Annotated in this window: 52 protein-coding genes and 2 pseudogenes (1 of these 54 running past the window's edge); 28 read left to right on the top strand and 26 right to left on the bottom strand. The window is 58.4% G+C overall.

The genetic code is table 11. The annotated features are described in order from the left end of the window. The 8 genes and pseudogenes from ACJ8QI_RS21645 to ACJ8QI_RS21610 form a co-directional block, all read left to right on the top strand. Positions 1 to 849, top strand: partial view of an ABC transporter permease subunit gene (locus ACJ8QI_RS21645; RefSeq protein WP_442533062.1) — the 3' portion only. Its footprint begins 1323 nt before the window's first position; the window shows 849 of its 2172 coding nt (coding positions 1324-2172); its start codon lies beyond the left edge, outside the window; its stop codon occupies positions 847 to 849. Next, a complete protein-coding gene (pstA, locus tag ACJ8QI_RS21640; RefSeq protein WP_060424845.1) occupies positions 846 to 2495 on the top strand; it encodes a phosphate ABC transporter permease PstA in 1650 nt (549 codons plus the stop codon). Before ACJ8QI_RS21645 ends, pstA begins: the two co-directional genes overlap by 4 nt. 28 nt (positions 2496 to 2523) lie before the next feature. Next, a complete protein-coding gene (pstB, locus tag ACJ8QI_RS21635) occupies positions 2524 to 3336 on the top strand; it encodes a phosphate ABC transporter ATP-binding protein PstB (RefSeq protein ID WP_004941613.1) in 813 nt (270 codons plus the stop codon). A gap of 190 nt (positions 3337 to 3526) precedes the next feature. Further along, the gene (locus ACJ8QI_RS21630) at positions 3527 to 5194 is read left to right on the top strand and encodes a ShlB/FhaC/HecB family hemolysin secretion/activation protein (protein WP_442533061.1); all 1668 of its coding nucleotides are present in this window, start codon (positions 3527 to 3529) and stop codon (positions 5192 to 5194) included. Positions 5195 to 5254: 60 nt separating this feature from the next. Then, positions 5255 to 11314 (top strand): DUF637 domain-containing protein, encoded by a 6060-nt coding sequence (locus ACJ8QI_RS21625; RefSeq protein ID WP_442533060.1) that lies wholly within the window; start codon positions 5255 to 5257, stop codon positions 11312 to 11314. Then, positions 11314 to 11703, top strand: a complete 390-nt coding sequence (locus ACJ8QI_RS21620; protein ID WP_148981441.1) for a hypothetical protein — start codon at positions 11314 to 11316, stop codon at positions 11701 to 11703. Before ACJ8QI_RS21625 ends, ACJ8QI_RS21620 begins: the two co-directional genes overlap by 1 nt. 166 nt (positions 11704 to 11869) lie before the next feature. After that, positions 11870 to 13336: pseudogene (locus ACJ8QI_RS21615) on the top strand (DUF637 domain-containing protein); the annotation flags it as partial. A gap of 5 nt (positions 13337 to 13341) precedes the next feature. Then, a complete protein-coding gene (locus ACJ8QI_RS21610) occupies positions 13342 to 13704 on the top strand; it encodes a DUF596 domain-containing protein (RefSeq protein WP_047730111.1) in 363 nt (120 codons plus the stop codon). 40 nt (positions 13705 to 13744) lie between these two features. Here the strand turns inward: ACJ8QI_RS21610 and ACJ8QI_RS21605 are convergent, their stop codons facing one another. The 4 genes from ACJ8QI_RS21605 to purM all read right to left on the bottom strand — a co-directional run bounded on the left by ACJ8QI_RS21605 (position 13745) and on the right by purM (position 16504). Further along, positions 13745 to 13960, bottom strand: coding sequence for a hypothetical protein (locus ACJ8QI_RS21605; RefSeq protein WP_197786669.1), 216 nt, complete (start codon positions 13958 to 13960; stop codon positions 13745 to 13747). A 203-nt stretch (positions 13961 to 14163) separates the two neighbouring features. Next, positions 14164 to 14715 carry a spermidine N1-acetyltransferase gene (speG, locus tag ACJ8QI_RS21600; protein WP_004941631.1) on the bottom strand — a complete coding sequence of 184 codons (552 nt, stop codon included), beginning with the start codon at positions 14713 to 14715 and terminating at the stop codon, positions 14164 to 14166. 113 nt (positions 14716 to 14828) lie between these two features. Continuing rightward, positions 14829 to 15467, bottom strand: coding sequence for a phosphoribosylglycinamide formyltransferase (gene purN / locus ACJ8QI_RS21595; protein WP_084827288.1), 639 nt, complete (start codon positions 15465 to 15467; stop codon positions 14829 to 14831). Further along, complete coding sequence (purM, locus tag ACJ8QI_RS21590) at positions 15467 to 16504, bottom strand: phosphoribosylformylglycinamidine cyclo-ligase (RefSeq protein WP_100396713.1); 1038 nt, start codon at positions 16502 to 16504, stop codon at positions 15467 to 15469. Before purM ends, purN begins: the two co-directional genes overlap by 1 nt. A 255-nt stretch (positions 16505 to 16759) precedes the next feature. On the opposite strand from purM, the gene upp reads away from it, so the two are divergent. From upp to ACJ8QI_RS21575, 3 genes are all read left to right on the top strand, one after another. Next, positions 16760 to 17386: a uracil phosphoribosyltransferase gene (gene upp, locus ACJ8QI_RS21585; RefSeq protein ID WP_004941642.1), complete on the top strand. Its 627-nt coding sequence runs from the start codon at positions 16760 to 16762 to the stop codon at positions 17384 to 17386. A gap of 76 nt (positions 17387 to 17462) precedes the next feature. After that, a complete protein-coding gene (gene uraA / locus ACJ8QI_RS21580) occupies positions 17463 to 18752 on the top strand; it encodes a uracil permease (protein WP_021504398.1) in 1290 nt (429 codons plus the stop codon). 109 nt (positions 18753 to 18861) lie between these two features. After that, a complete protein-coding gene (locus tag ACJ8QI_RS21575) occupies positions 18862 to 19512 on the top strand; it encodes a DUF421 domain-containing protein (protein WP_019452427.1) in 651 nt (216 codons plus the stop codon). Between the two features lie 34 nt (positions 19513 to 19546). On the opposite strand, the gene ACJ8QI_RS21570 is transcribed toward ACJ8QI_RS21575, so the two are convergent. Next, positions 19547 to 19795 carry a GlsB/YeaQ/YmgE family stress response membrane protein gene (locus ACJ8QI_RS21570; RefSeq protein ID WP_016926728.1) on the bottom strand — a complete coding sequence of 83 codons (249 nt, stop codon included), beginning with the start codon at positions 19793 to 19795 and terminating at the stop codon, positions 19547 to 19549. 33 nt (positions 19796 to 19828) lie between these two features. Further along, the gene (locus tag ACJ8QI_RS21565; RefSeq protein WP_141967334.1) at positions 19829 to 20344 is read right to left on the bottom strand and encodes an E3 ubiquitin--protein ligase; all 516 of its coding nucleotides are present in this window, start codon (positions 20342 to 20344) and stop codon (positions 19829 to 19831) included. A 272-nt stretch (positions 20345 to 20616) separates the two neighbouring features. On the opposite strand from ACJ8QI_RS21565, the gene hda reads away from it, so the two are divergent. Next, complete coding sequence (hda, locus tag ACJ8QI_RS21560) at positions 20617 to 21318, top strand: DnaA inactivator Hda (protein WP_025159568.1); 702 nt, start codon at positions 20617 to 20619, stop codon at positions 21316 to 21318. 48 nt (positions 21319 to 21366) lie between these two features. Here hda and arsC read toward each other — a convergent pair whose 3' ends face one another. Next, positions 21367 to 21720 (bottom strand): arsenate reductase (glutaredoxin), encoded by a 354-nt coding sequence (gene arsC / locus ACJ8QI_RS21555; protein ID WP_033648817.1) that lies wholly within the window; start codon positions 21718 to 21720, stop codon positions 21367 to 21369. A 20-nt stretch (positions 21721 to 21740) separates the two neighbouring features. Further along, entirely contained in the window at positions 21741 to 23210 is a 1470-nt protein-coding gene (locus ACJ8QI_RS21550) for a beta-barrel assembly-enhancing protease (RefSeq protein WP_038873698.1), read from the bottom strand. Between the two features lie 340 nt (positions 23211 to 23550). Between ACJ8QI_RS21550 and ACJ8QI_RS21545 the strand changes: the two genes are divergently transcribed. Further along, positions 23551 to 24090 (top strand): RrF2 family transcriptional regulator, encoded by a 540-nt coding sequence (locus ACJ8QI_RS21545; protein WP_038873797.1) that lies wholly within the window; start codon positions 23551 to 23553, stop codon positions 24088 to 24090. Positions 24091 to 24250: 160 nt separating this feature from the next. Continuing rightward, positions 24251 to 25459: an NAD(P)/FAD-dependent oxidoreductase gene (locus ACJ8QI_RS21540; protein WP_142110345.1), complete on the top strand. Its 1209-nt coding sequence runs from the start codon at positions 24251 to 24253 to the stop codon at positions 25457 to 25459. A gap of 34 nt (positions 25460 to 25493) precedes the next feature. On the opposite strand, the gene ACJ8QI_RS21535 is transcribed toward ACJ8QI_RS21540, so the two are convergent. After that, complete coding sequence (locus ACJ8QI_RS21535; protein WP_033635506.1) at positions 25494 to 25955, bottom strand: Lrp/AsnC family transcriptional regulator; 462 nt, start codon at positions 25953 to 25955, stop codon at positions 25494 to 25496. Between the two features lie 199 nt (positions 25956 to 26154). On the opposite strand from ACJ8QI_RS21535, the gene ACJ8QI_RS21530 reads away from it, so the two are divergent. Further along, positions 26155 to 26772 (top strand): LysE family translocator, encoded by a 618-nt coding sequence (locus ACJ8QI_RS21530; protein WP_004941674.1) that lies wholly within the window; start codon positions 26155 to 26157, stop codon positions 26770 to 26772. 36 nt (positions 26773 to 26808) lie between these two features. Here the strand turns inward: ACJ8QI_RS21530 and ACJ8QI_RS21525 are convergent, their stop codons facing one another. Both ACJ8QI_RS21525 and ACJ8QI_RS21520 read right to left on the bottom strand, forming a co-directional pair. Beyond that, complete coding sequence (locus ACJ8QI_RS21525; RefSeq protein WP_038873689.1) at positions 26809 to 27237, bottom strand: TOBE domain-containing protein; 429 nt, start codon at positions 27235 to 27237, stop codon at positions 26809 to 26811. 114 nt (positions 27238 to 27351) lie between these two features. Beyond that, entirely contained in the window at positions 27352 to 27804 is a 453-nt protein-coding gene (locus ACJ8QI_RS21520; protein WP_060424825.1) for a GNAT family N-acetyltransferase, read from the bottom strand. 391 nt (positions 27805 to 28195) lie between these two features. Between ACJ8QI_RS21520 and ACJ8QI_RS21515 the strand changes: the two genes are divergently transcribed. Together ACJ8QI_RS21515 and ACJ8QI_RS21510 are read left to right on the top strand one after the other, a co-directional pair. Next, the gene (locus tag ACJ8QI_RS21515) at positions 28196 to 29278 is read left to right on the top strand and encodes a YncE family protein (RefSeq protein ID WP_033644010.1); all 1083 of its coding nucleotides are present in this window, start codon (positions 28196 to 28198) and stop codon (positions 29276 to 29278) included. A gap of 57 nt (positions 29279 to 29335) precedes the next feature. After that, entirely contained in the window at positions 29336 to 31531 is a 2196-nt protein-coding gene (locus ACJ8QI_RS21510; protein WP_033644008.1) for a TonB-dependent receptor, read from the top strand. Between the two features lie 69 nt (positions 31532 to 31600). On the opposite strand, the gene ACJ8QI_RS21505 is transcribed toward ACJ8QI_RS21510, so the two are convergent. Further along, positions 31601 to 31816: a hypothetical protein gene (locus ACJ8QI_RS21505; protein WP_033644007.1), complete on the bottom strand. Its 216-nt coding sequence runs from the start codon at positions 31814 to 31816 to the stop codon at positions 31601 to 31603. 853 nt (positions 31817 to 32669) lie between these two features. On the opposite strand from ACJ8QI_RS21505, the gene ACJ8QI_RS21500 reads away from it, so the two are divergent. Next, positions 32670 to 33746 (top strand): AI-2E family transporter, encoded by a 1077-nt coding sequence (locus ACJ8QI_RS21500; RefSeq protein WP_004941690.1) that lies wholly within the window; start codon positions 32670 to 32672, stop codon positions 33744 to 33746. A gap of 44 nt (positions 33747 to 33790) precedes the next feature. On the opposite strand, the gene bcp is transcribed toward ACJ8QI_RS21500, so the two are convergent. Further along, positions 33791 to 34255, bottom strand: coding sequence for a thioredoxin-dependent thiol peroxidase (bcp, locus tag ACJ8QI_RS21495; RefSeq protein WP_038873672.1), 465 nt, complete (start codon positions 34253 to 34255; stop codon positions 33791 to 33793). A gap of 2 nt (positions 34256 to 34257) precedes the next feature. Continuing rightward, a complete protein-coding gene (locus tag ACJ8QI_RS21490) occupies positions 34258 to 34863 on the bottom strand; it encodes a glycine cleavage system transcriptional repressor (protein ID WP_369783268.1) in 606 nt (201 codons plus the stop codon). A gap of 110 nt (positions 34864 to 34973) precedes the next feature. Between ACJ8QI_RS21490 and dapA the strand changes: the two genes are divergently transcribed. The 6 genes from dapA to ypfH all read left to right on the top strand — a co-directional run bounded on the left by dapA (position 34974) and on the right by ypfH (position 41766). Beyond that, positions 34974 to 35855 (top strand): 4-hydroxy-tetrahydrodipicolinate synthase, encoded by an 882-nt coding sequence (dapA, locus tag ACJ8QI_RS21485; RefSeq protein ID WP_004941701.1) that lies wholly within the window; start codon positions 34974 to 34976, stop codon positions 35853 to 35855. Positions 35856 to 35871: 16 nt separating this feature from the next. Next, complete coding sequence (bamC, locus tag ACJ8QI_RS21480; protein ID WP_019453890.1) at positions 35872 to 36924, top strand: outer membrane protein assembly factor BamC; 1053 nt, start codon at positions 35872 to 35874, stop codon at positions 36922 to 36924. A gap of 170 nt (positions 36925 to 37094) precedes the next feature. Continuing rightward, the gene (gene purC, locus ACJ8QI_RS21475) at positions 37095 to 37808 is read left to right on the top strand and encodes a phosphoribosylaminoimidazolesuccinocarboxamide synthase (RefSeq protein WP_004941708.1); all 714 of its coding nucleotides are present in this window, start codon (positions 37095 to 37097) and stop codon (positions 37806 to 37808) included. A 209-nt stretch (positions 37809 to 38017) separates the two neighbouring features. Continuing rightward, entirely contained in the window at positions 38018 to 38887 is an 870-nt protein-coding gene (gene ypfJ / locus ACJ8QI_RS21470) for a KPN_02809 family neutral zinc metallopeptidase (protein ID WP_047730119.1), read from the top strand. A 56-nt stretch (positions 38888 to 38943) separates the two neighbouring features. Then, complete coding sequence (locus tag ACJ8QI_RS21465; protein WP_442533059.1) at positions 38944 to 40956, top strand: tRNA(Met) cytidine acetyltransferase TmcA; 2013 nt, start codon at positions 38944 to 38946, stop codon at positions 40954 to 40956. A gap of 120 nt (positions 40957 to 41076) precedes the next feature. Then, complete coding sequence (gene ypfH, locus ACJ8QI_RS21460; RefSeq protein WP_442533057.1) at positions 41077 to 41766, top strand: esterase; 690 nt, start codon at positions 41077 to 41079, stop codon at positions 41764 to 41766. A 30-nt stretch (positions 41767 to 41796) separates the two neighbouring features. On the opposite strand, the gene ACJ8QI_RS21455 is transcribed toward ypfH, so the two are convergent. The 5 genes from ACJ8QI_RS21455 to ACJ8QI_RS21435 all read right to left on the bottom strand — a co-directional run bounded on the left by ACJ8QI_RS21455 (position 41797) and on the right by ACJ8QI_RS21435 (position 44973). Next, positions 41797 to 41982, bottom strand: coding sequence for a YpfN family protein (locus ACJ8QI_RS21455; RefSeq protein WP_004941720.1), 186 nt, complete (start codon positions 41980 to 41982; stop codon positions 41797 to 41799). Between the two features lie 2 nt (positions 41983 to 41984). Beyond that, a complete protein-coding gene (locus ACJ8QI_RS21450) occupies positions 41985 to 42659 on the bottom strand; it encodes a M15 family metallopeptidase (RefSeq protein ID WP_060424817.1) in 675 nt (224 codons plus the stop codon). Continuing rightward, the gene (dapE, locus tag ACJ8QI_RS21445) at positions 42656 to 43783 is read right to left on the bottom strand and encodes a succinyl-diaminopimelate desuccinylase (RefSeq protein WP_047730121.1); all 1128 of its coding nucleotides are present in this window, start codon (positions 43781 to 43783) and stop codon (positions 42656 to 42658) included. The genes ACJ8QI_RS21450 and dapE overlap by 4 nt, the downstream gene beginning before the upstream one ends. Continuing rightward, the gene (locus ACJ8QI_RS21440; RefSeq protein ID WP_060424813.1) at positions 43780 to 44166 is read right to left on the bottom strand and encodes an ArsC family reductase; all 387 of its coding nucleotides are present in this window, start codon (positions 44164 to 44166) and stop codon (positions 43780 to 43782) included. The genes dapE and ACJ8QI_RS21440 overlap by 4 nt, the downstream gene beginning before the upstream one ends. Positions 44167 to 44421: 255 nt before the next feature. Beyond that, positions 44422 to 44973, bottom strand: coding sequence for a helix-turn-helix transcriptional regulator (locus ACJ8QI_RS21435; RefSeq protein WP_060424811.1), 552 nt, complete (start codon positions 44971 to 44973; stop codon positions 44422 to 44424). A gap of 529 nt (positions 44974 to 45502) precedes the next feature. On the opposite strand from ACJ8QI_RS21435, the gene ACJ8QI_RS21430 reads away from it, so the two are divergent. After that, entirely contained in the window at positions 45503 to 45928 is a 426-nt protein-coding gene (locus ACJ8QI_RS21430) for a GNAT family N-acetyltransferase (RefSeq protein WP_060424809.1), read from the top strand. A gap of 7 nt (positions 45929 to 45935) precedes the next feature. Here the strand turns inward: ACJ8QI_RS21430 and ACJ8QI_RS21425 are convergent, their stop codons facing one another. Both ACJ8QI_RS21425 and ACJ8QI_RS21420 read right to left on the bottom strand, forming a co-directional pair. Continuing rightward, positions 45936 to 46367: a GNAT family N-acetyltransferase gene (locus ACJ8QI_RS21425; protein WP_060441177.1), complete on the bottom strand. Its 432-nt coding sequence runs from the start codon at positions 46365 to 46367 to the stop codon at positions 45936 to 45938. 9 nt (positions 46368 to 46376) lie between these two features. After that, positions 46377 to 46856: a tetratricopeptide repeat protein gene (locus ACJ8QI_RS21420; protein WP_084827296.1), complete on the bottom strand. Its 480-nt coding sequence runs from the start codon at positions 46854 to 46856 to the stop codon at positions 46377 to 46379. Positions 46857 to 47072: 216 nt separating this feature from the next. Between ACJ8QI_RS21420 and ypfM the strand changes: the two genes are divergently transcribed. Next, positions 47073 to 47132, top strand: a complete 60-nt coding sequence (ypfM, locus tag ACJ8QI_RS21415) for a protein YpfM (protein ID WP_100396732.1) — start codon at positions 47073 to 47075, stop codon at positions 47130 to 47132. Between the two features lie 127 nt (positions 47133 to 47259). Here the strand turns inward: ypfM and acrD are convergent, their stop codons facing one another. Further along, positions 47260 to 50397, bottom strand: coding sequence for a multidrug efflux RND transporter permease AcrD (gene acrD / locus ACJ8QI_RS21410; RefSeq protein ID WP_442533055.1), 3138 nt, complete (start codon positions 50395 to 50397; stop codon positions 47260 to 47262). 293 nt (positions 50398 to 50690) lie between these two features. Here acrD and ACJ8QI_RS21405 point away from each other — a divergent pair, with 293 nt between their 5' ends. Continuing rightward, positions 50691 to 50969, top strand: coding sequence for a winged helix-turn-helix domain-containing protein (locus ACJ8QI_RS21405; RefSeq protein ID WP_004941750.1), 279 nt, complete (start codon positions 50691 to 50693; stop codon positions 50967 to 50969). A 32-nt stretch (positions 50970 to 51001) separates the two neighbouring features. On the opposite strand, the gene ACJ8QI_RS21400 is transcribed toward ACJ8QI_RS21405, so the two are convergent. The 3 genes from ACJ8QI_RS21400 to ACJ8QI_RS21390 all read right to left on the bottom strand — a co-directional run bounded on the left by ACJ8QI_RS21400 (position 51002) and on the right by ACJ8QI_RS21390 (position 55372). Then, entirely contained in the window at positions 51002 to 51634 is a 633-nt protein-coding gene (locus tag ACJ8QI_RS21400; protein ID WP_049197963.1) for a response regulator, read from the bottom strand. Positions 51635 to 51795: 161 nt separating this feature from the next. Further along, complete coding sequence (gene narQ / locus ACJ8QI_RS21395) at positions 51796 to 53472, bottom strand: nitrate/nitrite two-component system sensor histidine kinase NarQ (protein WP_100396721.1); 1677 nt, start codon at positions 53470 to 53472, stop codon at positions 51796 to 51798. 253 nt (positions 53473 to 53725) lie between these two features. Further along, a complete protein-coding gene (locus tag ACJ8QI_RS21390; protein WP_442533054.1) occupies positions 53726 to 55372 on the bottom strand; it encodes a M60 family metallopeptidase in 1647 nt (548 codons plus the stop codon). A 234-nt stretch (positions 55373 to 55606) separates the two neighbouring features. Here ACJ8QI_RS21390 and nudK point away from each other — a divergent pair, with 234 nt between their 5' ends. Continuing rightward, on the top strand, positions 55607 to 56182 hold the full coding sequence (gene nudK, locus ACJ8QI_RS21385) for a GDP-mannose pyrophosphatase NudK (RefSeq protein WP_025303814.1): 576 nt from the start codon (positions 55607 to 55609) through the stop codon (positions 56180 to 56182). A gap of 50 nt (positions 56183 to 56232) precedes the next feature. On the opposite strand, the pseudogene ACJ8QI_RS21380 reads toward nudK, so the two are convergent. Then, a pseudogene (locus ACJ8QI_RS21380) lies at positions 56233 to 56300 on the bottom strand (transketolase-like TK C-terminal-containing protein); the annotation flags it as partial.

Genomic DNA, 56300 nt, shown 5'->3' with positions numbered 1-56300 from the left:
CTGGCGCTGGCCGGCGCCATCTATACCGCTTACTTTATGACGCCGGGGCTGCGGCGGGTGATCAAACCGGCTATCGAAGTGATGGGCGCGCTGCCGACGGTGGTGATCGGGCTGGTGGCCGGCATTTGGCTGGCGCCGATCATCGAGCAGTATCTGTTGGCGGTGCTGGCGTTGCCGCTGCTGCTGGCGGCGGCGGTGCTGCTGTGCGGCGCGTTGACCCATCGCTTTATGCCGCGTTGCCGGCCGGGCATCGATCTGCTGTTGCTGTTGCCGCTGCTGGCGTTGACGGTGTGGCTGGCGCTCAGCCTGGGGCCGCGGCTGGAGGTGGCGCTGTTCGGTGAGCCGCTGCATTTCTGGCTGGGGGATAATTACGACCAGCGCAATGCGCTGGTGGTGGGCGTGGCGATGGGCTTCGCGCTGGTGCCGATCATTTTCTCGCTGGCGGAGGACGCGCTGTTCAGCGTGCCGGCCACCCTGAGCCAGGGCTCTTTGGCGCTGGGCGCCACCCAATGGCAGACGGTGATCAAGGTGGTGCTGCCTTCCGCCAGCGCCGGTATTTTCTCCGCGCTGATGATCGGCTTTGGCCGCGCGGTGGGGGAAACCATGATCGTGCTGATGGCCACCGGCAATACGCCGATTATCGACGGCAGCCTGTTCCAGGGGCTGCGGGCGTTGGCGGCCAATATCGCCATCGAGATGCCGGAGGCGGTCTCCGGCAGCAGCCATTACCGCGTGCTGTTCCTGACCGCGCTGGTGCTGTTTGTCTTCACCTTCGTGTTCAACACGCTGGCGGAGGCGGTGCGCCTGCGGCTGCGCAAGCGCTACACGCCGAATCAGGAGGCGCCATGAAGAACTGGGTGAAGAGCGGCTCGCCGTGGATTTGGCTGACCGCCGGTTCGGTGGCCGTCAGCCTGTTGGCGCTGATCGGCATTCTGTTGCTGCTGGCTGGGCAAGGGATGCGTTATTTCTGGCCGAGCCCGGTTTATCAGTTTGAGCTGAATCAGAACGGCGCCGGGCCAGTGACGGTGATCGGCGAGCTGTATCAGCAGCAAAGCATTTCGCGCCGCCAGCTGACGGAAGCGGGCGTGGCGCCGCCGGGCGAGGCGCAAAGCGTCGAACGCTATCTGATCAAGGTCGGCAACCGCGAGCGCGAGGGGCAGGACTTCCGCACGCTGCTGGCCAGCGACATCCGCAGCCAAAGCACGCCGCGCGGCCTGCTGGTGCTGGAGCGCGACAGCCACGGTACCGCCTACGGCTATCTGGCGGGGCTGCTGGAGGATGGGCAACCGCTGACCGGCCGCAATCTGGGGCAGGCGTTGCAGCAGCGGCTGCCGCAAATCGCCGCGCTCTCGCGCCAGGCGCACGATATTCAATTCCGCGATATGGCGCGCATCAATCAGCAGTTTGACGCGCTGCGGCTGAGGGAAAAGCGCCTGCAGCGCGACGATAAGCTGGACGCCCGTGCGCAGGACGCCATCAAGGCCGAGCGGCTGGAGTTACAGCGGCAATACCAGCTGCTGTCCGAACGCCTGACGGGGCTGAACCGCGATCGCCAGCGCGATGCGCTGCTGCTGCGCGACATGCACGGCCAGACGTTGACCATTCCGCTCAGCCAGGTGCGCGATGCCTGGTACCCGAACGCCATGAACACCACCGAGAAGCTGGCGCACTGGGGCGAGCAGGTGAAGAAGTTCCTCACCGACAGCCCGCGTGAGGCGAACACCGAAGGCGGGGTGTTCCCGGCCATTTTTGGCACGGTGTTGATGGTGATCCTGATGTCGATCGTGGTGATGCCGTTTGGCGTGATCGCGGCGGTATATCTACACGAGTATGCCGGCAACAATCTGCTGACGCGGGTGATCCGCATTGCGGTGGTCAACCTGGCCGGCGTGCCCTCGATCGTCTATGGCGTCTTCGGCCTCGGCTTTTTCGTTTATATGATAGGCGGCACGCTCGACCAGCTGTTCTATCCTGAATCCTTGCCCAACCCGACCTTCGGCACGCCCGGCGTGCTGTGGGCGGCGCTGACGCTGGCGCTGCTGACGCTGCCGGTGGTGATCGTCGCCACCGAGGAAGGGCTGTCGCGCATTCCCACTTCGCTGCGGCAGGGCTCGATGGCGCTGGGCGCCAGCCGGGCCGAGACGCTGTGGCGCATCGTGCTGCCGATGGCGGCGCCGGCGATGATGACCGGCCTGATTCTGGCGGTGGCGCGCGCCGCCGGGGAGACCGCGCCGCTGATGCTGGTGGGGGTAGTGAAATCGGTGCCGGTGCTGCCGGTGGACGAGATTTTCCCGTATCTGCACCTGGAACGGAAGTTTATGCATTTGAGCTTCCAGATCTACGATATGGCATTCCAGAGCCCGAGCGTAGAGGCGGCGCGGCCGCTGGTGTTCGCCACCGCCTTCCTGCTGGTGACGATCGTGGTGAGTTTGAATCTGGCGGCGATGGGTATCCGCCATTCGTTGAGGGAGCGGTACCGAGCATGGTCGCAGTAACAATGACGCTATTTTTGGGGAGTGCGTAATGGGTTTGATGACGCCAGGCAGTTTGCCCCGGCTGGATGTCCAGCATCTCGACGATGAACAGACCGCGCTGGCGGTCAACGGCCTGAACCTGTTTTATGGCGACAAACAGGTGCTGCACGATATTTCGCTGCGTATCCCGAAGCACCGGGTGACGGCCCTGATCGGCCCCTCGGGCTGCGGTAAATCGACGCTGCTGCGCTGTTTCAACCGCATGAACGATCTGGTGGACAACTGCCGCATCGAGGGCGAGCTACAGCTGAACGGCGCGGCGATCTCCGGGGCACAGATCGACGTGGCGGCGCTGCGGCGGCGGGTGGGCATGGTGTTCCAGCGGCCGAACCCGTTCCCGAAATCGATCTATGAAAACGTGGTGTACGGCCTCCGGCTGCAGGGCGTGCGCGACCGGCGCTTGCTGGATGAGGCGGTGGAGCGTTCGCTGCGCGCCGCCGCGCTGTGGCATGAGGTGAAGGATCGGCTGCGCGAAAATGCGTTCCGCTTGTCCAGCGGCCAGCAGCAGCGCCTGGTGATCGCGCGCGCCATCGCCATCGAGCCGGAGGTATTGCTGCTCGACGAGCCGACCTCGGCGCTGGATCCGATCTCCACGCTGACCATCGAAGAGCTGATTTCCGCGCTGAAACAGCGTTACAGCGTGGTGCTGGTGACGCACAACATGCAGCAGGCGGCGCGCGTCTCTGACTACACCGCGTTTATTCATCAGGGCCGGCTGGTGGAGTATAACGACACCGACGCGATTTTCACCTCGCCGCGCCAGCGCCGCACCGAGGATTATATTACCGGGCGGTATGGGTGAGTTCTGGGGGCGTTGCATACGGCGCCCCTTTTCCCGTCTTTGTGTTTCCTCCGATTATTCTCGCTAACACGCCAAGCACGTCTTTTCACTGGCTTCATTAATAAAAATAATTCTCATTTGCATGGACGGAGCCAGCGAATTGTTTATAATTCGCCAGTCTGTGTAAATCAGTGTAAATGGATGTGTTTGAATGTGTGCATGGAGGCTTGGTGCCTGGTCGCTATTATTAGCGTTTTGCAGCTCGGCGTGGTGTGCGGAAATCACCAGCCCTGCTGACCGCGACAGCATTACCCAACAGCAGAAAACGTTGCTGGAACAGGCGCAGCAGCAACGCGAGGCGCTGCAAAATAACGTTGAACTGCCGGCGTTACCGCTGCCTGAGCCGGCCGCCGCAGGGGCGGTTTGCCAACCGGTGCGGCAGATCGTTTTTCAGGGCGCCGAACATCTTTCCTGGTCGGTAAAAGAAAGCCTGGCGCGCCCGTATCAGGGGCGCTGCCTGACGTTAGAGCACATCAACCGTCTGGTGCGCGAAACCACCAATGCTTATCTGCAACGCGGCTATGTCACCTCGCAGGCCTGGCTGCAGGAGCAGGATATCTCCCGCGGCGTGTTGGCCGTCAGCGTCAGCGAAGGGCGAATCGAGTCCATCACGCAAAACGGTGAGCAGACGCTGGCGTTGAAGATGGCGTTTCCCGGCCTGGTTGGTGACGTATTAAATCTGCGCGATATCGAGCAGGGCATGGAGCAGCTCAACCGCCTGCCGTCGCAACAGGTGACTATCGATATTCAACCCGGCGAGCAACCCGGCTTTTCCAAAGTGGTTTTGCTGCGTGGCGCCACGCGTGCACCGGTCTCTTTCTCTTTCGGCGCCGATAACAGCGGCCAGAAAAGCACCGGCACCGGGCAGATGAACGCCGCCTTCTCGCTGGATAATCCGCTGCGTCTCGCCGATCAATGGTCGCTTTCCGCAGCGCGCAATAACGATTTCAGCCCGTATCATCGCAGCCGTAGCCTGAACGGCAGCGTCACCTTACCCTATGGCTATTGGCTGTTCAGCTACCAGTATGCCTGGAACGATTTTTTCCAGCAGGTGCCGTCCAACGGTGCCGCTTACCGCTATCAGGGCAACAACCAGACCCAGCGTCTGGGCGCTAACCGCACGTTGCTGAGGGATGGCAAACGCAAGTTGGCCGTCGATATCGGGCTGGCGCGGCGCACCACGGAAAATAAGCTGGCGGGGGAACGGTTGGGCGTCAGCAGCCCGACGCTCAGCATCGCCAGCCTGGGCCTCAATTACAGTGCGGTCGCGGGCGGCGGCTATATGACGCTGAACCCGACGGTAAGCCGCGGGCTGCGCATGCTGGGCGCTACCGCCGACGATCCGGAGCGCGACGGAGCGCCGCGCAGCGAGTTCCGCAAGCTTGGTCTCAGCGCCAGCTATTTCTATCCGCTCGCCCCCTCTCTCTACTACCTGACCTCGGCCTACGTACAAACCAGCGCAGACAACCTGTATGCCGGCGAGCGCATTTCCATCGGTGGGCAATACTCGGTGCGTGGCTTTAAAGCGCAGTACCTGACCGGCAATCGCGGAGCCTACTGGCGCAATGAACTCAACTGGCAATGGCAGACCTTGCCGGGGCTGGGGGAGCTCTCTTTGACCGGCGCGTTAGACGCCGGCTGGCTGCGGGGGCGCGCCGGGCAGATCGACGGCGGCAACGTCGCCGGCGCGGCGCTGGGTGCCACGTTAAGCGGCCGTTGGTTCAATCAGGCGATCACCGTCGGTAAACCGCTGACGCACCCAGACAGCCTGCAACCGGATCGTTGGGTGGCCTACTGGCAAGCCACCGTCACCTTATAACGCCAGCACACAGCAGGAGCGCCTCGGCGTTCAAAACAACATCCTTTCGAAGGAATGAATATGGATAAGCTCAACCCTCCGTTGGCGCGGGGCGCCAGCTATTTGCTGATCTACCTGACGGCTTTCCAGCCGTTGCACCCGGCGTTTGCCGCCGGCATTACCGCTGCCAACGGCAATACGCAGGTGGTTATCAAGCCGGGCGACGTGCCGGTGGTGAATATCGCCACGCCGAACGGTGCGGGCATCTCGCACAACACCTATAAAGATTTCAACGTTGGGCCACAGGGCGCCGTATTGAATAACGCCACGCACGGCGGCAAAACGCAGCTGGGCGTGGAGATCTACAGCGCGCAGGGCAACACCTACCTGAAGGGAAAGCCGGCGGAGTTGATCATCAACGAGGTGATCGGCGGCAGTCGTTCCGAGCTTCAGGGCAAGCTCGAGGTATTCGGCAACAAGGCCAACGTGATGATCGCCAACCCGAATGGCATCACCTGCGACGGCTGCGGCTTTATCAACGCGCCGGGCGTGACGTTAACCACCGGCAAACCGCAGTTCGACAAGCAGGGCGCGCTGGAAGCGCTGGAGGTGAAAAAAGGCGGCGTCACCATCGGCGGCAAAGGGCTGGACGGCAGCGGCGCCGACTATGTCGATATCATCAGCCGCGCCACCGAGCTGAACGGCAAAATCAATGCGCAAAATCTGTCGCTGACCCAGGGCGCCAACCGCATTAGCTTCAAGGACGGCAGCATCAAACCGATCGCCGGTGAAGGCGCTAAGCCCCAACTGGCGGTGGATACCAAAGCGCTGGGCGGCATGTACGCCAACAAAATCCGCCTGGTGGCCAATGAGGATGGAGTAGGGGTGAACCTGAAAGACCTCACCAGCAAGCAGCGGGATATTACGCTGAGCGTTAACGGTAACCTGGTGCTTAACGGCACCACGCACAGCAAAGGTGACCTCAATGTCAGCGCCAAGGGATTGCACATTACGCGGGGTGCTGTCGTGCAGGCGGACGGCAACGCCACGCTGGCAGCAACGACGCTGGTGAATGACGGGCAAACCAGCACCAGCGGCGATATGCGTATCTTTGGCGACCATATCCGCAACGCCGGGGAAAACGCCAAGCTGCACGCCAATAAAAATATGTGGATCCAAAAGGATGCGCAGGGCAACAAGGCTAAATCCGTCGAGAACCGTTCGGCGAAAATCCTGACCAACAGCGGCGACTTGGTGATACGTGCCGAACAGGTTCGCAATAAAAGAGATGTCGAGAGTATTAGTAAAACCAAGCTAATACCGACATCAACTGATAAAAATATGCAAGTGGCGAATGTCATGGCAGAAACCGGTGATTATCCGGTAATTATTACCGCTGAGTTGACGTCGCCATTACCTGAAAAATGGTTTGGAAAAGCGGATTTTAGCAATATTGAGCGGGGGGTATTGGTTAACGACCAGCAAACTCGGTTTGATGTGGTGGGAAATTCAGCACCTGCAGAGATCTCTTCTGGTAAGCACCTTTATATCTATGGGGATGAATTAGATAATAATAACAGTGTGTTGAGTGCTAATTTAGACCTTATTTTGACTGGTCAGCGCTTTGTCAATACGCAAACTTCTACAGGCACATTATTGAATTATATTCGCTATATTCCTGATGAAAAAGCCAATAAAGAACATGGGGGGGTGACCTTTAATCCATTAACGGCAAAAGAGTTACGTATAACCAATTACTTTACCCGAGGTGATAGTGTTCAAGCTTGGCATTCTGTAGGCTACGTTTTACAGCGTATTAGTTTAAGTGCTGGAAAAAGTTTGGTGGCGGATTTCAAAGATAAAATAGAGATAAAAAACCAAACACCAGAAGAAAATAAACCCTATGAAGTGAGAACATTACAACGTCCTGAGACCTTAAAGGCGCAGAACATTATTCTGCATGCTGCGAATATCATCAATACTGACATAATTCGTGCTGACAGTAATATCACCGCGATTGCCGAAGATCGGATTGTTCTTGGGCAAGGCATTTTGGCCGCCGGAAAAGAACTGTCTCTGACAGCAGTCAACGCTATCGACGCATGGCAAAGTGAGCTGAAAGGGCAGGACGTCACGTTAAATTCCAAAAACGGTGAGATAAAAATACATTCCAGCGAGAAGCCTCACTACTTCCGCCCTGATGGTTCTCGCTGGTTGGGCAGTCTTGATGCTTCACGCGATTTGTCTGTCACGGCTGGCAGTACCATTACGTTGCTGAATACGCTGCTGGCGCCGCAAAGCCGCAATATCGCCATGACGGCTAACGGCAGCATTGCAATCGTCAAAAACAGCGCGTTGTTAGAGGGGCCGCTATTAGGAGAGACGGTTTCTCCGGCTAAACGGCAAGAATACTTCAACCAGCTGTTGGCCAGTGGTCAGATGAGAGCTACAGGCTCGGTGCTGCTTAATAGCGGTGGTCATCTGGCGCTACGCGGCGCCAAGATTAATGCGGACAAGGACGTTACGCTGTTAGCCGCCCATAACGCCGATCTTAATTACCGTGAACTTGACGGCCGATTCAATGCGCTTTTCCCTGTGTCGCGCACGCCTGAACTGGGCAGCCGGATACACGCCGGCGGCAATTTGCTGATTAACTCGGCCCGCGACATCGGCACCCAGGGCGGCGCGCTTTCCGCTAACGGCAACATCGCGTTGCTGGCCGGGCAGAATCTATGGTTATCGAATCTGGCCTATTCCGCCATTGATGCCGCCAATGACAACAATAAAGATGACCGCCATGTGGTCACGACCCTCAGCGCCGGGAAAAACCTGACCGCGTCGGCGAACAACCAACTGCTGACTTACGGCGCCAGGCTGACCTCCGGCGCCAACATGACGCTGACCTCCGGCGGCGATATGCGCTTCGAGGCGGTGCAAAACCACACTTACCGTGAGGGCGGCAACGAATTTACCGAAACTCGCACCCAGCAAGGCACCGAGCTGAATGCCGGCGGCCTGATGACGGTGATTTCCGGCGGCAGCATTCTCTTTCAGGCCACCAAACTCCTGTCTAAGGGACAACTTGGACAGATAGGTATTTCTATCGACCTTTCTGGGGTTGACTCTGCATTTTCAATGGCTGAACGCCGGGTTCAGGAGGCTAGGCAGCGACTTGAACAGACGATAAATAATAGGACTAAGACCGAAAACCAACTAAATACAAGTAAACACGCATTGGGTAGCGCACGTCAGCACCCTGATACCTTGTCGTTATTTGATGCTGCCGCACATCCAATTACGTCATCATCATCCCGGTTCGTTTCAGTGCCGGTTTATAGCGGAGGGGGCGTTCACTTTGACGCTTCGGCATTGATTGACAATCAGACACACCTCGAGCGGTTATTACGAGAAGGGGGCCGGGCGTTTGTTAATAATGTCCTTCAATGGGGAGATGTCACTGCACCGACTCAAGACGGCGTCAAGGTCGGTAACGCGATAAAAGAAGCGACCATAGAAGAATATGACAAGATTCGTCAGCGTTTAATAGACCGCCAGAATGCGATAAATAACGCGCAAAGTGTGCTAAATGCATCCCAACATGCATTTGACCAAGCCCAGCAGCAGACGCTACAACAGACGAAAGAAAAAGATGATGCCGAAAATCAACTTAACGTGGCTCTGGCAGCAAAACAGCGCCAACATGATGCGGAAAGACAACGTAAAGAGCAGGAAGATGCTCGAAATCGTGAACTGGCGATCCGCACCGGTTCTTTGGATATTGCCGCCAAGGGTGGCTATCTCTACGCCCAGGCGATGGAAGAGTCCAGCCACTACGAGAAAAAAGAAACCAAGCGCAAATGGTGGGGCAAGAAAACCGAGGTTAAGCAGACCCGTCATGACGTGACCAACAAGGTTACCGAGTTTACCGCCGCCGGCAATATCACGCTGATGAGCCGCGACGACAGCACCTATGAAGCCAGCAAAATCGCCGCCGGGCAAAACGCGCGCCTGACCAGCTCCCGTGGACAGGTTAACTTCCGCGCGGTGAAAAACACCTCTTTCGAACAGACCGTCAGCAATTCGAAAGGCTTCTTTATCAAGCAGGCCAATAAAGGGTACGAAGACAATAAGTGGGTGCTGCCGAGCATCCATACCGGTGGCGCCTTGACCGTAGAGGCCGCCAAGGGTGTTAGCGCCGATGTGAAGGTGAAAAACGGCCAGGCGCTGCAAAGCGCCATCGACGCCCTGGGCAATACGCCGGGCACCACCTGGGTCAAAGATCTGAACAAGCGCAACGACGTGCAGTGGAGCAAGGTCAAAGACGCTTACGATAGCTGGGATTACAAGAGCCAGCACCTGAACCCGGCGGTGGCGGCGGTGATCGCCATCGCAGCAGCGGCGGTGACCGCAGGCAGTTCATTGGCGGCCACGGCGGCCTCCAGCGTTTCCGGCGCCGTGGGCGGCGGGGCGGTAACCAGCGGCGCGGTCACGGCCGGGATGTCTTCGCTGGCCTCCCAGGCGGCGGTGGCGCTGGTGGAGAACCAGGGCAACCTGTCAAAAACCCTGCAGGCGCTGGGCAGCAATGAAAACGTCAAGGCGACCGCCACGGCGATGGCGATCGGCGGCGCGCTCAACGGCTTCGACAGCGCGATGGGCTGGAGCAAGGACGCGGCGGGCAAACCGCTTAACCCGAACAACGTCAAACTGCCGCAGCTGAGCAACGGCGATTGGAGCAAGGTGGCGCAGCGGGTGGCCGGGCAATCGGTTATCAGCTCCAGCCTGAATACCGCCATCAACGGCGGCAGCTTCAAGGACAACCTGACCAATGCGCTGCTGGCGAATATCGGCAGCCAGGTTCAGGCCGAGGGCGCCAACCTGATTGGGGATAACGGTCAGGTTCTCGATATACCGGGCCGGGCCGTAAGCCATGCCGTTCTGGCGGGCGTGGCCGCAGAAATCGGCAAGGGTAATGCCAAAGGCGCGGCGGCCGGGGCGCTGGCGGCGGAGCTGGCCGGGGTGATCATCAATGATAATTTGGTCAGAAGTGAAGGTTGGCAGGAGCGTCAGGCTCAAATCAGCCGCGTAGCGGGCGCCTTTGCAGGGGCCATCGTAACCGCCAAAGCCGCAGGCGCCACCAGCGGTGCAAATGCGGGTGAGTTTGTCGAGCGTTTCAATCGGCAACTGCACCAGGAAGAACTCAACGCGATTAAAGAGTTGGCTAAGGGCGACAAGGAAAAAGAAGCGCGTCTGATGGCGGCTTCATGCCGAAAAGTCGCTTGCACCACGCAAGAGGCGTTGAACTCAGACGAACGCAAGCAGTTTGAAGCCCTGATGAATAAGTACCCGTCAACGCGGGATGAAGACGGCCTCATTGCCAACTACTGGGTACAAAAAGAGCGTCAGCGCTTCGGCAACTATCCGGCGTTTGCCGGCTATGACAGCGAAAAGTTATTCACGTATGATTTGGGTGACCAGATAACCGACGGCCAGCTGTTTGCTCGCAACCAGCAGATAGAACAAATCAGCAAGTTGACCGGTTGGTCGCCGGACTGGGTGAATGCCTCGGTGATGGCGGTCTCTATCGCCAGTACGTTTGCCGGTATGGGTAAAGCGAACGTCGGCAACCAATACCTGTCATCCAAACTGGTAGGGCCAACCAGCGCCTGGAAAGGGTATCTGGTCAATGAGAAGACGGTTCAGCAGGCAGCAACGTTCAGGCAGCAGGTATTGGATGCCAGGGCACCGTTCTCACAAAAGATCAGGAAAGGTGGGAATGCCGCCGTCGCGCAAATTGATATCCCCGGTATGCCAAAGACACTTGCGGCGCACAGTGGGATCGATAAAGCAGAGAAAGGCTTTATTGGTGAGGGTAACGGCAATTTTAAATTTAAAATTATAGATAATGCTAAGGATATACCTATAGCCAGAAATACAGACTCTGAATACAAAATACTGGACAACCTGGCTGATAAGTTGGGTAACAATGTGTCTGCCAAAGGTAAAGTCACCATTTTCACTGAACGTGCTGCCTGTGAGAGCTGCTTGGGTGTTGTTGATCAATTTCAAAAAAAATACCCCGGAATCAAAGTGGAAGTCCTTGACAACAATAATGTAATGTTAATTCCTGGGAGGTTGAAGTAATGGACGACGAACGTATGACGTACAGTGAAATTAGAGGAATGACACTGGAGTGTTTCTATGATTGTTGTAGGCATATACTCTCTACTAAAAAAAAATTAGGGGCCAGCTCTTTTAAACCATCTTATGATGGTTATGAAATAGGTTATGCATCCTATCAATTTGAATGCACCCCCTTTTCGCCGATAGAAAAGCTGATGTTCGAGGTGTTTTCACTCATTCTTATGGCCGGTAGAGGGCCTAAAGATGTTGAGAGTAATTACCGAAACTCAATTTCAGCCATTTTGGAAAAAACGAATCTTGAATCTCTAATTGAAGGTCTTGACGAAGAGGAAAAAACCGATTTGCTTTATGATATGGAGTTGCTTGGACTGCTTGATAAAGCCGAGTAACCTTCCAGCTCCTAACAGTTTGAGATTAAGCACGTTTTTCTCATGAAGGGGCTAGCCAAGGTAAAAAGTACCACTATAGATCAAGATTGACGGAAATCTAACGCCCATACGAACGGCTCTTCGGAGCCGTTTTCTCTTGATGTTGTATTCCATATAACGCCGATAGGATGCGGCGGGCAAACCGCTTAACCCGAACAACGTCAAACTGCCGCAGCTGAGCAACGGCGATTGGAGCAAGGTGGCGCAGCGGGTGGCCGGGCAATCGGTTATCAGCTCCAGCCTGAATACCGCCATCAATGGTGGCAGCTTCAAAGACAACTTGACCAATGCGCTGCTGGCGAACATCGGCAGCCAGGTTCAGGCCGAGGGCGCCAACCTGATTGGGGATAACGGCGACGTTCTGGGGGCGGCCGGGAAGTCAGTCAGCCATGCGGTTGTGGCAGGCATCGCTGCGGAAATCGGGCGCGGCGACGGTAAAGGGGCTGCTGCCGGGGCGCTGGCAGCGGAGCTGGCCGGCGTCGTGATGCAGAGCACGCTGTTTGAACCGGCCAATCTCAACGAAAAGGAACGCCAGCTTTACCGTCTGCAGGAAGCGTTAAACGGCAATGAAGTAAAAGAGCAAACGGCACGAGTGATCGGGGCTTTGACCGGGGCGTTGACAACGCATACGCCGGAAGGCGCCTACAGTGCTGCGGACAGCGCACAGTCGGTTTATCGCTACAACATGACCGAACATATGTTGATGCAGTATGCGCTGGATAATCAGAAAGATATTTTGGCCGCTGATAAAGGTGATGTTGCTGCGGCAAAACGTGTTGTGGCTCGCCGAGAAGCTGCCGCAATAGTGGCGACCGTAGGTGGCGGCGGTCTGGTACTTACTGCGGGGGGAATGACGCTGGTGGGAGCTGCGCCAGAATTGGTTCTGGCTGCACGATTGGCAATTGCCGGCTGTAAAACCAACCCCGCGCTTTGCCTGAACCAGGCCGGTATTTATGCGGCAGATATTGTGGCACCAGAGGCGATTATTGGTACTGGCGCCGTAACCACCGGCAGCACATTGATTCTGGGGAAAACCGAAGACAGCGTGAGGAAGTTGAGCCGACAGCTGGTGAACGCTTCCGATGAACTATACAAAACAAAAACGTTCAACACTCAGCCGGTTGCCGATTTTATCAAAGGAGAAACGGCAGCCGGGGCGAATCTGTCGACTAAAACGGCAGATTATCTACGGGACATGCAGAAGGTTAACACTAACCAGTTGGTCAAGGTGTTTGACCCGAAACAGAACGAAAGTAAGCTGAATGTGTTTGGTCAGCAGTTCGAGCAGGTTATGGGCGAAGGTGGATGCAATAAATATGGAACAACCAAGGTTTTTGCGACAGGAAAACTGTCAAGACAAGAAATCATCGACTACGCTCAGTCGCTAGCTGGAACGGTACCATTGGAAGAGAAGAAAACTCCGAAAGGCATGGTTTACTTTGCAAAAAAAGATGGAATGGTTATCAATCTTAGAGATTTTTCCAAAAGTGAGGATAGCACAAAGGCTCGATGGACGATTGAAATTATAAAAAATGAACAACTCAATAATCTACAGGGAAAAGTTAAAAAACCTATTGAAATTAAATTTAGGTAACTCATATGAAAATTACAGCTGAGGAATTTCTCGAATACAAGAATGCCTTAGAAGGTCATTCGATGAATGCTATCTGGCATGTGACTCTACCAGAGTGTTATGGCGAGGAACCAAGTTTTAGTCAAAGAAAATCATTTTTCTTTCAACTATTACAGATGCTACTTGAAGATGGGAAAATTAGGTTGGCTTCTCATGGTAAGTATCTTCGAGGCAGCACTAGTGAGCAAATATCGCTATTTAAACATGTTTTCCCCAAAAATCAGGAGGAAATGGATGCCGATGCCTTCGACGGATTCTGGTTTCTGACAGAGGAATGCCCCGGCGGCATCGTCTGGATCCATGACAGCGGCTACGAAGATTGGACCTGATCCGCACACAGAAACGGCTCTTCGCAGCCGTTTCTTTTTTTTAACGTCCCCGCCCCGTAACCCGCAACACCACCCCCACCAACAGCAGCGCGGCCCCCGAGGCATAGAGCGGGAACCAGCGCGTCCACCAGAGCGGGGAAAATAGCGGGGTGCTATTGGGATCTGCAGGCGCGTAGCCGCTATAGGTATTCAGACCGGCGGCGATGGCGAGCATCGCCAGGCCGATAAAAAGCAGCAGGTTTGAGACGGTTGTCATGGCATTTTTCCTTTGTAGAGGCAGAGGGTAACTCTTACTATCACTATTAATTATTGTTCGATTAATTATCTCGGATGAATATTATTTATTTCCGCATTCATCAGGCTATTTCCTGACGATAAAATAACATCCATTAATACTAGTCGCTTATTTTCCAATAAAAAACCCGCTTTCGCGGGTTTTCACTTTTTTCTCGCGAATTGTCACTTCACCAGCGGCTTATCATTGGGCGTTTTGAACTTCGCCAGATATTGCGGCTGGAAGATGCACATGCGCAGCACGGTGCGGTATTCGCCGTTGACGAAGAACTCGTCGATCAGCTCGCCTTCCACGTTGAATCCCAGCTTGCTGTAGATGTGGATCGCCTTCGGGTTCTCCTTGTCGACGATCAGGTACAGCTTGTACAGGTTCAGCACCGAGAAGCCATAGTCCATCGCCAAGCGGGCGGCGGTGCTGGCGTAGCCTTTGCCCTGGTGGGCGGGATCGATGATGATCTGGAACTCTGCGCGGCGGTGGATGTGATCGATCTCCACCAGCTCCACCAGGCCGACCTTGGCGCCTTCGTGCTCGATGATAAAGCGGCGCTCGCTCTGATCGTGGATGTGTTTATCGTAGAGATCGGAAAGCTCGACAAAGGCTTCGTAGGGTTCTTCAAACCAATAGCGCATAACGCTGGCGTTGTTGTCCATCTGGTGGACGAACGACAGATCGTCCCGTTCCAATGGGCGTAACCTGACGCTGGCAGTGCTGGACATGTGGGCTCCTCTGTGCCGTGAAATTGTGCAAAGTATAACTTCACAGAATGGATGAAGGCGAAAAAAAACGGCGCCGCATGGGCACCGTTTAGGCAAGGTTCAGGCTGCGCGCATCAGTCGGCGGCGTGACCCTGCTCAGGCAGGCGTTCGCCGTCCAGCCAGGCGGCGCCATCGCGCATCGCCAGGCGGCCGTCGACGAACCAGCTCACCACCAGCGGATAGATCGTGTGTTCCTGGGTTTGCACCCGTTCAACCACGTCATCCTCTTCGTCGTCAGCGAAAATCGGCACCTTGGCCTGCAAAATCACCGGGCCGCCGTCGAGCTGTTCGGTCACGAAGTGCACCGAGGTGCCGTGTTCGCTGTCGCCGTTGTCGATGGCCTGACGGTGGGTATGCAGGCCCGGGTATTTCGGCAGCAGGGAAGGGTGGATGTTCAGCAGGCGGCCGGCATAACGCTGCACGAACTGCGGGCTGAGGATGCGCATGTAGCCGGCCAGCACTACCAGATCGGGCTGGTACTGGTCGATAGCGTCCGCCAACGCGGCGTCGAACGCCGCGCGATCGGCGTAAGCCTTGGCATCCAACGCCTGGGCGGCGATGCCGGCCGCCTCGGCGCGCTGCAGGCCATAAGCCTGCGCCTTGTTGCTGAACACCGCCACGATCTCGGCGGTGATGCGGCCCTGCTGGCAGGCGTCAATCAGCGCCTGGAGATTGCTCCCCTGGCCGGAGACCAACACCACGATCTTTTTCATCAGTTGATGACCACTTGTTGTTCGTCGGAAGAGGCGGTCAGTTTACCGATTTTCCACGCTTTTTCACCTGCTGCGGTCAGCAGCGCGATGGCCGCTTCCACTTCGGCTTCCGGCAGGGCGATGACCATGCCTACGCCGCAGTTGAAGGTGCGGTACATTTCATGACGGCTGACGTTACCGGCCTGCTGCAGCCAGGTGAACACCGCCGGCCACTGCCAGCTGGCTTCGTCGATCACCGCCTGCATGCCTTCCGGCAGCACGCGTGGAATGTTTTCCCAGAAGCCGCCGCCGGTGAGGTGAGCGATGGCGTGGACGTCCGCCTTCTCGATCAGCTCCAGCACGGACTTCACGTAAATCTTGGTCGGCGCCAGCAGGTGGTCGGCCAGCGGTTTGCCTTCCAGCTGGGTGGCGGTCGGATCGGTGTTGCTCACTTCCAGGATTTTGCGCACCAGCGAGTAGCCGTTGGAGTGCGGGCCGGAAGCGCCCAGGGCGATCAGCGCGTCGCCGGGCTGCACTTTGCTGCCGTCGATGATCTCGGATTTTTCGACCACGCCGACGCAGAAACCGGCCACGTCGTAATCTTCGCCGTGGTACATGCCCGGCATTTCAGCGGTTTCGCCGCCCACCAGCGCACAGCCGGACTGTTTGCAGCCTTCGGCGATGCCGGTGATCACGCTGGCCGCGGTGTCCACATCCAGCTTGCCGGTCGCGTAGTAGTCGAGGAAGAACAGCGGCTCGGCGCCCTGAACCACCAGATCGTTGACGCACATCGCCACCAGATCGATGCCGATGGTGTCGTGGCGTTTCAGATCCATCGCCAGACGCAGCTTGGTGCCCACGCCGTCGGTACCGGAAACCAGCACCGGCTCGCGGTATTTCTGCGGCAACGCACACAGGGCGCCAAACCCGCCCAGACCGCCCATCACTTCCGGGCGACGGGTCTGTTTAACTACACCTTTGATGCGATCTACCAATGCGTTGCCTGCATCGATATCGACACCTGCGTCTTTATAGCTGAGAGAGGTTTTGTCGGTCACTGCGCGATTCCCCACGACGGTTTGCGGTTTGAAAACTGTGCTTCCGATGTTGATTCCGGAATAAGGCGCGGCAATTCTAACAGCGCAGGCAAACGTTTGCGAGCGGCTTGTGAACCGGCTCTGCTTTTTCGTCATCTATACTGATATTCAAACTTTTGTTGATCCCGATCGGGCTATTGTGGGTGGCGCGGCGAAAAAAAGGAGGTATAATCCCGCGATTTTTTTGGCCGCAACCACCTTAATAGGAGAAAAATGATGAAGATCGTTGAGGTGAAACACCCGCTGGTAAAACACAAGCTTGGCCTGATGCGCGAAAATGACATCAGCACCAAACGCTTCCGTGAGCTGGCCTCAGAAGTGGGTAGTTTACTGACCTATGAAGCGACCGCCGATCTGGAGACGGAAAAAGTCACCATCGAAGGCTGGTGCGGGCCAGTTGAAGTGGATCAGATCAAAGGGAAAAAGATTACCGTAGTGCCTATCCTGCGCGCAGGGCTGGGCATGATGGAAGGGGTGCTGGAGCACGTGCCGAGCGCGCGCATCAGCGTGGTGGGCGTTTACCGCGACGAAGAAACCCTGGAGCCGGTGCCGTACTTCCAGAAGCTGGTTTCCAACATCGAAGAGCGCATGGCGCTGGTCGTTGACCCGATGCTGGCCACCGGCGGTTCGATGATCGCCACTATCGATCTGCTGAAGAAAGCCGGCTGCCACAGCATCAAGGTGCTGGTCCTGGTGGCGGCGCCGGAAGGCATCGCCGCGCTGGAGAAAGCGCACCCGGACGTTGAGCTGTACACCGCCTCCATCGATCAGTGCCTGAACGACAAGGGCTACATCGTGCCTGGCCTGGGCGATGCGGGCGACAAGATATTTGGTACCAAGTAAACATTTGAGCCGACTTAATGAGTCGGCTTTTTTTTGACTAAAACCTATAAAACCAATAAACCGAGGAAAAGCACACATGACCCGTCGCGCCATCGGCGTCAGCGAGCGCCCGCCGCTGCTCCAGACCATTCCGCTCAGCTTCCAGCACCTGTTCGCCATGTTCGGCGCCACCGTGCTGGTGCCTATCCTGTTCAAGATCAACCCGGCGACCGTGCTGCTGTTCAACGGCATCGGCACGCTGCTGTATCTGTTCATCTGTAAAGGCAAGATCCCGGCCTACCTCGGTTCCAGCTTCGCGTTTATCTCGCCGGTGCTGCTGCTGTTGCCGCTCGGTTATGAAGTGGCGTTGGGCGGTTTCATCATGTGCGGCGTGCTGTTCTGCCTGGTGGCGCTGATCGTGAAAAAGGCCGGCACCGGCTGGCTGGACGTGATGTTCCCGCCGGCGGCGATGGGGGCGATCGTCGCCGTCATCGGGCTGGAACTGGCGGGCGTGGCGGCCAACATGGCGGGGCTGCTGCCGGCGGAAGGTACCAGCGCCGACTCGACCACCATCACCATTTCGCTGGTGACGCTGGCGGTCACGGTGCTCGGCTCGGTGCTGTTCCGCGGCTTCCTGGCAATTATCCCGATCCTGATCGGCGTGCTGGTGGGCTATGCGCTGTCGTTCTTCATGGGCGTGGTGGATTTGACCCCGATCCGCGAGGCACACTGGTTCGCGCTGCCAACCTTCTACACCCCGCGCTTTGAGTGGTTCGCCATCTTCACCATTCTGCCGGCGGCGCTGGTGGTGATCGCCGAGCACGTCGGCCACCTGGTGGTGACCGCCAACATCGTGAAAAAAGACCTGATCCGCGATCCGGGGCTGCACCGTTCGATGTTCGCCAACGGCATTTCGACGGTGTTCTCCGGCTTCTTCGGCTCCACGCCGAACACCACCTACGGCGAGAACATCGGCGTGATGGCTATCACCAAGGTCTACAGCACCTGGGTGATCGGCGGCGCGGCGGTGCTGGCGATCCTGCTGTCCTGCATCGGTAAACTGGCGGCGGCGATCCAGGCGGTGCCGGTGCCGGTGATGGGCGGCGTTTCCCTGCTGCTGTACGGCGTGATCGGCGCCTCGGGTATTCGCGTGCTGATCGAGTCCAAAGTGGATTACAACAAAGCGCAAAACCTGATTCTGACCTCGGTGATCCTGATCATCGGAGTGAGCGGCGCCAAGGTGCATATCGGCGCGGCGGAGCTGAAAGGCATGGCGCTGGCGACCATCGTCGGCATTGGCCTGAGCCTGCTGTTCAAGGTCATCAGCCTGTTCCGCAAGGAAGAAGAGGTGCTCGACGCGCCGGACGAACCGGCGGAGCAGAAGTAACGAAAAGGGCAGCCCAGGGGCTGCCCTTTTTATTCGTGTTTCTGCATTTATATCCGTTGGGATAAAGTAGCTGATAGCATTAACAACATCGGTTAAAAGGAAAGAGGGCATGGAGTACTACGGCTATATTTTGCTCAAATTTGTGATTGGCTTTGTCATTGTTATCACCCACCTGAACCTGTCGGGAAAGACCCAGCTATCGCAGATGACCCCAGTAGATTTTATCGGAAACTTTGTGCTCGGGGGCATTATTGGGGGCGTTATCTATAGCGACAGCATCCCCTTGTACCAGTATGTCGTTGTATTACTTATCGGTGTAGGGCTAATTTCTCTGTTGAATGCAATCAGTAAACACTGCAACTTCTTTCGTTCGGTCACTATAGGCAATCCGATACCAATTATAAAAAATGGCCGCTTTTTGATGGAAAATATTTTAGCCAAGAAAAATAAAATCGACATCTTGAACGTTTCCTCACAGCTGCATGCGCAGGGGATTCACGCCTTTCAGGAGATTGTCTATGCGCAAATTGAGCCGGGCGGCCAGATCACTGCGGTATGCGAGGGAAATGAACTGCCTTCAGTTATCATTATGAAAAATGGCAGGGCCAGGCCTTATGAGCTGCAGGAGATTAGTAAAGATGAGGAGTGGTTGAACCAAACTATCCGTGAACATGGCATAGAGCCGAAAGATATTTTTATTGCTGAGTTTTGGGACGGTAGGACAGCATTCATTCTTAATGACGGACGTATAGTTAAATAGTGAAAAAGGGGAGCCTCAGCTCCCCAATGTCATATTAGCTGCGAATTTTGCGGTACACGAACAGCACCACGATGGCGCCGATAACCGCTACCACGAAGCTGCCGAAGTTGAAGCCGTCAACCTTGCCGTAGCCGAAGAAGGTGCTGATATAGCCGCCGACCACGGCGCCGATGATCCCCAGCACAACGGTCAGGATAAAGCCGCCGCCGTCTTTACCGGGCATGATCCACTTAGCCAAAATACCGGCGATCAGGCCGAAGATAATCCAGGAAATAATCCCCATTTACTGCTCCTTTCTTTTGTGGCTGAGAATAGCTTACTGCTGGGTGGCCGGCTGCTTATTGCCGTTCACCGCCGCATCGGTCTCTTGTTTCAACTCTTGCGCTTTGTTTTCGGCGCTGTTCTTGATGGCTTCGGTCTTCGCCTTGGCCTGCTCGGTCAGATCGTTAGCGCCGTTGATGGCGTCGTTTTTGATGGCCTTGGCCTGATCCACCAGCTGCTGGCTTTGTTTGCCGGCGTCATCCTTGATCGCGGCGGCCTTGGCCTTGGCGTCGTTGGTGATGGCGTCGGCCTGCTTGGCGGCTTCATCTTTAATCGCCGAGGCTTTGTCCTTCAGCTGGTCAGCCTGCGTGGCGGCCTCTTTTTTGATTTCATCCGCCGTCGCTTTCGCCTTGTCCGTCAGATCGTCCGCTTTTTTCTGGGCGGCGTCTTTCATCTGCTCGGCGCTGTCTTTGGCTTTATCCAGGTTGGCGTCAACCTTGGAAGAGTCATCACAGCCGGCAACCAACAACCCGATAAAGGAGGCTAACAGCACTTTATTCCATACTTTCATCGTCTATATCCTTGCAGAAACCTTGTTGATGGTGATTGCGTTTTGCCTACCTATACTAGGTCAGGTTTTACTTAAATTACAAATTTAACCTGCTTAGGCATGGGGTTAGGGTTTGATATCAGACTATTCTTGCCGGTGAGGGAGCCGCAATCGATTAAACGGCGCTAAGGCATTGCTCACTATTGCGGCATAAGATCCTGCCGGTTCAACAGCGCCCGTTTTCTGTGTTAAACTGCCCGCGTTTTTCTGCCAGTTTTGGTTGAGGTGCTTCTCTGAATACGCCGGCACAGCTTTCACTGCCACTTTATCTTCCCGATGATGAAACTTTCGCCAGTTTTTATCCGGGCGAGAACCCATCCCTATTAGCCGCGATCCAATCCGCCGTCCGTCAGGAACATGGCAGCTATATCTATTTTTGGTCGCGTGAAGGCGGCGGGCGCAGCCATCTGCTGCATGCGGCCTGCGCCGAGCTTTCGCAGAAGGGGGAAGCGGTGGGCTATGTGCCGCTCGACAAACGCGCTTACTTCGTGCCCGAAGTGTTGGACGGCATGGAGCAGCTGGCGCTGGTTTGCATCGACAATATCGAATGCATCGCCGGCGACGAAGAGTGGGAGATGGCGATCTTCAACCTCTACAACCGCATCCTGGAAACCGGCCGCACCCGTTTGTTCATCACCGGGGATCGCCCGCCGCGCCAGCTGAACCTGCGTTTACCGGATCTGGCTTCGCGCCTGGACTGGGGGCAGATCTACAAGCTGCAGCCGCTGTCGGACGAAGAGAAACTGCTGGCGCTGCAGCTGCGCGGCAAACTGCGCGGCTTTGAGCTGCCGGAAGACGTGGGCCGCTTCCTGTTGAAACGGCTGGATCGCGAGATGCGCACGCTGTTTATGACCCTCGATCAGCTCGATCGTGCCTCGATCACCGCCCAGCGCAAGCTGACCATCCCGTTCGTTAAAGAGATCCTGGGGCTGTAGCGGCTACCGCAAAAGAAAGGGCGCGACAGTCCGCGCCCGAATTCGAATTTATAAAATCTCCAGCACCTGCTCCGGCGGCCGGCCGATACGCGCCTTGCTGCCTTTCACCACGATCGGGCGTTCGATCAGTTTCGGGTTCGCCGTCATCGCCGCCAGCAGCTGTTCTTCGCTCAGACTGTCGTCCGCCAGCTTCAATTCTTTGTACAGATCTTCTTTTTTGCGCATCAGATCGCGCGCGGATGTGAAGCCTAATTCTTTCAACAGCTTTTTCAGCTCATCGGCCGACGGGGGCGTTTCAAGATACAGCACCACCTTGGGATCGACACCGTGCTGCTCCAGCAGCGCCAGGGTTTCACGGCTCTTGGAGCAGCGCGGGTTGTGGTAAATCGTGACGTTTTTCATGGCGTTCATTCCTTGTTGAATCAGCTGCGCTGGTATTGGCGGAAGCGCTGTTGCAGTTGGCGCAGCTGGTCGATGCGCGCATCGTAGCGCGCCTGTTTCAGGCTGCCGAGTTTCTGCAGCGAGCTGGCATTGCTGAGCAGGCCGATGGCCTGATCGAGCCGGCCGGTCAGCGCCAGGCTTTCGGCGCGGGCCGACAGCTCTTCATCGCGCAGCCCCTGGGCGGCGCTGGCCTGCGCCAGCAGATCCCAGCCGTTCGGATCGTCCGGATGGGCAAAGGTATAGCGGTTCAGGATCTTCGAGGCCTGCGCCGGCTGGTTGCCTTCGACATAGGCATTGGCCAGGTTGAGCTGCAGCACCGGGTTGTTGTTCTGGGCGGCGTTGGCCGCCTGCAGGCGGGCGATGGCCTGTGGCGCGCGTTTCTGGCCGAGATCGATGTCGGTCATCAGGTCGATCAGCCAGACGTTTTTCGCATCCTGCGCCAGCATTGGTTGAATGATGTTGCGTGCGTCGTCGTATTTTTTCGCTTCATAGAACAGGATGGCGCGGCCGTATTTGGCGGCCGCCTGTTCGCGCACGTTGCCCTTGCTGAGTGAGCCGAGCAGCTCTTCGTTCAGGCCATAGCCTTCCGAGCTGTACATGCCCAGTGCGCGCACCTTGGCCATCAGGTAGTCCTGCGAAGACTGCACGATGTGTTTCGGCATCTGGTTGGCGCGGTTGCGCGCGTCGGAAAGGCGGCTGTCCGGCAAGGGGTGCGTCAGCAGCATTTCCGGCGGCTTGGAGGCATAGCGCGACTGATCCGAGAGTTTTTGCAGGAAGTCGGGCATCGCTTCGGGATCGAAACCGGCGCGCTGCAGCACCTGAATGCCGATGCGGTCGGCTTCCTGTTCGTTCGACTGGGTAAAACTGATCATGCCCTGCTGGGTGCCGGCCAGGGTGCCGCTCAGCGCCGCCATGCCCATGGTCGGGTTGGCCATCGCCAGCAGGATGGAGCCGAGTGCGCCCACCCAGGTCAGCGGGGCGTTGCGCTGCTGGTCTTCCATTGCGCGCGCCAGGTGGCGCTGGGTGACGTGCGAGATTTCGTGCGCCAGCACCGAAGCCAGTTGGCTTTCGTTGTCGCTGACGCGAAACAGCGCGGAATGCAGCACCACGTTGCCGCCGAAGAAGGCGAAGGCGTTGATCTCGTCGTTGCGCACCAGATAGAAATGGAACGGCGTGCGCACCGAATAAGCGCTGGCCACCAGTCGGTTGCCCAGCTGGTTGATGTACTGGCTCAGCAGCGGATCGTTGATCAGCGGGGCGCTGGCGCGCAGTTGGCGCACGTAGAAATCGCCCATCGCCAGCTCTTGTCCGATGCTCAGGGTGCCGCCGGCGGAGGTGCCCATATCCGGCAACTGGTCTTGGCTTTCCGCCTGTGCTGGCGCCAGGGCGGTGGCGTTCAGCGTGCCGAGCAGCAGCACCGCTAACGCGGTTTTGGTCAACCGGTTGGTCATAGTCAGGCGTTTCCCTTAAATAATCATTTCTAAGACGTCAGCAGCAGACAAGAGTTCTTTATTCCCACGGCGCAATCCGCGCGAAAGTGCGGCGGCTCACAAACCGCGGCGGCGGCACCCATCACATCATAGTCAGCCGCAGGCGACAAGGAAACGTTAGCCGGGCGCGAATCGGGCAAAAAAGTTTTATTTTTCATTTTGAAGGGCGCTTTCTGCGTCGCCGGCGGCGTGCATTGTCAATAAAACGCGGACAAAGTTGATCCGTGTTTTATTGACAAGATAAACGCAGACTCATATAGTCTGCGTTATTGAAGGTTCATTGACGGTCGAAAACGGACATATGGCGTACATCACAACCAGCGTTGAATATGGCATCCACTGCCTGCTGTGGCTGGTCGGCGATAACCAGCGCGCGCTCAGCAGCCGCGAACTCGCCGAGCTGCAGGGCATTTCCCCCAGCTTTCTGGCCAAGATTTTCCCCAAGCTGGAAAAGGCGGGGATCGTCGTCGCCAGCGAAGGGGTGCGCGGCGGCTACCGGCTGGCGCGCCCAGCGGATGAGATCAGTTTTCTGGCGATCATCGACGCCATCGAAGGGCACAAGCCGCTGTTCGATTGCCAGGAGGTGCGCGGGCGCTGCGCGGTGTTCGATGATTCCCCGCCGGATTGGGCGGTCTCCGGTAAATGCGCCATCCACGCGGTGATGCTGCAGGCGGAGAAGGCGATGCGCGATGCGCTGGCGGCGCAGACCCTTGGCGCCGTCGCGGCCCGCTTTGGCCGCAAGGCGCCGCAGGGCTTCTTCGGTGAGGTCAACCTCTGGCTCGATGAACGCATGACGGAACGCACCGCGCGCAGCGGCAAAACGGCGCGGGCCAAAACCTAACCACCGCCTTTCCTTAAAGCCAAACACACTTTTTCCCGCCTCTTCGGAAGGGGCGGGCGGGCCTTCTGCACCCTGCTACGGGAGCGGAACGGCATCGTTCATCCGAAAAAACTGCGGGCAGCCTTATCGCCCGGTTAACCCTGTATGAAGGAGTCATCCCATGACGCAGAAAATAGTGATTGCCGGTTCCGGTTTTGCCGGTTTTTGGGCCGCCGTGTCCGCCATGCGCGCCATTACCCTCGCCGGTAAGCATGACGATATCGAGGTGCTCATGGTCTCGCCGACGCCAACGGTCACCATCCGGCCGCGCCTGTATGAAGCGGTGCTGGAAAACATGAATCCGGACATTTCCGCGCAGCTCGCCGCCGTCGGCGTGCGCCACCTGGCCGGGGCGGTAGAGCGCATCGATGCCGCCGCCAAGACGCTCACGGTGGCGCAGGCGACGGGGGGATCCCTTGAGCTGGCCTACGACCGCCTGGTGTGGGCCACCGGCAGTCGGCTCTCCGTGCCTGCGGTGCCGGGCTTTGCCGAATACGGTTTCAACGTCGATACGCTGGAAAGCGCGCAGCGTTTGGATGCCCATATCAAAGCGCTGGCGGCCAAACCCTCGACGCCGGCGCGCAACACCGCCGTGGTGGTGGGCGCGGGGCTGACCGGGCTGGAGAGCGCGGCGGAGATGCCGCAGCGGCTGCGGGATGCGCTGGGCAAAGACGAGAACGTGCGTGTGGTGATCGTCGATAGCGCCCCGGAAGTGGGCGCCGGAATGGGCGCGGAGCCGGGGGCGGTGATTCGCCAGGCGCTGGCGGAGTGCGGCGTGGAAGCACGAGCCGGCCTGCGCGTCTCGGCTATCGACGCTGAGGGGGTGATGCTGTCGAACGGTGAGCGTATCGCCGCCAACACGGTGATCCTGGCAGCGGGCGTGCGGGCGCATCCGCTGACCGAGCAGATCCCCGGCGAGCGCGACGGCAGCGGTCGGGTGATCGGCGACGCCTTCCTGCGCGCGCCGGCGGCGGCGGGCATTTTCGTGACCGGCGATACGGTGAAGGCGGCGACCGACGATCTCGGCAATCACAACCTGATGACCTGCCAGCATGCGATGAGCCTTGGCCGGGTGGCCGGCCACAATGCGGCGGCGGAGCTGGCGGGGTTGCCGACTCACCCGTACAGCCAGCCGAAGTATGTGACCTGCCTGGACCTGGGGCCCTGGGGCGCGCTGTATACCGAAGGCTGGGAGCGCCAGGTGCGCTTTACCCGTCAGGAAGGCAAAAAGATTAAGCAGGAGATCAACACGCAGTGGATTTATCCACCGGCGGCGGATCGCGAGGCGCTGTTTGCCGTCGCCAATCCGGATTTCGTGATTGTGCCTTAAGGAAGTCAAAACGGGAGCGGCAACGCTCCCGTCGTCATTTTCCCAGCGGCAGGAACGAGCGCTCTGGCACCACGGTTTTCATCACCAGCGTGGAGCTCAGGCGCTGCACGCCCGGCAGAGCGGAGAGTTTCTCGTCGTAAAGCTGTTGGAAAGCGGGCAGATCGCGGGCGATCACGTGCAGCAGATAGTCCGGATCGCCAAACAGCCGCTGCGCCTGCACCACCTGTGGAATGTCCATCATGGCGTTTTCGAAGGTTTCAACGGCGCGGCGATCGCCTTCGCGCATGGTGACGAACACCAGGGCGGAAAAGTTATAGCCCAGGCTGCCGGGATCGAGCTGGGCGCGATAACCCCTGATCACCCCGGACTCCTCTAACGCCCGCACCCGGCGGTGGCAGGGAGAGACGCTCAACCCGATCCGCTCGGCCAGCTCGGTCACCGACAAACGCCCGTCGGCCTGCAGTTCAGCAAGAATCTTGCGATCAATCTTATCCATTTGGAAAAATTTCCCTGCTTATGCCGGTTTCAGGCAAGTAATTGAAAGCACATTTTAACGCCTTGAGGATATTCTTGCCATCTATTGAACGGTTTTGACGGCCGCCGCGGCAGGCGGAGGCCGTTCTTCTTCCAATCCAAGAGGAAAGCGCAATGGTTCTTTGTTCGGAATGGCGCGGCGCGTTTGAGAGGGGGCCGGCATGACGCTCGCTCTGTTCGCCGCTTTTTGGGCGGTGTCGATTTTGTTAGTGATCACGCCGGGTATGGATTGGGCCTATGTGATCTCGGCGGGCATTCGCGGGCGGGTCGTGGTGCCCGCCGTCGCCGGCTTGCTGTTTGGCCACCTGCTGATGATTGCGATCGTGGTGGCAGGCGTCGGCGCGCTGCTGGTCGGCAACCCGCTGGCGCTGACGGCGCTTACCTTGCTGGGGGCGGCTTATCTGTTGTGGATCGGTTTCAACATGCTGCTGCACCCGCCGGTGCCCGGCGCCGGTGAAGATCAGCGTTCCGATTCCTGGCTGCGCTGGGCCGGCAAGGGCGTGTGCGTCAGCGGGCTGAACCCCAAGGTGTTTCTGCTGTTTCTGGCGCTGCTGCCGCAGTTTACCGACGCCCGGGCCGAATGGTCGGTGCCGATGCAGATGCTGGCGTTGGGCGTGGTGCATTTGATCAGCTGCGGCCTGGTGTACCTGCTGGTGGGATTCGGTTCGCAGTCGGTGCTGCGCACGCGCCCGCAGGCTGCGAAGGTGGTGGGGCGCATCTCCGGCGCGGCGATGATCGTCATCGCCCTCGGGCTGCTGGCCGAGCAGGCGCTGAAATAGCGCCTTGAAAGGCCCGCTTGTGCGGGCCTGGCGGTATCAGGCTTTGACGGCGAGCAGCACCGATGAGGCTTTGATCAGGGCGATGGCGCGCGAACCGTTCTTCAGCGCCATCTCCTGCAGGCTTTCATTGGTGATCACCGACGTCAGCACAAAACCGGCATCCGCTTTGAGGTGCACGGTGCTGTTGACCGCGCCGTGCTCAACCGCAATCACTTCCCCGGCAAACTGGTTGCGGGCGGAAAAACGCAAACCGCAATCCTCCGTCGCCAGGATCACCCACGGCGCTTTAATCAGCGCGACGGCCTCTTTACCGATGGTTAATCCCAGCGACTGTTGGCTTTGTACCGTGACGATGGCCACCAGTTTTTCACCGCCCTGCAGGGTGATCTCCACTTCGTCATTGACGGCGCCTTTGGCGACGGCGGACACGGTACCGGCTAACTGGTTACGGGCTGAAACGGGCATAGATTCTCCTTGAAAGGGGCAAACGGTAAAATTTGTCGCCAGCATGGGCCCTAACCGCCGCGATTGCCAATGTCGCGGGGGAAGAGTGTGAACTGGGGCGGCCTTGCTGAAAAATTAACGTCGGTAGATGTCCGGTCGGGCGATCTGCCACACAAAATCGGGACAGTTGATGGCGGTATAGCCCACTTTTTCATAGAGCCAGGGGGCGGTGCTGGTGACCAGCATGATTCGCCGCAGCGTCGCCATCAGCGGATGGGCCTGGCAGCATTCCGCCAGCCACAGGCCCAACCCGCCTTTTTGATGCGCCTCCAGCACGTAAACGTCGCACAGATAGCCGAAGGTGGCGTAATCGGTGACCAGCCGGGCGAAACCGATTTGTCTGGTGCCGTGATACAAGCCGAAGCACAGGCTGTGGGAGAGGGACTGGCGAACGGTCTCTTTATCAATGCCCTCCGCCCATGACGAACGGGTCAGAAATGCATGAATGGCGTCAATATCCAGCAGGCTGGGCTCGGTGCTGACGAGATAGTCAGCACGCCGCCACTCCAGTGGGGCAGGGATTGTCATGAGGGTTCTTCTCCTGTTGTCTGCTTGTTTGCCGTTAAGTGTCTGTACGCAGGGTGAGGCAGTCTCTCGACGGTGTAAGGCGAGATAATCATGCCCGGCACCGCGGTCGATAGCTGACGTATTGGCTTTGATAATACGAGATACCGCCATGACTTTTAGAGAGCGAAGGAAAATAATTACGCTTGATTGCGTAAATAATAATGAGTATGTTTCTCATTCTCTTTGTTGTTCGCGGGCGCATGAAGGAGTTATTAGCCTGCATTAGCGTGATAGTTGATTCACAGGGAAACACTGAGACGCGCGGTGGCGCTCATTTCTCGTTATGAGAAAGCTCAAAACTAAACTGCAGAGCCCCCGTTAACGCCGTTTTAAATGGTCAAGGATTTCCCCGATGAAAATGAAAATCTCTGTGCTCGCCCTGCTGACGGGTATGGCGCTAAGCGGCTGCGCGCCGCACCAAACCACCTCCTCTTCCCCTGCCGTGCAACCTCTCGCGCCAGCGGCGCAATCCGACAGCGTCGTCAAACGCCAACTGGCTTATGGTTTGTATGAAATGGCGCTGACGCCAGGGGGAGATGCGCTGTACGTCGCCAGCGCCGAAAGTTTTAAAGATGTACAGGGGGGCGTGGTCTATAAGCTGGACGCCAAGACCCTGAAAACCCTTGGCACGACGCATACCGATCTGAAAAATTTCGCCATGCAGGCCTCTGCGGATGGAAAAACCCTTTATGTCAGCAATTCGCTGGACGGCGGTATCAGCGCAATCGGCGCCGCCGACGGTAAGGTGAAAGGACGTTTGTTGTTCAGCGAGCGCAATGAGAAAGGGTTGCCGTATGGTGCGCGCCAAATTCTGGCTCACAACAATACGCTGTATGTGGGGGCGGTGGCCGATCCGGCGCAAATTTGGGTGGTTGACGCCGAAACGCTCAAGCTGAAAACGCGCATTAAAAATACCGGCAAATGGATGACCGGCCTGCATTACTCCGAACAGACCCAACGTGTGTATGCCGCCAATGGCAGCGGCGAGATCCTGGTGATCAACCCGCGTTCCAATCGCATCGAGAAACGCTGGAAACCGTTGGGAGACCAACCGGCACTGCTGCTTAATATGGCTGAAGACGAGGCTACCGGTCGTTTGTTCGTCACTGACAACTCCAAGGCGAAGACCACGCTGGTCTTGGATATTCATACCGGAAAATTATTGAAGCGGCTTGATGTGGGCGACTCTTTGGCTGTCGTTTTCAATTCACGGCGCAATGAAATTTATATCTCGCAGCGTGAATCCGGCAATGTACTGAGCCTGGATGCGACGACCTATGCGGTGAAACAGCGCTGGGCGCTGCCGCCGAATCCAAACAGCTTGCTGTTGTCGGCAGATGGCCAGACATTGTTCGTTACTGTCAAACAACCGTTTAACAAAGATCATTCCACTCAGGGGCCGGACAGCGTGGTTCGCATCGCGTTGAATCAATAAGCCCCATCGGCTCGGCGACGGGCCATTTAACTTTTTATCCTCATTCATGAGTGAATTATGCACAACACCAGTACAACGAATTCCCCTTTACGCAAAACGCTGCTGGCTCTGGCTATCGGCGCGCTGAGCCAAGGCGCGCTGGCCGCAGACGGCGACGCCAAGAAAAACCAGGAGGACACCCTGGTCGTCCGGGCCGAAAAACACGCCGATTTCAACTCCGGCGGCAATGATTTGGTTCCCGCCTACCTGGATGGACAGGTTGCCCACGGCGGCCGCCTGGGAATGTTGGGCGAACAGAAAGCGATGGACGTCCCGTTCAACGTCATAGGTTATACCGCGAAGCTGGTACAGGATCAGCAGGCGAAGACCATCGCCGACGTGGTCAGCAACGACGCGGGTGTGCAGGCGGTGCAGGGATACGGTAACTTCGCCGAAACCTATCGCATCCGCGGTTTCTCACTGGACGGCGACGACATGACGATGGGCGGGCTGCCGGGCGTGGTGCCGCGTCAGGTGATGGATACCCAGATGCTGGAGCGGGTAGAGATCTTCAAAGGGGCGAACGCCTTGCTGAACGGCCTGGCTTCCAGCGGCGTTGGCGGCATGATCAATCTTGAACCGAAACGGGCGGAAGAAACGCCGACCACTCAGATCGGCCTCGACTACACCTCCGATTCTCAGGTGGGCGGCAAGCTGGATCTGGGCCGCCGTTTTGGTGACGACAACCAGTTTGGCGCTCGCGTCAACCTGGTACACCGAGAGGGGGAAACGGCGGTTGAGGATGATAAGCGGCGCACCACGCTGGCATCGGTCGGGCTGGACTATCGCGGCGATCGTTTCCGTTCATCGTTGGACTTCGGTTATCAGAAAAAGACCTTCCATGGCGGAACGATGGGGGTCAACATCAGCGGCATCGATGTGATACCCGCAGTGCCTGACACCCGTAAAAATTACAGTCAGCAGTGGGGCTACAGCGATATCGAGAACGAATTCGGCATGGCGAAAGCGGAATATGATTTAACCCGCGACTGGAAGGCCTATGCCGGGTTGGGTGCGCAGCACGGCCATGAAACCGGCGTTTACAGCGCACCGAAGCTCATCAACGCCAACGGCGATGCCACGGTTGGGCGTCTGGACACCAATCGCATCATCGACGCTTTCAGCGGCATGGCGGGGCTTGAGGGCAAGTTCACGACCTGGGCGGTTTCGCATCGGGTCAACGTCGGTTATTCCGCGCAGATTAAACGCGACAAAACCGCGTGGCGCATGTCTGCCAACAATCCGACGACCAATATCTACGATAACCATGATGTCGCAATACCGGACAACGCCTATTTCGGTGGCAACTACAGCGATCCGCTGACCACGGCGCGCAACCGGACGCAGGGCTGGTTGTTCAGCGATACGCTGGGCTTTTTCGGCGACCGGGTGTTGTTAACGGCGGCCGCGCGCCATCAGAAAGTGGTGGTGCGTAATTACAGCAACGCCACCGGTCTGGAGGATACCGCCTCTCGTTATACGCAAAGCCGTTGGATGCCGACGTTCGGGCTGGTCTACAAGCCGTGGGAAACGGTGTCGCTTTATGCCAACCATACCGAGGCCTTGCAGCCTGGCGGCATCGCGCCGAAAGAGGCGGCCAACTTCGGGCAAAGTACCGGTATCGCCCGTTCCAAGCAAAATGAAGTGGGGGTGAAAGTTGATTTCGAACGCGTGGGCGGCTCGTTGGCGCTGTTTGAAATCAAAAAGCCGGCCACCATGATCGACAGCAACAACTACTACACGTTGAACGGCGAACAACGCAACCGCGGCGTGGAGTTGAATGTGTTCGGCGAACCGGCATTCGGCCTGCGCCTTAACGGCAGCGCTACCTGGCTTTCGCCTGAGTTGACCAAAACCCAGGGCGGTCGTAACGATGGCAAAGACGCTATCGGCGTAGCGCACTTCTACGCGGTACTGGGAGCGGAATACGATATCAAGCCAATCGATGGCCTGACGGCAACGGCGAAAGTGCGGCATACCGGTTCGCAATATGCCGACTCTGCCAATACCAAAAAGCTCGATAGTTTCACGACCCTGGATCTCGGCCTTCGCTATCGCATGCGTTTGAATGAGGATCAAAACACGCTGGTATGGCGTGTGGGGTTGGACAACGTCACGAATGAGAAGTATTGGTCCGGCGTAGAAAGCAATGGCACTTACGTCTTCCAGGGACAGGCGAGGACGCTGAAAGCGTCGGTAACTTACGACTTCTAATCGATACAGAAACGACGGCGTCCCACATGCGATGGGACGCCGGTTCCTTTGCCACCGGGAGGGCGTTTTTCAGCATGACCGGTGGGTGAGTACGCTGATCAAATCCAGCGCGTCGTCCGCCGCCGCGATTTCGCTTTCGCTGAGCGCCTGTCGTTCGATGAAGCATTCGATAGCTTCCAACAGGGAGAAGACGCTGATTTCATCCCCTATCTTCACGACTTCGCAAACGCCACGCCCGATTGCCAGACAGATGGCTTCATCAAATTCACACGGTTTGCTGTTCATCTTTCCCCCTTACGGCATTTGGGATGATATCGGCCATGCTACCGGTTTTTGCTCGACGGCTGTCTGACGAAAATCCCATTTTTTCGTTGATGCTGACTGGCGCGCGATCTCGTGCATTGGCGAAATTCTGATTTCCTCACGGTGGTCAAATTTCCCTTGTGACCACCGTGTCGGCGCGGTATTGTCGCCAAATGACGACAATACCGCCTCATTGTCCGCATAAAAAATTCATGACGTTATCATCCCTTCATCCCGCTGCCGTGCGGGATTTTTTTATGAGGTTTATCTCAAAGTGCGGATAACCTCGATGCGATCGCTTGCCATGCTCTGAGAATAATCCTAGCTTGAAATAGTCATTTAGGGTTAGCAATCCCTCATGACCTCCTTGTAACACTTGATGCACCAGAACGTTTTCTCCCCCGCCCAGGCGGGGGTTTTTAATGACGTGCATCGGAAAAGGCCTTCAACGTAGAACCGACAGAGTTCGTGACGATAACCAGTTTAAGTATCAGGGGACGGGACTATGAAAAATGATCTGGCGGCGGCGATCGCGATTGGCTGTGTGTTGTTGTTCGCACTGGCGGTCGGTTCGCCCCTTTCTATCGGTACCTCGCTGTAATCTTCCGCGGCCCCGTCCGGGGCCGTTCACCCAGTCTGTCGCCGCGTCTGCGGATTTTTGCGCCGATTGCTTGCCCGCGCGATAAAATCAGCCAAATCGCTGTTGATGTATGGCCAACTTTGAGTACTCTGAGTGCTTTGCACACCTCGAGTGCGCCCGTTCTATCTATGCTTTAATCAGGCCCATCACAGGAATCGCCATGCCCGCCCGCCAAATCTCGAGGAGCCCGCTCTGATGCTGGAGATGTTATTACAGTGGTACCGCCGCCGCTTCACCGATCCGCAGGCTATCGCGCTGCTGGTGATCCTGGTCGCCGGGTTCCTTATTCTCTATTTTTTGCACGGTATTCTGACCCCGTTGCTGGTCGCCATCGTGCTGGCCTATCTGCTGGAGTGGCCGACCGCGCGCCTGCAGCGCATCGGCTGTTCGCGCACCTGGGCGGCGAGCATCATGCTGCTGGTGTTCGCGGGCGTCGCCATGCTGCTGGTGTTCGTCGTCGCGCCAACCGCCTGGCAGCAGGGCATCAATCTGATGAGCGATCTGCCGGGCATGCTCAATCAGTTCTATAACTTTGCCGCGACGCTGCCGAAGCGTTACCCGGCGCTGGTGGATGCCGGCATCATCGACATGATGGCGGAAAACCTGCGCAGCCGGCTGTCCGGCATGGGCGAGTCGGTGGTGAAATTCTCGCTGGCGTCGCTGGTCGGTCTGCTGACGCTGGCTATCTACCTGATCCTGGTGCCGATGATGATGTTCTTCCTGTTGAAGGACAAAGAACAGCTGCTGAACGCGGTGCGCCGCGTGCTGCCGCGCAATCGCGGCCTGGCGGGACAGGTCTGGAACGAGATGAATCAGCAGATCACCAACTACATTCGCGGCAAGGTGCTGGAGATGGTGATTGTCGGCGTGGCGACCTACCTGGTGTTCGCCGTGCTGGACATGCGCTACTCGCTGTTGCTGGCGGTGCTGGTGGGCTTCTCGGTGTTGATCCCCTACATCGGCGCGGTGCTGGTCACCATTCCGGTGGTGGTGGTGGCGCTGTTCCAGTGGGGCGTCGGCGCCGATTTCTGGACGCTGATCGTCGCCTATCTGGTGGTGCAGGGGCTGGATGGCAACCTGCTGGTGCCCATTTTGTTCTCTGAAGCGGTCAACCTGCATCCGCTGGTGATTATCCTGTCGGTGATCGTGTTCGGCGGAATGTGGGGCTTTTGGGGCGTGTTTTTCGCCATACCGCTGGCGACGCTGGTGAAGGCGGTGATCCATGCCTGGCCGGATGAACTGCGGGTCGAAGTGGAAGACAAGGCCGACTGACAGGGAAGAAACGAAGCGCAGCAGGCCGCTGCGCTTCGTGAGAATTACTGCTGCAGGTAGCTCAGAACGATGTCGTGGTGATTGGTGGTTTTGAAATCATCAAACACTTTTTCAATCTTGCCTTTGCCATCGATCAGGAAACTGATGCGGTGAATACCGTCGTAGGTCTTGCCCATGAAGGTTTTCTCGCCCCACACGCCAAACTGTTGCGCTACCTGATGATCTTCATCAGACAACAGCGTAAAGTTGAGCAGCTCTTTTTCGGCGAAGCGCGACAGTTTTTCCGGTTTGTCGGTGCTGATGCCCAGCACTTCGACGCCGACCTTTTTCAATTCGTCCATGTTGTCCCGCAGGCCGCAGGCTTGCACGGTGCAGCCCGGCGTCATCGCCTTCGGATAGAAATAGACCAATACTCGCTGTCCCTGGAAGTCGGCCAAATTAATTTCCTCACCGTCCTGGTCAGGCAAACTAAATTTCGGCGCTGTGTCACCGGCTTTCAATGGGCTCATCACTACTCTCCATCTTTCTCGTCATGCTGTGGATAGTTCACCACGCTAATACTGCCTTGCGCGTTCAATTCTGTACATAGGCGATGGAAGGCTTGCTCAATATTTGAGGCGTCCCGATCGCCGGAGCTGTGGGCGGTGATTTGGATATACAGCTGCGGCGGCAGGTCGCCGTCCGCCGGCTGCGTGCGCGAGACCAGTTCGGCGATATTCATCTGGCTGGAGTCGAACAGATCGGTAAAGCGTTCGATGATGTGCGGCGAGTCCTTCACTTCCACCTGCACCCACACCGTGGCCGGCATCGGCGGCCTTTCGTGCGAGTTTGTGCGCTTCATCACGATCAGCAGATCCAGCTCCGCGCCTTTTTGCGGCAGGGTGGATTCGATCAGGGTGATGGCGTTCCAGCTGCCGGACAGCAGCATGATGAACGTGAACTCCTCTCCCAGCATGGCCAGACGGCTATCTTCGATATTGCATCCGCAACTGCTGACGTGGCGGGTGATGGTATTGACGATTCCGGGGCGGTCGGCGCCGAGCGCGGTAATCACGAGATAGTGTTCGTCTGACTGAGGCAAAATAGCGCTTCCTGTCGTGCTTAATGGGGTTACCATGGTAAACATAAAAAAAACCGCCTGCCAAGCGCTTACAACGCGGTTGTGCGCTTGCTTTTGGATAGGCAGCAAAAGTACCATGAGTGACTTGTTTGTGGAGGGGACGGCCAATGTTTACGGGAAGTATTGTTGCACTGGTTACGCCGATGGACGACAAAGGTGCTGTCGATCGCGCGAGCCTAAAAAAATTGATCGATTATCATGTAGCCAGTGGCACCGCGGCGATCGTTTCCGTAGGGACCACCGGCGAGTCCGCAACGCTTGCCCATGACGAGCACGTTGACGTGGTGCTGCAGACGCTGGAGCTGGCCGACGGCCGCATCCCGGTGATCGCCGGCACCGGCGCCAACGCCACCGCCGAAGCCATCGCGCTCACCACCCGCTTCGCCAATACCGGCGTAGTGGGCTGCCTGACGGTGACGCCGTACTACAATAAGCCGACGCAGGAAGGGCTGTACCAGCACTTCAAGGCGATCGCCGAGAGCACCGAGCTGCCGCAGATCCTGTACAACGTGCCTTCGCGCACCGGCTGCGACATGCTGCCGCCGACCATCGCTCGGCTGGCGAAAATCAAGAATATTGTTGCTGTAAAAGAAGCGACGGGGAACTTAAGTCGCGTTAGTCAGATCCAAGTGCTGGTTGACGATGAAGACTTCATTTTGCTGAGCGGCGACGACGCCAGCGGGCTGGACTTCATGCAACTGGGCGGCAAAGGGGTGATTTCCGTGACGGCCAACGTGGCCGCGCGCGAGATGGCGGAACTTTGCGCGCTGGCGGCGCAGGGCAAATTTGCCGAAGCGCGCCGCTTAAATCAGCGCTTGATGCCGTTGCATCAGGATCTATTTGTAGAAGCAAACCCAATTCCGGTGAAGTGGGCCTGTAAGGCGTTGGGATTGATGGCAACCGATACGCTGCGTCTGCCAATGACGCCGTTGAGCGAAGCCGCCCGCCCGGTGGTGGAGCGCGCGCTGAAAAGCGTCGGCTTGCTGTAACTCTAAGGGAAATTTGATGGCTTATTCATTGCAAAAGTCGACGGTAGCAAAAGTAGTGGGCATCTCTTTGGTGATGATGCTGGCAGCCTGCAGCAGCGATCAGCGCTACAAGCGCCAGGTCAGCGGCGACGAGGCTTACCTCGACGCGGCTCCGCTCAAGGCGCTGAACGCGCCGTCCGGCATGATCCTGCCGGTGCAGAGCGGCAACTATGACGTTCCCGCCACGACGCTGCAAGGCAACGTCGGCAAGCAACTGGACATTCGTCCGCCGGTGCAGCCGTTGGCGCTGCTGAGCGGTTCACGCGCGCAATACGCCGGCGACAGCGGCACGCTGCTGCTGGAAAACAGCCCGCAGAACCAGAACCTGTGGTCGCGCGTAGTCAGCCTGCTGCAGGCGAAGAACATCGCGATCGCTTCCCGTCAGGACGCCGGTCAGACCCTGACCACCGACTGGGTGAAGTGGAACCGTCTGGACGAAGACAACCAGTACGAAGGCCGTTATCAGATCAGCGTGCAGCAACAGGGCTACCAGCAGGCGCTGGTGGTGAAAAGCGTTGGCCTGCAGCAGCAGGGCAAGACCGAGCAGGTGACCGATCAGTCTGAGATTCAGCGCTACAACGGCATGATGATCAACACCCTGATCGAAGGCCTGGACAAGCAGGACAACCTGGCGAGCAGCCAGACCGCCAGCCGCTTCGGCGCGCTGGACGTGCAGAGCGGCGCCGATGACACCGGCCTGCCGATGCTGGTGGTGCGCGGCCCGTACACCGTGGTGTGGGATCGCCTGCCGGCGGCGCTCGAAAAACTGGGGATGAAAGTGGGTGACCGCAGCCGTCCGCAGGGCACCGTCGCCGTGACCTACAAGTCCTTGAGCAGCAGCGATTGGGATGCGTTGGGCGTCAAGGATCCTGAACTGGCGGAAGGCGATTACAAACTGCAGGTCGGCGATCTCAACAACCGCACCAGCCTGCAATTCATCGATCCGAAAGGCAAACCGCTGACCCAGTCGAAAAACGACGCACTGGTGGCGGCATTCCAGTCTGCCTTCAGTAAAACCAGCGTTAAATAATCAAAAAGGGGCTTCGGCCCCTTTTTGTTTTGTCGATACGGTATCGTTTGCGTCGCAGGTTTGGCACAATAGTGTCCGGCACGCCAAAGAATTCATTAGGTCAATTCTATACCCCCTAATTTCGGGCCGCGCTCGGGAGACAACGGGGATACATCACTGGAGTAAGTAAGATGCAAAAGCTAGCTGAGCTGTATCGCGGAAAGGCAAAAACCGTTTACACCACCGAGAATCCCGATCTGTTGGTGTTGGAGTTCCGCAACGATACGTCAGCACTGGATGGTCAGCGCATTGAGCAGTTCGATCGCAAAGGCATGGTGAACAACAAGTTCAACCATTTCATCATGAGCAAACTGGAAGAAGCCGGCATCCCGACCCAGATGGAGCGTCTGCTGTCCGACAACGAAGTGCTGGTGAAGAAGCTGGACATGGTGCCGGTGGAGTGCGTGATCCGCAACCGCGCCGCCGGTTCGCTGGTGAAGCGTCTGGGCATCGAAGAAGGCCTGGTGCTGAATCCGCCGCTGTTCGATCTGTTCCTGAAAAACGACGCCATGCACGATCCGATGGTCAACGAATCCTACTGCGAAACCTTTGGCTGGGTGAGCAAAGAGCATCTGGCGCGCATGCGCGAGCTGAGCTACCGCGCCAACGACGTGTTGACCCAGCTGTTCGACGACGCGGGCCTGATCCTGGTCGACTTCAAGCTGGAGTTCGGCCTGTTCAACGGTGAAGTGGTGCTGGGCGATGAGTTCTCGCCGGACGGTAGCCGCCTGTGGGACAAAAACACCCTGGACAAGATGGACAAAGACCGTTTCCGTCAAAGCCTGGGCGGCCTGATCGAAGCCTATGAAGAAGTGGCGCGCCGCATCGGCGTGAAGCTCGACTAAGCATTGGCACCGCCATTCGGGGCGATCCGGCCGGATCGTCCCGCTATTCTGCGTTTTTCCAGAAAATTTCTACATTTCCTCCGCGGCAGACCATTTATAATGATGGATGCGAGATGACTAAAACCTATCCCACTCAGGCTTGAAGCTGCCTTTGCGCTTACGATCGCGGCGCAACTTCAACGAGTAGGGGAAATATCTGGAGTATATTTATGCGTTGGCAAGGGCGTCGGGAAAGTGACAATGTTGAGGATCGTCGCGGGCAGTCTTCAGGTTTGGGCGGCGGTGGCGGCGGTTTCCGTGTGCCGGTGCGCGGCAAGGGCGGCATCGTCATTTTGGTGGTGGTGCTGGTGGCCGGCTATTACGGCATCGATCTGTCGCCGCTGTTGAACGGCGGTAACGTCGCACCGCAGGGTCAACAGCAGAGCGCCAACATCAGTCCGAAAGACGATGAACTGGCCAAATTCACTTCGGTGGTACTGGCCTCCACCGAGGATAACTGGAAAGAGATTTTCCAGCGCATGGGCAAAACCTATCAACCGCCGAAGCTGGTGATGTATCGCGGCGTCACGCGCACCAGCTGCGGCACCGGCCAGGCGGCGATGGGGCCGTTCTACTGCCCGGGCGACAGAACGGTGTATATCGATCTGTCTTTCTATCAGGACATGAAAACCAAGCTGGGCGCCGGCGGTGATTTTGCCCAGGCCTATGTGGTGGCGCACGAAGTCGGCCACCACGTGCAGAACCTGCTGGGCATCGAGCCCAAGGTGCGCCAGATGCAGCAGGGCGCCAGCCAGGCGGAAGTGAACCGTCTGTCGGTGAAAATGGAGCTGCAGGCGGACTGCTTCGCCGGCGTGTGGGGTAAATACGCCGAGAAGCAGCAGATGCTGGAAGAGGGCGACCTGCAGGCGGCGCTGAATGCCGCGCAGGCGATTGGCGACGATCGGTTGCAGCAGCAGAGCCAGGGCCGCGTCGTGCCGGACAGCTTCACCCACGGCACCTCGCAGCAGCGCTATACCTGGTTTAAACAGGGCTTCGACAGCGGCGATCCCAATACCTGCAACACCTTCGCATCCCGTTAACGCCTCAAGTGCCGGAGCCTGACTCCGGCATTTTTTTCGGATTGAGATACAGCCTTATGTTACAGGCAGCGCAACAACTCATGCGGCGACAGGGCATCCGGCGCCTGCTGGTGCTCAGCGGTGAGACCGACTGGTGTCGCGAACAGGCGCAGCGGCTGGCGGCGACGCTGCCGGGCGACTGGTCGTGGGTGGGGGAAAACCCGCCGCCCGGCCTGTCGGCGTTGGCGAGCGGCGCAGTGCGCCAACTGCTGGGGCAGGAACGGCTGCACGCAGTGTTCGACGCCGGTCAGTCGCTGGACGTGGAGGCGTTGGCGGCGCTGTGCGGCGCACTGCGTGCCGGCAGCTGGCTGCTGTTGCTGACGCCGCCCTGGCGGCAATGGCCGCAGCAGCCGGACGGCGACAGCCTGCGCTGGAGCGATTGCCCGCAGCCAATTACCACCCCGCATTTCATCCACCACCTGCAGCAGCATCTGGCCGACGACCGCGAAGTGACGATCTGGCGGCAGGATGAGCCCCTGACGTTGGCCGCGCTGCCGGCGCGTGAAGGATGGCAGCCGCCGGACGGCCGGCCGACCGAGGAACAACAGGCGATCTTGACGACGCTGCTGCAGGCCGAATCCGGCGTGTGGGTGTTGACCGCCGCCCGCGGCCGCGGCAAATCGACACTGGCCGGCATGCTGGTGGCGCAGTCGCCGCTGACCTGTTGGATAACCGGGCCGAGCCGCGCCGCCACTGAGGTGGCCGGGGAATGGGCGCAGGGGCGCGCGCAGTTTTGGGCGCCCGATGCCCTGTTGGCGCAGTGCCGGGAGGGGGACGTCAGCGCCGTGGGGTGGCTGCTGGTGGATGAAGCGGCGGCGATCCCCGCGCCGTTGTTGCAGCAGCTGATCGGTTATTTCCCGCGCGTGCTGCTGACCACCACGGTGCAGGGCTATGAGGGCACCGGCCGTGGTTTTCTGCTGAAGTTTTGCGCCGGGCTGCCTTCCTATCAGGCGTTGAGCCTGCAACAGCCGATGCGCTGGGCGCAGGGGGATGCGCTGGAACGGATAACGGACAATGCGCTGTTGTTCAACGAGCTGCCCGCCTGGCCGGCGGATGGCCAGACGATCGATTACAGCCAGGCGGAGCAGCGCGAACTGTGCGCCGATCCGCAGCGGCTGGCGCGTTTCTATGCTCTGCTGAGCAGCGCGCATTACCGCACTTCGCCGCTGGATTTGCGCAGGCTGATGGATGCGCCCGGCATGCACTTCGGGCTGGCGCAGGCCGGGCAGGAGGTGGTCGGCGCCGTGTGGCTGGTGGACGAAGGCGGCTTGAGCGCCGAGTTGGCGCACGATGTGTGGGCCGGCCGCCGCCGGCCGCGCGGCAACCTGGTGGCGCAGTCGCTGGCGGCGCATGGCGGCCAGTGGTGGGCGCCGACGCTGCGGTCACGGCGCATTACCCGCATCGCGGCGCTGCCGGCGTTGCGGCGGCAGGGTATCGCGCGTCAGCTGGTCGAGCGGCAACGCCGTCAGGCGCAGGGGCTGGATTTTCTGTCGGTCAGCTTCGGCTATACCGAGCCGCTGTGGCGCTTTTGGCAATCCTGCGGTTTCGAGCTGGTGCGCATCGGCAGCAAGCCGGAGGCCAGCAGCAGCTGCTATACCGCGATGGCTATCTTGCCCCTGAGCGAGCAAGGAGAGGCGCTGCGGCACGCGGCGCACAAGCATCTGGCGCGCGACTGGCCCTGGCTGCGGCAGCGCATTGAACTCGCGCTGGCGATCCCGGGCGACGACGGCGACACGCCGCTGGGCGAAGAGGATTGGCGCGCGCTGGCCGGGTTCGCTTTCGCCCATCGGCCGCTGGAGGCCAGCCTGGGGGCATTGCAGCGTTTGCTGTTGGCCAGCAATCTGCCGCTGCCCGCGCTGCGCGGCCATCTGCAACGGCGGCAATCCCCGGCGGCCTGCGCGGAGCTGGCGGGCGTCAGCGGGCAGAAAGCCTTGCTGCGCCACTGGCGGCACGAAGCGGCGCAGGCGCTGGAACAGCTGAATGCGCAGCACTGCCGCTACTGGCGCGACTGGACGCAGTCGTTGCAATAAATTGAATAACTCGCTCAATAAAACCCGATTTTCCCGATTTCTCAACGGCGTATAGTCACTGTCAGCGGTGAGGCGGCGACTGTCGCCGCACCAGGTTGGGTTACTATTAAGGAGTCATCGATGAAACATGAGCATTTCGTTGTCCAAAGCCCGGCGACCCCGGCGGCGCAGCTGATCTTGCTGTTTCACGGTGTCGGCGACAACCCGGTGGCGATGGGGGAGATCGGCAGCTACTTCGCTAAAGACTTTCCTCAGGCACAGGTGGTGAGCATCGGAGGTCCCGAAGCGTTCGGCAACGGCGCCGGGCGCCAGTGGTTTTCGGTGCAGGACGTGACCGAAGAGAACCGCGCGGCCCGCATCGCAGAAGTAATGCCGCAGTTTGTGGCGGTGGTGCGCCATTGGCAGCAGCTGAGCGGCGTAGGCTATGCCGGCACGGCGCTGGTGGGGTTCTCGCAGGGGGCGATCATGGCGCTTGAGGCGCTAAAAGCGGAAACCCGGCTGGCCGGGCGCGTGGTCGCGTTCAGCGGGCGTTTTGCCCAGCTGCCTGAGCAGGCTTTCGGCGACAGCGTGGTGCATTTGATCCACGGTGAAGATGACGCGATGATCGCGGTGCAACACGCTCACGCGGCGGCAGAAGCGCTACGGGCCGGCGGCGCCGATTTTACGCTGGACGTGGAGGAAAACGTCGGGCACGCAATCAACCAGGGCATGATGAACGCCGCGCTGGAAAGGCTGCATTATTATGTGCCGCAGCGCTACTGGGACGAGGCATTGTCCGGCAAGCGCGGCGAGCTGATCGCCTTTCGCTAAAAATTCAGGGCGCCGATGAGCGCCCTGATGTCATTTCTTTTTCGGCCAGTCGTCTTCGTCATCCCACTGGGCGTTGTTGTCGCGGTGCGGCGGTATCTCCGGCTTGTTGGCCAGATAGCTTTTCACGTCGACGCGGCGCAGTTCCTTAATGCCGCTGACGACCATTCCCACCAGAACCAGCAGGATAATCCACCAGTAATCAGCTAACCATTGCATAGCTACTCCTTTCCTTCACTGCGTATAAAACGCGAAAAAATCGATGGCAGATGGCGTTCGAGCCATTCGGCACCGGCGACCTCCCTATCTTGCCAGGCCGCCAGCAACAGCGCCGGGGTCAGTAAATGCTCGGCTTCTTGCGCCAGCGGCCGGTAGCTCAGATGCCACGGCTCTACCGCCACGCCGCCGCTGTCTTCGGTAAAGGGGCGATAGAAACCGAACTCGGCCATATGCGCCGTCAGCCACTGGTTGAGCGGCGCAAAGTAACCGCCTTCTTCATATTCCCACGGCTCCAGCTGCAGCTTTTGCCCTTCCGGCAGCAGCGACGGGTCATACACGTCGAGATCGCTGCCCCAGTGATGGCGGCTGGCGCCCGGCAGGGCCGACCAGCGCAGGATCGCCTCACAGCGCTCGGCGGCGGACAGCGGCGCAACGTCTATCGGGCGGCTGTCCTTATCTAATACTGGCCGCTGGCCGCAGAATTTGCCATTCCAGATAGCCAACTGCCGGTCGAAATCGCGGAAGGTGCTGGCGGGCTGGAGATCGAATCCCGCCTCACGCGCCGCCTGCTGCATCGCCAGAAAGGCGTTGACCGCCTGCGGCTGTAGCCGGTGGTTCCCGCTCAGCGGCGCCAGGTGTTCGGTTGAGCGGCCGGTGAGCATCTCTGCGTTGATCATGCGACCAATTGCTCCATGATGCGTTGATACATGCGGCTCAGCAGCTGCAGATCCGCGGCGTTGACACATTCGTTGACCTTGTGGATGGTGGCGTTGACCGGCCCCAGTTCCACCACCTGCGCGCCCATCTGCGCGATGAAGCGGCCGTCGGAGGTGCCGCCGGTGGTCAGCAGCTGCGGCGTCAGTTCAGAATAGTGCTCGACGGCGTTGACCACCGCATCCACCAGCGCGCCGCGCGAGGTGAGGAACGGTTGGCCGGACAGCCGCCACTCGATGCTGTAATTCAACTGGTGGCGTTCCAGCAGCTCTTCCACGCGCTGCTTGATCATCGCATCGGTGAGTTCGGTGCTGAAACGGAAGTTGAACTGCACGTAAAGATCGCCTGGGATCACGTTGTTGCTGCCGGTACCGGCCTGCACGTTGGCGATCTGCATGCTGGTCGGCGGGAAGAACTCGTTGCCGCGATCCCATTCGATCGCCACCAGTTCATTCAGCGCCGGCATGGCACGGTGCACCGGGTTGTCCGCCAGGTGCGGATAGGCGACGTGCCCCTGCACGCCGTGAATGTGCAGATTGGCGGTGATGGAGCCGCGTCGGCCGTTTTTCACCACGTCGCCGACGCGCTCGGTGCTGGACGGCTCGCCGACCAGGCAGTAATCCAGGCGCTCATTGCGCGCCATCAGCGTTTCGACCACTTTAACCGTGCCGTGGGTGGCGCTGGCCTCTTCGTCGGAGGTGATCAGAAAAGCCAGGCGGCCCTGGTGATTCGGGTTGGCGGCGACAAAGCGCTCTGCGGCCACCACCATCGCGGCCAACGAGCCTTTCATGTCTGCCGCACCTCGGCCATACAGCATGCCGTCGCGGATCGCCGGTTCAAACGGCGGGTTATCCCAACGCTTTTCATCGCCGGTCGGCACCACGTCGGTATGCCCGGCAAACGCCAGGGTTTGCCCTTCGCCGCGCCAGGCCCAGAAGTTTTGGGTGTCTTCGAAGTCCATCGCCTCGACGGTGAAACCGATCGCCTGCAGGCGATCGATCATCAGCTGCTGGCAGCCTTCGTCATTTGGGCTGAGGGAAGGGCGTTTAATCAGCTGTTGGGCCAGTTCGATAACCGGGCAAGTCATACGGCGACCTCGGCGATAAATTGCTGGTAAGCGTCGGCGTTGAAACCGAGCAGGGCGTGGCCGTTGCCGTCGTTCAGCAGCGGGCGTTTGATGATCGCCGGCTGCGCCAGCATCAGGGCGATGGCGGCGTCGGCGTTATCGCAGGCGTTGCGTTGCGCTTCATCCAGCTTGCGCCAGGTGGTGCCGCGAGTATTGAGCAGCGGCTCCCAACCCAGTTGCGCGATGAAACCGCGCAGCTGCTGTTCGGTCAGGCCGTCGGCGCGGTAGTCGTGAAAATGATAGGCCACGCCCTGATCTTCCAGCCAGCGGCGGGCTTTTTTGATGGTGTCGCAGTTTTTGATGCCGTACATCGTCAGCGTTGTCTGTTGCGGTTTGTTTGCCATGGCGTAAAGCTACCTGTCTCGTCGAGTCGATACTGAGCGGCGGGCGCGATCTTTGGCCCTCTCGCCGCCCGGCGATAGCAGAGATAATGCCAGTAAAGCGGCGGCGAGATCCAGACAACGATGCGGGCGAGGTGCGATTGGGTGCCTGGGAGAGGGAGAGGCAACGTGGCGGAGCGGCGGCCTTCGCCGGCGGTGCTCTCGAAGAGATGCCGGCGAAGGCGTTCAGCCGCAAATGCGAATCTGAAGAAGAGGGCGTTACTCTTTATTTATTCTTATGTTTAAACGATCGGTTAAACAGCGCACGCGGGTAATGTGCAATAGCGGTTTTATCCGGCTGGCGCCGAGTTTTTTCATTATTCGTGACTTGTAATGATTGGCGGTTTTATTTCTGATATTCATGGCACTGCTGATATCGGCCAGCGATTTTCCCGTCGACCATTCCGAGAGGAAAAGTGACTCACGCTGGGACAGTTGCGGCGGCTCGGTATAGTGGCTGTAACGTTTATATAAGTCGCCGATCAGGTGGCTAAAACGGCTCAATGATATAAGGTTTGATAATATAATGGTCTTTCTGTCGACAATCACCATTTCATGCGGGCAGTCAGTGATAATGACTATTTTGTAGGTGTTGGGGTTGGCATATTCATCGCGGTAACGCGCTTCAAAATTGGCGATGGTGACATCGATGAAGCAGACTCTTTTGCGGCTAAAGCCGGCCGGTGCGCGTTTTTCCGCCCAGGTTTGCTTAATGAGTTGTCGGATGCCGACGCTGGTATAGGCACAATCGCTGAAAATATCAATTTCCATTTTATTATAGTCCTTTACTTTCTATTTCCCGGTGAGGATCGATATCTTAAAACATAAAAAAAGAAACAATCTAAATAATTTCACATTGAACTTATCTTGTCGCGTAGGCGGAAACTCTCTCTCGGCGGCGGCAAATAAGGAAAGTCTCATATACTAACATGATTTATAAAGAGTAAATCTGCTTTTTAGCCGGCCCTTTGGCCGGAGACGGTTTAATAGAATAGAAATCCTCTATTAATACTCAGGTTATTAAAAGGAATTAACATAGATGTCACCTATCACAAAAGTAAATTCGATCGTTTTTATCGATACCTGTAGCGTGGCTGATTTCGTTAATGGGTTAATAACTAAGATATTTCTTGTTTTCTTGCCGCGATGGCGGTTTTATTTTGAACGGTGGAAAGACAGTCTATGAGTTTATGCGGAAATTCGGTTTAAAATTGAGATAAAGATAAATCTAAACAAAGAAAATGCGATGTTTTGAGCGACGAACAGCGCGTAATGTGGGCGGTTGATACGGAGAGCTGGCGTGAAAGAATGTCATATCGAAATTTCCGATCGGGTAACGCCGGAAATAACGTCTTGTATTGCGGAGGGGTTGGACCGTTTTAATGATCAACAGATCGGCTACGGCGATCGTCTGCCGCTGGCGGTGGTGGTAAAAGATCCCGACAGTGGGGAGGTTCTGGGGGGAATTACCGGGCGTTCATCGTTAGGGCTGCTGTTTCTCGATCTCTTTTATCTGCCGGAAGCGCTGCGCGGCGCGGGGCTGGGCAGCGAACTGTTGCGCCGCTTCGAACAGGAAGGTCGCCGGCGCGGTTGCCTTTCCGCCGTGTTGTACACCATCAGCTTTCAGGCGCCGGACTTTTATCAACGGCATGGCTGGCAACGTATGGGCGAAGTGCCTTGCTTGCCGCCGGGGACTAGCCGTATCTTTATGAGCAAAACCCTGTGAAGCGCGTTTAACGCACGTAGCCTCCCTGTTGCAGGCGCTGCAGGGAGGCGCCGTCCGCATACACCATGCCGGTGGTCAAATCGTGAAAGCCGTACTTTTTATAAAAGGCCAGCTTTTCCGGGACGGAATAGATGAAAATCTTGCCGAGCGGCGCCAGGTCTTGCATCACCCGATCCATCAACCGGCGCCCCAATCCCTGTCCCTGAAAGCGCGGATCGATCGCCACGTCGGCCAGGTAAGCGACCGAGGTCAGATCGCTGATGGCGTGCGCGGTGGCGATCAGCTCGTCGCCGATAAACCCCCAATAGCAAAACTGGCTGTGTTGGTAAACGCGCCGCAGGGTGTGTGGATCGCGCTTGCCCAGTCCGGCTGCCTCCAGCAATTCGCACAGCCGCTGCCAGTCGATGGCGCGGCGGTTCAGATCGGTGACAATTTCCATCGTTTTCCTCTAACCAATAACATTGAGATCGGCGGCATAGTGCCGAATGGCGCGCTGATAGCCGCGGATGTCGGGGTCTGACGAGGTGTCCGCCAACAGCAACAACAGATCGGCCACGGCCCGTTTATTTTCGCCCAGGTTGTACAGCGCCATAGCGCGAAACAGCATCAGCTCGTTGGCCTGCGGGAACTCGGTCAGGCCATCGTCGAAAGCCCGTAGCGAAGCCGGGTATTCTCCCAGGGCGCGGTAGGTGCTGCCGAGGCCCAGCCAGGCCTCGCGGCGCTGGGCGGGCGGCAAATCGCGGGCCAGCGCCGCGAGGTAGCAGGGAATGGCCTGTTGCTCCAGACCCTGTACGTCATACAGGCAGGCCAGCTGAAAGTGCAGCATCGCCGCTTCCGGTTCTGCTGCCAGCTGCCGTAGCGCCAGTGCAGTGGCTTCCTGATAGCGGCCCTGCGTTTTCAGCTGTGAAAGAGACAAAGAGGTGGACATGATCGGCGCTCCATTGGCGTATTTTTATACCTTTTACACGCTATCGTGGAGAAATTGATATCACAAGGGAATAGCTGCACTGAGTATTGATCAGATAAATACGAAAATGTGCGCTAACCCCGGTTTCCGGGCCCGGCATCGTTCCCGTTTCCCTTCACATGGTCAAAAAACAGGCGTAGAATCCGCTTCGTCAAATAATTGAGGTTGTAAAGTATTATGGTTGATCGTGAATTAGGAAACTGGAAAGACTTCATTGATGAGATGTTGGGCAACTGACACAGCGTTGAAGCAGATGGCAAGGTTGGGTCATTGGAGCGTCACTGAAACACCTTGGGAACGAGATTATCGTTCGAAATAAAGCAGCATCGGTTCACCCGACGCTGCTTTTTTTATATCCCGCGGGTCAGTCCCCGGCGGCCGTCGTATTGCCTGCCGGATGCGCTTTACCCGGGAAACGGCGGCGCACCAGTACGAAGAACAGCGGCACGAAGAAAATGGCCAGCAGGGTGGCGGAGATCATGCCGCCCATGACCCCGGTGCCGACCGCATGCTGGCTGCCGGAACCGGCGCCGCTGCTGGTGGCCATCGGCAGCACGCCGAAGATAAACGCCAGCGAGGTCATCAGGATCGGCCGCAGACGCATGCGTGACGCATCGAGCGTGGCGGACATCAGATCCTGCCCTTTATGGTTCAGCTCATTGGCGAACTCGACGATCAGAATGGCGTTTTTCGCCGACAGCCCAATGATGGTCAGCAGGCCAACCTGGAAATAAACGTCGTTCTCCAGGCCGCGCAGCCAGGTGGCGGCGACCGCGCCGATCACCCCCAGCGGCACCACCAGCATCACCGAGAACGGGATCGACCAGCTCTCATACAGCGCCGCCAGGCACAGGAACACCACCAGCAGCGAGATGGCGTACAGCGCCGGCGCCTGTGAGCCGGACAGCCGTTCCTGATAGGACATTGCGGTCCATTCCAGGCCAAAGCCGGTCGGCAGTTGGCTGACCAGTTTCTCCATTTCCGCCATGGCGGTGCCGGTGCTGACACCGTTGGCCGCCTCGCCGACGATCTCCAGCGCCGAGCTGCCGTTATAGCGCTCCAGCCGCGGCGAGCCGTACTCCCAGTGTGAGGTGGCGAAGGCCGAGAACGGCACCATGCCGCCTGCGCTGTTGCGTACATACCATTTGTTGATGTCATCCGGCAGCATGCGGAACGGCGCCGCGGCCTGCACGTAGACTTTTTTCACCCGGCCGCGGTCGACGAAGTCGTTGACGTAGGTCGAGCCCCAGGCGGTGGAGAGGGTGTTGTTGATGTCGTCGATAGACACGCCCAGCGCCTGGGCCTTGCGCTGATCGATATCGATTTGCAGCTGCGGGCTGTCGTCCAGGCCGTTGTGGCGCACGCGCGACAGCCGCGGGTTTTGCCCGGCCAGCTGCAGCAGTTGATCGCGCGCCGCCATCAGCTTGGCGTGGCCGAGCCCGGCGTGGTCTTCCAACTCCATATCGAAGCCGGAGGAGTTGCCGAGGCCGGTGATCGCAGGCGGGCTGCTGGCGATCACCCGCGCTTCGTTAATCTTGTTGAATGCCAGCGTGGCGCGATCGATGATGTCGAACGAACTGTTGGCGCCCGAGGTGCGCAGATCCCAGTCTTTCAATCGCACGAACAGGCGCGCCACGTTCTGGCCGTTGCCGCCCGGGCCGGAGCCGATGATGGCGAACACCGACACCACATCCTGTTTCTCTTCGGTCAGGAAGTACTGCTCGACCTTTTCCACCACCTTAGAGGTTTGCTGCAGGGTGGAGCCCGCCGGCAGTTGCACCTGTACGGTGAAGATACCGCGGTCTTCCTGCGGCAGGAACGAGGTCGGCAGCTTGATGAACAGCAGCGCCATGCCGCCGAGCAACAGCAGATAAATCACCATGTAGCGGCCGCTGGCGTGCAGGATCCGCCCCACGCCGCGCTCATAGCGTTCGGCGTTGCGGTTGAACATGCGGTTGAACCAGCCGAAGAAGCCGCGCTTGCCGTGATGGTGCCCCTTGGCGATCGGTTTGAGCAGCGTGGCGCACAGGGCCGGGGTCAGGATCATCGCCACCAGCACCGACAGCACCATGGCGGAGACGATGGTAATGGAGAACTGGCGATAGATGGCGCCGGTGGTGCCACCGAAGAACGCCATCGGCACAAATACCGCCGACAGCACCAGCGCGATGCCGACCAGCGCGCTCTGGATTTGCCCCATGGATTTGCGCGTGGCCTCACGCGGCGGCAGGCCTTCCTCGCTCATCACGCGTTCGACGTTTTCCACCACCACGATGGCGTCGTCCACCAGCAGGCCGATCGCCAGCACCATGGCGAACATGGTGAGGGTATTGATACTGAAACCGCAGGCGGAAAGGATGGCGAAGGTGCCCATCAGCACGACCGGCACGGCGATGGTGGGGATCAGCGTGGCGCGGAAGTTCTGCAGGAACAGGTACATCACCAGGAACACCAGCAGGATGGCTTCCAGCAGCGTTTTCACCACGTCCTTGATCGAGGCTTTGACGAACGGGGTGGTTTCATAGGCCACCTTGGCCTCCAGCCCATGCGGGAAGTACTGCGACAGCTCGGCGATCTTGTCCTTCACCAGCTGGTCGGTCTGCAGTTCGTTGGCGCCGGAGGCCAGCTTGATGTTCATGCCTGCGGCCTGCATGCCGTTGTAGCGGCTGAGGTAGTTGTAGTTCTCGCCGCCCAGTTCGACGGTGGCGACGTTGCCCAGCGTCACCAGCGAGCCGTCCTGATTGACCCGCAGCGTGATCTGGCGGAACTGTTCCGGCGTCTGGAGCTGCGACTGGGCGTTGATGGTGGCGTTCAGCGCCTGCTTGTCGACCGACGGGGTGCCGCCCAGCTGGCCGACCGCCACCTGGGCGTTCTGCGACTGAATGGCCTTGACCACGTCCTGGGTCGTGAGCTGGTAGCTGTTGAGCTTGTTGGGATCGAGCCAGATGCGCATGGCGTATTGCGAGCCGTACACGTCCATGCTGCCGACGCCGTTGATGCGGCTGAGCGGATCCTGCAGGTTGGAGACGATGTAATCGGCAATGTCCTGCTTGTCCATGCTGTTGTCGGTGGAGACGAACGCCACCATCATCAGCGTGGTGTCGCCGGATTTCGACACCGTGACCCCCTGATTCTGCACCGCCTGCGGCAGACGTTTGATCGCCGCCTGCAGCTGGTTTTGCACCTGCTGCATCGCCTCGTTGGGATCGGTGCCGGCTTCGAACGTCAGCGTGACGGTGGCCTGGCCGGTATTGGTGCTCTGCGACGACATATACATCATGTTGTCGAGGCCGGTCATATTCTGCTCAATGATTTGGGTAACGGTGTTTTCCAGCGTTTGCGCCGAAGCACCTGGGTAAGTTGCGCTGATGCGCACGTTCGGCGGCGCCAAATTCGGGTATTGTTCTACCGGTAGGGAAGAAATCGCCAACGCCCCGGTCAGGCAAAGAATAATTGCCAGCACCCAGGCAAAAATCGGGCGATCAATAAAAAAATTGGCCATGCAGCGCGAACCTCGTTATGACTTGTTCTATCTTTAAAACGCATCAGAATTATGCATTTCAGCGGCAGGGAAGGATTCCGGCGCTATTGCACTTTACTCGGGATAGCCGAGGAAAGCGTGGAGAAAAAAAGGAGATAGTGTAAATAACGGTAGCGGAAAACGGCGTGGGTGTACTGGCGTCGGTAATTGTACGCTATTAAGACATTTTTATTACTATCAAAGGCCTTGCGCATCTCTTCGCCGCAGGGAACCGGAAAGTAAAAACTGGACTTACCTTACAGCAGGAGCTTGGCATGGGAATTAACCCGGTATTTGCCCGTCGGCTTTATTTGTGCTGGCTGATCAGCCACAGTGAGCGGCCCAATGTGCCGCGGTTGATGGCGCTGACCGGCTGGCCGCGCCGCACGTTGCAGGATGTGCTGAAGGCGCTGCCCGGCATGGGCGTCGAGCTGCAGTTCGTGCAGCAGGGCGTGCGCAACAACGACGGTTTTTATCAGTTGGAAAGCTGGGGGCCGTTCAACAAGAGCTGGGTGCACCAGCATCATCAGGCGCTGCTCAGCGCCATCGAGTAAGCTGCCCCGGCGCATTGGCCGGGGCGGGGCGATCATTGACTTTTGTGCTCCAGGTACATCACCGTCGCCGCCACGCGAGAACGCACGTCCAGCTTGCGCAGTATGTTGCGGATGTGCACCTTCACGGTTTCTTCAGAGATATGCAACTGCGCCGCCACCTGCTTGTTGGACAGGCCGCGCGCCACCTCTTGCAAGACGTCCAGCTCGCGTTCGGTCAAGGCGGCGAAGGGATCGCGTTGCTCGCCGCGCGCCAACAAATAGTCGGCCATGGCGTCGCTGATCACGTTCTGCCCTTCGGCGGCGGCGCTGATGTGTTCCAGCAGCTGTTCCGGCTCGCTGTCCTTCAGCAGGTAGCCGTCTGCGCCGGCGTCGATCAGCGCATACAGATCGCTGCGCGCGTCGGAAACCGTCAGCACGATGATGCGCGCATCCACGCCTTCGTCGCGCAGGGCCCGCAGCGTGTCCAGCCCGGACATGCCTTTCATGTTCAGATCCAACAAGATCACGTCCGGCGTGTGCTGCAGTGCCAGCGCAACCGCCTCACTGCCGTTGCCGGCCTCTGCCACCACGCCAAATCGCGCATCCAGTCCCAGCAGTTGTTTGATGCCGCGCCGCATCAACGGATGATCGTCAACGATCATGACTCGGTATTGCTTCATCACCATGAAATATGCTCCCTGTAGCAAGTAAAGCCACTCAAACGCGCCCTGGGGCGTGCTTCACAGTGGGACTGTCTCTTCAAAAATAGCGGCAATCTTCGCCGCAAACCTCCCCGGGCGGCCTTCTGCCCGGCGGCAGCCGTAACGCAAAGTGAACAGCGGCGAGGTCAGGGCGGGAATGTCAGGCAGACCGCCGTGCCGCCGCCGTTTCTGCGCCGAATGTGCAGCGTTCCTCCCAATCGCGCCGCGCGTTCGCTCATGATGGTCAAGCCGTAGTGCCCTTCCGGTTCCTCCAGACTGGCGATGCCGCAACCGTCGTCGATAATGCTGAATACGTTGTCGCCTGCGGCGTTGACTTCGCAACACAGGGTGATTTCATTCGCCCCGGCGTGCTTGACCGCATTGAGCACCGCCTCGCGCACGATCTGCAGCGCGTGCACCTGCTGCTGGGCATTGAGCGCCTGCGAAGGTAGCCGACAGTGTAACTGAATCCGCGCGGGGGTTAGAGCCTTTAATGGCTGCAACAGCTGCTCCAGCGCGGCGTTCAGGTCCGCCTCCTGAATATTGAGACGGAAGGTGGCCAGTAATTCTCTCAGTTGGCGATAGGCATCGGCCAGCGTGCGATCGAAATCGTCGATAATCACCTGCGCCGCCGGCGCATCGGTGGCGCGCCTGAGCAGCGTAAGCTGAATGCGCAGGAACGACAGCGTCTGCGCCAGCGAATCGTGCAGCTCGCGGGCGATGGTCGCGCGCTCTTCCATCAGCAGCAAATATTGGTGCTGCTTTTGCGCCCGGTTGAAGTAGACGCCGCGGCCCAGCATGTTGGCCAGGCTCTGCATCAGATGAGGATGCGGCGGGTGCGCCTCGGGCTGCCAACGCAGCTCGCCAAGCGGTTTGTCGCTCTGTGTGATCGGCAGCGTGTTCCAGGCTTGCGTCGGCGCCGGTTCCCCTTCATTCAGTTGCCACTGGCCGTGGTCGTCCGCCACGTTCAGCCGGATGCAGCGCAGCCGTTCGCTTTGGCGCACGATGCGCAGCACATTCTCGAACGCCTGCTGATCGATCTGGCGCACGCTCAGCGCCTGCGAACAGCGATACAGCACCTCCAGCGTTTCGTTGGCCTGCTGCAGGCGCCGGGTCTTTTCCTGCACTTTCAGCTCCAGCGACTGATAGAGCCGGGCCAGCTCGTCCGACATGGCGCTGAAGGTTTGCGACAGCACGCCGAGCTCGTTCGGCAGCGCCACGTCCAGCTGCGGGTGGCTGAAGTCGCGCTGCTGCACGCGCTGGCTGGCGTCGACCAGATGCTGCAGCGGCGTGACCACCTGGCGGCGCATAAAGCGAATGCAGAACAGCACCAGGCCAATGATGGCGGCGTAACCGATCACGCTGACGGCGGCCACCAGGGTGAGTTTCAGCTCGGAATAGCGCTGCAGGGCAGAAACGAAATGATCGACGCGGTTGACGTAGCCGGCGACCTCCGCCCGGTAGGCGGCCGCCTGCCCGCCGCGGATCTGGCGCTCCATCGTTTGCCATGCCCGTTGCAGCGCCAGATAGTGATTCCGCACCTCGGCCGGTACGTAAAACCGCGCCAGCTTTTGCAGCGCCGGCGCCTGTAAAGATTGCCGGTACTGCTGCAGGTGCAGCTCCAGCTCCGGGCTCTGCTGGTCGAGATCGAAGGCCAGCCGGTAGCTTTGCATGCGCAGCGAACCGGCGATATTGATCGCTTCGGCGTCGCTCTGGCTGCCGGCGACGGTGGTCAACGCCAACCCGGTGGCGAGCACCGACAGTATCACGATGCCGAACAGCGCTCTGGCCAGGCTGCCGGTCACGGAACGTTTAACAAGCAATCACGGATCCTTCTCTCAGGTGAGGCGCTTCGCCAGTTTCATTCGAAAGCAAAACTATAACTTTTGCAACTAAAATGCACCGCGATTTGTATCAAGTTGTCAACAAAACGGGAACAATTGTCGTCGTATAATCAAATGAATAGCGAAATGCCCGCCGATGTTCAGCGGCGGGCTGGTTTCCTCCGGCGATTTGTCTTTAGCGTGGATCAAATCTTGCGCAAGGCTCCTCGTCGGCGGTTTTTGTCACTGCCGGTCAAGGCGTCGGCAGATGCATCGCGGCAACCTGTTTCGCCGCAGCATCGCTGAAGCGCAACCCCCAGCGGGTAAAGTACTCGCGCAGATCCTGCCCCGCCTCCCGGCTGTAGACGATCACGCTGAAGTCGATGACCTTCTGCGGCGTGCCGAAGACGTATTTATATTTATCCTGCATGGTGTTACCCGGTGCCGCGAAGGCCTGCTTCAACCGTTCCTGATTGATGCGCGGGAAGAAGGATTCATCATAAGCGTGCAGCAGATGGGTAAAGAATCCCAGTGCGAGATCGTGCTGCTGCTTCGGGAACTCGTCGTAGCGCACTTCCGAAGCGAGGAACTTACGCACCGCATCCCGATCCCACTCTTTGTCTGCCCCCAGTTTGCAGGTCGGGCCATAGTCAAAATCGTTACGTTCCGACAGCAGGCGGCAGGCCAGTACCGAATAGCGGTTGACCTGCACTTCGGGGAACACGTTGTATTCCCACTGCGGCTCGTTCTCGTGCCCCAGTTCGTGCCAGAGCCCCCAGTGAGCGGCATTGGCGCGGGTGGTCTTGTCGGCGAAGAAACCGACGTTGACCGCGCCCTCGCGGTATTCCGCGCTGCAGCATTTGCTGTAGTTGAGGAACAGGGAGCCCTGTGACGCCGTGAACATCTCGTGGGTACCATCCATGCCGTTCACCGCTTCATACAGCGCGGCAATGCTGAGGCTTTCCCCCAGCGATTTATTGATGATCTCCTGAGTTTTGTCGGTGATTTTCTTCGGTACGAAGTGATTGGATTTACCGTCATACAACACGACGCCGCCCAGGATGCTGGCGCCGGCCTTCTGTTGCTCCCAGTCGCCTTGCGTATTTTGACCGAGAATGTGCAGGTTGCTGTCGCCACCGCCGCTCACCTCAAACCGGACCAATTCGCCGTTTTGCTGTTTTTGCGGATGGCTGCAGCCTAAGGCCAGTACGCCGGTTTGCGCGAAGGTATAAGTGGTCTCCTTGTTGGCATCAAGCTTTCGTTTTTCCGAGTAGATGCTGTCGACATTATCGAAACGGGCGCTGGTCGCCGCAAAACATGAGCTGCCTGCCGGAATGGCCCCGGTCTTGATCGTGACGCTGTCGCCCTGATTCCCCAGCGTGCGGGTGTAGAAGAAAATTCCGCGCGCCATGCTGCCATACAAGGAGTTGTACCAACTGGCGGCGTGAACGATCGGCAGCCGGTAGACATTTGGCGTGTCTGACGGGTACATCTGCATGGTGCGCTTGAGCCAATACAGCGGCGTGCGGGCATCTTGCGAGTCCGCCAGCGCCTGTTCGGCGTCTTGATTCAGCGCGTCCAGGCTGGTGCCGATGTAACGCAGCGCATCGTTGAATCCCTCCTGCTCGGCGTAGGCTTGCCACCAGGGGGCTTCCTGGGCGGTACACTGGCCGAGGTTTTGCCAGGGTTCGCCGACCCAACCGGCTACGCCGGGGATATGGTGTTTTTCTGCCCACCATTTATTGGCGAACAGCGCATTGTCCTTGATGACCTGTGTGCCTTTGATGGCGTAGGTTTTAGCCGTCCATTCCGGCACGTTGGTGCAGTCCGCCGCGTGGGCGCCGGCGCTGGCCATCAATAAAAGGCTTAACGGTAACAAGCAGCGATGAGTCAGTTTCACGTTGGTTTTCCCTAAAGAGGCGTTGAAAAATAAAGTAGGCGCGTGTTATTAGGATGATATTGGCGCTCTTCCTTATGGTTTTTTTTCAGGTTTTCCGCTACTTAGATGTACTTACTTTAAGATGATTTCAGGTTGGGGTACCGTTGGGAGCGATGATGTTTTGTTGCAAATCGTCTGCCGCGGCGCGGCGCAATCGCGGTATGATCTTCAGGTTGCTACTCAAGGGAAAAGGGCATGTCGTCGAAAATTGAGAATGTGAAGAAAGAGCTGCTGTCGGACAACTGGTATGTGCTGCACAAGTACACGTTCGATCTGAAACGCAAAAACGGCGGTTCGGTGCAACAGGTGCGTGAGGTCTACGATCGCGGCAACGGCGCCACCATTTTGCTGTACAACCGCGCCAAGGGCACGGTGGTGCTGACCAACCAGTTCCGCATGCCGACCTATGTCAACGGCAACGAAAGCGGCATGTTGCTCGAGGCCTGCGCCGGCCTGCTGGACGCCGATTCGCCGGAGCAGTGCGCGCGCCGCGAAGCGGTGGAGGAAACCGGCTTCCAGGTGAGCGAGGTCAAGAAAATCTTCGAAGCCTACATGTCGCCGGGCGGCGTGACCGAGATCGTGCACTTCTTTATCGCCGAATACCATGACGATGAGCGGCGCGCGGCCGGCGGCGGCATTGAAGATGAAGATATCGAAGTGATCGAACTGCCGTTCAGCGAAGCGGTGGCGATGATCGCCGACGGCCGCATTAAAGACGGCAAGACCATCATGCTGCTGCAATATTTGCAGATTCATCGGGTGATGGCATAAAAAAAGCCGGTCACGATGACCGGCTTTTTTATCGGCTTGCGCCAGGCCGCTTACTTCAGCAGCGCCTGCGCCTTGGCCACCACGTTGTCCACGGTGAAGCCGAACTCGGCGAACAGCT

The organism is Serratia sp. CY84636, from assembly GCF_052166245.1.
GTDB lineage: Bacteria > Pseudomonadota > Gammaproteobacteria > Enterobacterales > Enterobacteriaceae > Serratia > Serratia nevei.
Note: the sequence above shows the minus strand (reverse complement) of the source record. Positions and strands in the feature narration are given on the sequence as shown.

What these genes read in the sequence shown, in the direction of transcription:
- pstA (WP_060424845.1), top strand. Translation starts at nt 846, where the DNA reads ATGAAGAACTGGGTGAAGAGCGGCTCGCCGTGGATTTGGCTGACCGCC.
- ACJ8QI_RS21490 (WP_369783268.1), bottom strand. Translation starts at nt 34,863, where the DNA reads ATGGTAACCCCATTAAGCACGACAGGAAGCGCTATTTTGCCTCAGTCA.
- ACJ8QI_RS21525 (WP_038873689.1), bottom strand. Translation starts at nt 27,237, where the DNA reads ATGCCCGTTTCAGCCCGTAACCAGTTAGCCGGTACCGTGTCCGCCGTC.
- ACJ8QI_RS21625 (WP_442533060.1), top strand. Translation starts at nt 5,255, where the DNA reads ATGGATAAGCTCAACCCTCCGTTGGCGCGGGGCGCCAGCTATTTGCTG.
- ACJ8QI_RS21435 (WP_060424811.1), bottom strand. Translation starts at nt 44,973, where the DNA reads ATGGAAATTGATATTTTCAGCGATTGTGCCTATACCAGCGTCGGCATC.
- purN (WP_084827288.1), bottom strand. Translation starts at nt 15,467, where the DNA reads ATGAAAAAGATCGTGGTGTTGGTCTCCGGCCAGGGGAGCAATCTCCAG.
- ypfJ (WP_047730119.1), top strand. Translation starts at nt 38,018, where the DNA reads ATGCGTTGGCAAGGGCGTCGGGAAAGTGACAATGTTGAGGATCGTCGC.
- ACJ8QI_RS21505 (WP_033644007.1), bottom strand. Translation starts at nt 31,816, where the DNA reads ATGAACAGCAAACCGTGTGAATTTGATGAAGCCATCTGTCTGGCAATC.
- ACJ8QI_RS21440 (WP_060424813.1), bottom strand. Translation starts at nt 44,166, where the DNA reads ATGGCAAACAAACCGCAACAGACAACGCTGACGATGTACGGCATCAAA.
- ACJ8QI_RS21405 (WP_004941750.1), top strand. Translation starts at nt 50,691, where the DNA reads ATGGGAATTAACCCGGTATTTGCCCGTCGGCTTTATTTGTGCTGGCTG.
- ACJ8QI_RS21400 (WP_049197963.1), bottom strand. Translation starts at nt 51,634, where the DNA reads ATGGTGATGAAGCAATACCGAGTCATGATCGTTGACGATCATCCGTTG.
- ACJ8QI_RS21465 (WP_442533059.1), top strand. Translation starts at nt 38,944, where the DNA reads ATGTTACAGGCAGCGCAACAACTCATGCGGCGACAGGGCATCCGGCGC.
- ACJ8QI_RS21540 (WP_142110345.1), top strand. Translation starts at nt 24,251, where the DNA reads ATGACGCAGAAAATAGTGATTGCCGGTTCCGGTTTTGCCGGTTTTTGG.
- ACJ8QI_RS21630 (WP_442533061.1), top strand. Translation starts at nt 3,527, where the DNA reads ATGTGTGCATGGAGGCTTGGTGCCTGGTCGCTATTATTAGCGTTTTGC.
- speG (WP_004941631.1), bottom strand. Translation starts at nt 14,715, where the DNA reads ATGTCCAGCACTGCCAGCGTCAGGTTACGCCCATTGGAACGGGACGAT.
- ypfH (WP_442533057.1), top strand. Translation starts at nt 41,077, where the DNA reads ATGAAACATGAGCATTTCGTTGTCCAAAGCCCGGCGACCCCGGCGGCG.
- nudK (WP_025303814.1), top strand. Translation starts at nt 55,607, where the DNA reads ATGTCGTCGAAAATTGAGAATGTGAAGAAAGAGCTGCTGTCGGACAAC.
- ACJ8QI_RS21575 (WP_019452427.1), top strand. Translation starts at nt 18,862, where the DNA reads ATGGAGTACTACGGCTATATTTTGCTCAAATTTGTGATTGGCTTTGTC.
- ACJ8QI_RS21500 (WP_004941690.1), top strand. Translation starts at nt 32,670, where the DNA reads ATGCTGGAGATGTTATTACAGTGGTACCGCCGCCGCTTCACCGATCCG.
- ACJ8QI_RS21570 (WP_016926728.1), bottom strand. Translation starts at nt 19,795, where the DNA reads ATGGGGATTATTTCCTGGATTATCTTCGGCCTGATCGCCGGTATTTTG.
- ACJ8QI_RS21450 (WP_060424817.1), bottom strand. Translation starts at nt 42,659, where the DNA reads ATGATCAACGCAGAGATGCTCACCGGCCGCTCAACCGAACACCTGGCG.
- ACJ8QI_RS21565 (WP_141967334.1), bottom strand. Translation starts at nt 20,344, where the DNA reads ATGAAAGTATGGAATAAAGTGCTGTTAGCCTCCTTTATCGGGTTGTTG.
- upp (WP_004941642.1), top strand. Translation starts at nt 16,760, where the DNA reads ATGAAGATCGTTGAGGTGAAACACCCGCTGGTAAAACACAAGCTTGGC.
- ACJ8QI_RS21425 (WP_060441177.1), bottom strand. Translation starts at nt 46,367, where the DNA reads ATGGAAATTGTCACCGATCTGAACCGCCGCGCCATCGACTGGCAGCGG.
- ACJ8QI_RS21605 (WP_197786669.1), bottom strand. Translation starts at nt 13,960, where the DNA reads ATGACAACCGTCTCAAACCTGCTGCTTTTTATCGGCCTGGCGATGCTC.
- ACJ8QI_RS21620 (WP_148981441.1), top strand. Translation starts at nt 11,314, where the DNA reads ATGGACGACGAACGTATGACGTACAGTGAAATTAGAGGAATGACACTG.
- ACJ8QI_RS21535 (WP_033635506.1), bottom strand. Translation starts at nt 25,955, where the DNA reads ATGGATAAGATTGATCGCAAGATTCTTGCTGAACTGCAGGCCGACGGG.
- ACJ8QI_RS21515 (WP_033644010.1), top strand. Translation starts at nt 28,196, where the DNA reads ATGAAAATGAAAATCTCTGTGCTCGCCCTGCTGACGGGTATGGCGCTA.
- bcp (WP_038873672.1), bottom strand. Translation starts at nt 34,255, where the DNA reads ATGAGCCCATTGAAAGCCGGTGACACAGCGCCGAAATTTAGTTTGCCT.
- ACJ8QI_RS21530 (WP_004941674.1), top strand. Translation starts at nt 26,155, where the DNA reads ATGACGCTCGCTCTGTTCGCCGCTTTTTGGGCGGTGTCGATTTTGTTA.
- ACJ8QI_RS21550 (WP_038873698.1), bottom strand. Translation starts at nt 23,210, where the DNA reads ATGACCAACCGGTTGACCAAAACCGCGTTAGCGGTGCTGCTGCTCGGC.
- ACJ8QI_RS21610 (WP_047730111.1), top strand. Translation starts at nt 13,342, where the DNA reads ATGAAAATTACAGCTGAGGAATTTCTCGAATACAAGAATGCCTTAGAA.
- ACJ8QI_RS21545 (WP_038873797.1), top strand. Translation starts at nt 23,551, where the DNA reads ATGGCGTACATCACAACCAGCGTTGAATATGGCATCCACTGCCTGCTG.
- ACJ8QI_RS21510 (WP_033644008.1), top strand. Translation starts at nt 29,336, where the DNA reads ATGCACAACACCAGTACAACGAATTCCCCTTTACGCAAAACGCTGCTG.
- purC (WP_004941708.1), top strand. Translation starts at nt 37,095, where the DNA reads ATGCAAAAGCTAGCTGAGCTGTATCGCGGAAAGGCAAAAACCGTTTAC.
- acrD (WP_442533055.1), bottom strand. Translation starts at nt 50,397, where the DNA reads ATGGCCAATTTTTTTATTGATCGCCCGATTTTTGCCTGGGTGCTGGCA.
- uraA (WP_021504398.1), top strand. Translation starts at nt 17,463, where the DNA reads ATGACCCGTCGCGCCATCGGCGTCAGCGAGCGCCCGCCGCTGCTCCAG.
- ACJ8QI_RS21455 (WP_004941720.1), bottom strand. Translation starts at nt 41,982, where the DNA reads ATGCAATGGTTAGCTGATTACTGGTGGATTATCCTGCTGGTTCTGGTG.
- dapE (WP_047730121.1), bottom strand. Translation starts at nt 43,783, where the DNA reads ATGACTTGCCCGGTTATCGAACTGGCCCAACAGCTGATTAAACGCCCT.
- pstB (WP_004941613.1), top strand. Translation starts at nt 2,524, where the DNA reads ATGGGTTTGATGACGCCAGGCAGTTTGCCCCGGCTGGATGTCCAGCAT.
- ACJ8QI_RS21520 (WP_060424825.1), bottom strand. Translation starts at nt 27,804, where the DNA reads ATGACAATCCCTGCCCCACTGGAGTGGCGGCGTGCTGACTATCTCGTC.
- ACJ8QI_RS21420 (WP_084827296.1), bottom strand. Translation starts at nt 46,856, where the DNA reads ATGTCCACCTCTTTGTCTCTTTCACAGCTGAAAACGCAGGGCCGCTAT.
- arsC (WP_033648817.1), bottom strand. Translation starts at nt 21,720, where the DNA reads ATGAAAAACGTCACGATTTACCACAACCCGCGCTGCTCCAAGAGCCGT.
- dapA (WP_004941701.1), top strand. Translation starts at nt 34,974, where the DNA reads ATGTTTACGGGAAGTATTGTTGCACTGGTTACGCCGATGGACGACAAA.
- bamC (WP_019453890.1), top strand. Translation starts at nt 35,872, where the DNA reads ATGGCTTATTCATTGCAAAAGTCGACGGTAGCAAAAGTAGTGGGCATC.